At 70.4% G+C, this 57,671-nt stretch carries 47 protein-coding genes and 3 pseudogenes (1 of these 50 running past the window's edge); 27 read left to right on the top strand and 23 right to left on the bottom strand.

The features are described 5' to 3' along the window. Together ACH4ZX_RS19090 and ACH4ZX_RS19095 are read right to left on the bottom strand one after the other, a co-directional pair. Positions 1 to 185 (bottom strand): hypothetical protein (locus ACH4ZX_RS19090; protein ID WP_398273672.1); only part of this gene is annotated, 185 nt, incomplete at its 3' end. A 167-nt stretch (positions 186 to 352) separates the two neighbouring features. Beyond that, positions 353 to 961, bottom strand: coding sequence for a DNA-binding response regulator (locus ACH4ZX_RS19095; RefSeq protein WP_398273674.1), 609 nt, complete (start codon positions 959 to 961; stop codon positions 353 to 355). 503 nt (positions 962 to 1,464) lie between these two features. On the opposite strand from ACH4ZX_RS19095, the gene ACH4ZX_RS19100 reads away from it, so the two are divergent. The 12 genes from ACH4ZX_RS19100 to ACH4ZX_RS19155 all read left to right on the top strand — a co-directional run bounded on the left by ACH4ZX_RS19100 (position 1,465) and on the right by ACH4ZX_RS19155 (position 14,090). Beyond that, positions 1,465 to 2,751, top strand: coding sequence for a nucleotide disphospho-sugar-binding domain-containing protein (locus ACH4ZX_RS19100; protein WP_398273677.1), 1,287 nt, complete (start codon positions 1,465 to 1,467; stop codon positions 2,749 to 2,751). Positions 2,752 to 2,815: 64 nt separating this feature from the next. Further along, positions 2,816 to 3,388 (top strand): dTDP-4-dehydrorhamnose 3,5-epimerase family protein, encoded by a 573-nt coding sequence (locus ACH4ZX_RS19105; RefSeq protein ID WP_398273680.1) that lies wholly within the window; start codon positions 2,816 to 2,818, stop codon positions 3,386 to 3,388. A gap of 259 nt (positions 3,389 to 3,647) precedes the next feature. Then, positions 3,648 to 4,715: a glucose-1-phosphate thymidylyltransferase gene (locus tag ACH4ZX_RS19110; protein WP_398273683.1), complete on the top strand. Its 1,068-nt coding sequence runs from the start codon at positions 3,648 to 3,650 to the stop codon at positions 4,713 to 4,715. Beyond that, on the top strand, positions 4,712 to 5,698 hold the full coding sequence (gene rfbB / locus ACH4ZX_RS19115) for a dTDP-glucose 4,6-dehydratase (RefSeq protein ID WP_398273686.1): 987 nt from the start codon (positions 4,712 to 4,714) through the stop codon (positions 5,696 to 5,698). Before ACH4ZX_RS19110 ends, rfbB begins: the two co-directional genes overlap by 4 nt. Beyond that, positions 5,685 to 6,683, top strand: coding sequence for an NAD-dependent epimerase/dehydratase family protein (locus ACH4ZX_RS19120; RefSeq protein ID WP_398273689.1), 999 nt, complete (start codon positions 5,685 to 5,687; stop codon positions 6,681 to 6,683). Before rfbB ends, ACH4ZX_RS19120 begins: the two co-directional genes overlap by 14 nt. Before the next feature lie 2 nt (positions 6,684 to 6,685). Continuing rightward, positions 6,686 to 7,999: a lipopolysaccharide biosynthesis protein RfbH gene (gene rfbH, locus ACH4ZX_RS19125; protein ID WP_398273692.1), complete on the top strand. Its 1,314-nt coding sequence runs from the start codon at positions 6,686 to 6,688 to the stop codon at positions 7,997 to 7,999. A gap of 115 nt (positions 8,000 to 8,114) precedes the next feature. Next, complete coding sequence (locus ACH4ZX_RS19130; RefSeq protein WP_398273695.1) at positions 8,115 to 8,858, top strand: NAD-dependent epimerase/dehydratase family protein; 744 nt, start codon at positions 8,115 to 8,117, stop codon at positions 8,856 to 8,858. Positions 8,859 to 8,901: 43 nt separating this feature from the next. Continuing rightward, complete coding sequence (locus ACH4ZX_RS19135; RefSeq protein ID WP_398273698.1) at positions 8,902 to 10,302, top strand: NDP-hexose 2,3-dehydratase family protein; 1,401 nt, start codon at positions 8,902 to 8,904, stop codon at positions 10,300 to 10,302. Next, a complete protein-coding gene (locus ACH4ZX_RS19140) occupies positions 10,299 to 11,432 on the top strand; it encodes a Gfo/Idh/MocA family protein (RefSeq protein ID WP_398273701.1) in 1,134 nt (377 codons plus the stop codon). The genes ACH4ZX_RS19135 and ACH4ZX_RS19140 overlap by 4 nt, the downstream gene beginning before the upstream one ends. After that, positions 11,393 to 12,580: a macrolide family glycosyltransferase gene (locus tag ACH4ZX_RS19145; RefSeq protein WP_398273704.1), complete on the top strand. Its 1,188-nt coding sequence runs from the start codon at positions 11,393 to 11,395 to the stop codon at positions 12,578 to 12,580. Before ACH4ZX_RS19140 ends, ACH4ZX_RS19145 begins: the two co-directional genes overlap by 40 nt. A gap of 278 nt (positions 12,581 to 12,858) precedes the next feature. Further along, complete coding sequence (locus ACH4ZX_RS19150; protein WP_398273707.1) at positions 12,859 to 13,923, top strand: alpha/beta fold hydrolase; 1,065 nt, start codon at positions 12,859 to 12,861, stop codon at positions 13,921 to 13,923. Then, positions 13,920 to 14,090, top strand: coding sequence for a hypothetical protein (locus ACH4ZX_RS19155; protein ID WP_398273710.1), 171 nt, complete (start codon positions 13,920 to 13,922; stop codon positions 14,088 to 14,090). The genes ACH4ZX_RS19150 and ACH4ZX_RS19155 overlap by 4 nt, the downstream gene beginning before the upstream one ends. Positions 14,091 to 14,111: 21 nt before the next feature. Here the strand turns inward: ACH4ZX_RS19155 and ACH4ZX_RS19160 are convergent, their stop codons facing one another. Together ACH4ZX_RS19160 and ACH4ZX_RS19165 are read right to left on the bottom strand one after the other, a co-directional pair. Then, entirely contained in the window at positions 14,112 to 15,326 is a 1,215-nt protein-coding gene (locus ACH4ZX_RS19160; RefSeq protein ID WP_398273713.1) for a sensor histidine kinase, read from the bottom strand. A gap of 275 nt (positions 15,327 to 15,601) precedes the next feature. After that, the gene (locus tag ACH4ZX_RS19165) at positions 15,602 to 16,189 is read right to left on the bottom strand and encodes a tetratricopeptide repeat protein (RefSeq protein WP_398273716.1); all 588 of its coding nucleotides are present in this window, start codon (positions 16,187 to 16,189) and stop codon (positions 15,602 to 15,604) included. A 228-nt stretch (positions 16,190 to 16,417) separates the two neighbouring features. On the opposite strand from ACH4ZX_RS19165, the gene ACH4ZX_RS19170 reads away from it, so the two are divergent. Together ACH4ZX_RS19170 and ACH4ZX_RS19175 are read left to right on the top strand one after the other, a co-directional pair. Further along, complete coding sequence (locus ACH4ZX_RS19170; protein WP_398273719.1) at positions 16,418 to 17,149, top strand: DUF4232 domain-containing protein; 732 nt, start codon at positions 16,418 to 16,420, stop codon at positions 17,147 to 17,149. 32 nt (positions 17,150 to 17,181) lie between these two features. Then, positions 17,182 to 17,610, top strand: a complete 429-nt coding sequence (locus tag ACH4ZX_RS19175) for a hypothetical protein (RefSeq protein ID WP_398273722.1) — start codon at positions 17,182 to 17,184, stop codon at positions 17,608 to 17,610. A 60-nt stretch (positions 17,611 to 17,670) separates the two neighbouring features. On the opposite strand, the gene ACH4ZX_RS19180 is transcribed toward ACH4ZX_RS19175, so the two are convergent. From ACH4ZX_RS19180 to ACH4ZX_RS19220, 9 genes and pseudogenes are all read right to left on the bottom strand, one after another. Next, complete coding sequence (locus ACH4ZX_RS19180) at positions 17,671 to 17,862, bottom strand: DUF397 domain-containing protein (protein WP_398273724.1); 192 nt, start codon at positions 17,860 to 17,862, stop codon at positions 17,671 to 17,673. Then, positions 17,859 to 18,734, bottom strand: a complete 876-nt coding sequence (locus tag ACH4ZX_RS19185) for a helix-turn-helix domain-containing protein (RefSeq protein WP_398273727.1) — start codon at positions 18,732 to 18,734, stop codon at positions 17,859 to 17,861. The genes ACH4ZX_RS19180 and ACH4ZX_RS19185 overlap by 4 nt, the downstream gene beginning before the upstream one ends. 207 nt (positions 18,735 to 18,941) lie before the next feature. Next, complete coding sequence (locus ACH4ZX_RS19190; RefSeq protein ID WP_398273730.1) at positions 18,942 to 19,427, bottom strand: NUDIX domain-containing protein; 486 nt, start codon at positions 19,425 to 19,427, stop codon at positions 18,942 to 18,944. Continuing rightward, entirely contained in the window at positions 19,424 to 19,759 is a 336-nt protein-coding gene (locus tag ACH4ZX_RS19195; RefSeq protein ID WP_398273733.1) for a MazG-like family protein, read from the bottom strand. The genes ACH4ZX_RS19190 and ACH4ZX_RS19195 overlap by 4 nt, the downstream gene beginning before the upstream one ends. Positions 19,760 to 20,020: 261 nt before the next feature. Further along, a pseudogene (locus tag ACH4ZX_RS19200) lies at positions 20,021 to 20,173 on the bottom strand (UDP-N-acetylglucosamine 1-carboxyvinyltransferase); the annotation flags it as partial. Positions 20,174 to 20,252: 79 nt separating this feature from the next. Continuing rightward, a pseudogene (locus ACH4ZX_RS19205) lies at positions 20,253 to 20,920 on the bottom strand (nucleotidyl transferase AbiEii/AbiGii toxin family protein). A gap of 5 nt (positions 20,921 to 20,925) precedes the next feature. Beyond that, the gene (locus ACH4ZX_RS19210; protein WP_398273736.1) at positions 20,926 to 21,318 is read right to left on the bottom strand and encodes a hypothetical protein; all 393 of its coding nucleotides are present in this window, start codon (positions 21,316 to 21,318) and stop codon (positions 20,926 to 20,928) included. 339 nt (positions 21,319 to 21,657) lie between these two features. Next, a complete protein-coding gene (locus ACH4ZX_RS19215; protein ID WP_398273738.1) occupies positions 21,658 to 23,187 on the bottom strand; it encodes a helix-turn-helix domain-containing protein in 1,530 nt (509 codons plus the stop codon). A 65-nt stretch (positions 23,188 to 23,252) separates the two neighbouring features. Then, positions 23,253 to 23,450 (bottom strand): DUF4236 domain-containing protein, encoded by a 198-nt coding sequence (locus ACH4ZX_RS19220; RefSeq protein ID WP_398273741.1) that lies wholly within the window; start codon positions 23,448 to 23,450, stop codon positions 23,253 to 23,255. A gap of 290 nt (positions 23,451 to 23,740) precedes the next feature. Between ACH4ZX_RS19220 and ACH4ZX_RS19225 the strand changes: the two are divergent. Further along, positions 23,741 to 23,875 (top strand): annotated as a pseudogene (locus ACH4ZX_RS19225) (aminoglycoside phosphotransferase); the annotation flags it as partial. 214 nt (positions 23,876 to 24,089) lie between these two features. On the opposite strand, the gene ACH4ZX_RS19230 reads toward ACH4ZX_RS19225, so the two are convergent. Together ACH4ZX_RS19230 and ACH4ZX_RS19235 are read right to left on the bottom strand one after the other, a co-directional pair. Then, a complete protein-coding gene (locus ACH4ZX_RS19230; RefSeq protein ID WP_398273744.1) occupies positions 24,090 to 25,784 on the bottom strand; it encodes a lamin tail domain-containing protein in 1,695 nt (564 codons plus the stop codon). A gap of 394 nt (positions 25,785 to 26,178) precedes the next feature. Beyond that, entirely contained in the window at positions 26,179 to 27,123 is a 945-nt protein-coding gene (locus tag ACH4ZX_RS19235) for a GNAT family N-acetyltransferase (RefSeq protein ID WP_398273747.1), read from the bottom strand. Between the two features lie 433 nt (positions 27,124 to 27,556). Between ACH4ZX_RS19235 and acnA the strand changes: the two genes are divergently transcribed. Both acnA and ACH4ZX_RS19245 read left to right on the top strand, forming a co-directional pair. After that, a complete protein-coding gene (gene acnA, locus ACH4ZX_RS19240; protein WP_398273750.1) occupies positions 27,557 to 30,274 on the top strand; it encodes an aconitate hydratase AcnA in 2,718 nt (905 codons plus the stop codon). 416 nt (positions 30,275 to 30,690) lie between these two features. After that, positions 30,691 to 31,770 (top strand): lytic polysaccharide monooxygenase, encoded by a 1,080-nt coding sequence (locus tag ACH4ZX_RS19245; protein ID WP_398273753.1) that lies wholly within the window; start codon positions 30,691 to 30,693, stop codon positions 31,768 to 31,770. Positions 31,771 to 31,856: 86 nt separating this feature from the next. Here ACH4ZX_RS19245 and ACH4ZX_RS19250 read toward each other — a convergent pair whose 3' ends face one another. Then, positions 31,857 to 35,657, bottom strand: coding sequence for a GH92 family glycosyl hydrolase (locus ACH4ZX_RS19250; RefSeq protein ID WP_398273756.1), 3,801 nt, complete (start codon positions 35,655 to 35,657; stop codon positions 31,857 to 31,859). Positions 35,658 to 36,007: 350 nt separating this feature from the next. Here ACH4ZX_RS19250 and ngcE point away from each other — a divergent pair, with 350 nt between their 5' ends. From ngcE to ACH4ZX_RS19295, 9 genes are all read left to right on the top strand, one after another. Beyond that, on the top strand, positions 36,008 to 37,468 hold the full coding sequence (gene ngcE, locus ACH4ZX_RS19255) for an N-acetylglucosamine/diacetylchitobiose ABC transporter substrate-binding protein (protein ID WP_398273759.1): 1,461 nt from the start codon (positions 36,008 to 36,010) through the stop codon (positions 37,466 to 37,468). 67 nt (positions 37,469 to 37,535) lie between these two features. Further along, positions 37,536 to 38,471 carry a carbohydrate ABC transporter permease gene (locus ACH4ZX_RS19260; protein ID WP_398273762.1) on the top strand — a complete coding sequence of 312 codons (936 nt, stop codon included), beginning with the start codon at positions 37,536 to 37,538 and terminating at the stop codon, positions 38,469 to 38,471. Positions 38,472 to 38,486: 15 nt separating this feature from the next. Beyond that, positions 38,487 to 39,422 carry a carbohydrate ABC transporter permease gene (locus tag ACH4ZX_RS19265; protein WP_398273765.1) on the top strand — a complete coding sequence of 312 codons (936 nt, stop codon included), beginning with the start codon at positions 38,487 to 38,489 and terminating at the stop codon, positions 39,420 to 39,422. Between the two features lie 183 nt (positions 39,423 to 39,605). Beyond that, positions 39,606 to 40,805, top strand: a complete 1,200-nt coding sequence (locus ACH4ZX_RS19270) for an ROK family transcriptional regulator (RefSeq protein WP_398273768.1) — start codon at positions 39,606 to 39,608, stop codon at positions 40,803 to 40,805. 133 nt (positions 40,806 to 40,938) lie between these two features. Beyond that, positions 40,939 to 42,039, top strand: coding sequence for a substrate-binding domain-containing protein (locus tag ACH4ZX_RS19275; protein WP_398274015.1), 1,101 nt, complete (start codon positions 40,939 to 40,941; stop codon positions 42,037 to 42,039). Between the two features lie 181 nt (positions 42,040 to 42,220). Further along, on the top strand, positions 42,221 to 43,021 hold the full coding sequence (locus ACH4ZX_RS19280; RefSeq protein ID WP_360757507.1) for an ATP-binding cassette domain-containing protein: 801 nt from the start codon (positions 42,221 to 42,223) through the stop codon (positions 43,019 to 43,021). After that, positions 43,018 to 44,313: a sugar ABC transporter permease gene (locus ACH4ZX_RS19285; protein WP_398273771.1), complete on the top strand. Its 1,296-nt coding sequence runs from the start codon at positions 43,018 to 43,020 to the stop codon at positions 44,311 to 44,313. Before ACH4ZX_RS19280 ends, ACH4ZX_RS19285 begins: the two co-directional genes overlap by 4 nt. Positions 44,314 to 44,513: 200 nt before the next feature. Beyond that, on the top strand, positions 44,514 to 46,442 hold the full coding sequence (gene dxs, locus ACH4ZX_RS19290; RefSeq protein ID WP_398273774.1) for a 1-deoxy-D-xylulose-5-phosphate synthase: 1,929 nt from the start codon (positions 44,514 to 44,516) through the stop codon (positions 46,440 to 46,442). A gap of 154 nt (positions 46,443 to 46,596) precedes the next feature. Then, positions 46,597 to 48,108, top strand: a complete 1,512-nt coding sequence (locus tag ACH4ZX_RS19295) for an amino acid permease (RefSeq protein ID WP_398273777.1) — start codon at positions 46,597 to 46,599, stop codon at positions 48,106 to 48,108. Between the two features lie 423 nt (positions 48,109 to 48,531). Here the strand turns inward: ACH4ZX_RS19295 and ACH4ZX_RS19300 are convergent, their stop codons facing one another. Further along, positions 48,532 to 48,906, bottom strand: a complete 375-nt coding sequence (locus ACH4ZX_RS19300; RefSeq protein WP_398273780.1) for an NTP pyrophosphohydrolase — start codon at positions 48,904 to 48,906, stop codon at positions 48,532 to 48,534. Positions 48,907 to 48,942: 36 nt separating this feature from the next. Continuing rightward, on the bottom strand, positions 48,943 to 49,902 hold the full coding sequence (locus ACH4ZX_RS19305) for an NAD(P)-dependent oxidoreductase (protein ID WP_398273782.1): 960 nt from the start codon (positions 49,900 to 49,902) through the stop codon (positions 48,943 to 48,945). A gap of 38 nt (positions 49,903 to 49,940) precedes the next feature. On the opposite strand from ACH4ZX_RS19305, the gene ACH4ZX_RS19310 reads away from it, so the two are divergent. Further along, a complete protein-coding gene (locus ACH4ZX_RS19310) occupies positions 49,941 to 50,957 on the top strand; it encodes a hypothetical protein (RefSeq protein WP_398273785.1) in 1,017 nt (338 codons plus the stop codon). A gap of 58 nt (positions 50,958 to 51,015) precedes the next feature. Here the strand turns inward: ACH4ZX_RS19310 and ACH4ZX_RS19315 are convergent, their stop codons facing one another. The 5 genes from ACH4ZX_RS19315 to ACH4ZX_RS19335 form a co-directional block, all read right to left on the bottom strand. Beyond that, positions 51,016 to 53,145, bottom strand: coding sequence for a 3-hydroxyacyl-CoA dehydrogenase NAD-binding domain-containing protein (locus tag ACH4ZX_RS19315; RefSeq protein ID WP_398273788.1), 2,130 nt, complete (start codon positions 53,143 to 53,145; stop codon positions 51,016 to 51,018). After that, positions 53,142 to 54,359 (bottom strand): acetyl-CoA C-acyltransferase, encoded by a 1,218-nt coding sequence (locus tag ACH4ZX_RS19320; protein ID WP_351899109.1) that lies wholly within the window; start codon positions 54,357 to 54,359, stop codon positions 53,142 to 53,144. Before ACH4ZX_RS19320 ends, ACH4ZX_RS19315 begins: the two co-directional genes overlap by 4 nt. Positions 54,360 to 54,634: 275 nt before the next feature. Further along, a complete protein-coding gene (locus tag ACH4ZX_RS19325; protein ID WP_398273792.1) occupies positions 54,635 to 55,915 on the bottom strand; it encodes an HRDC domain-containing protein in 1,281 nt (426 codons plus the stop codon). A 272-nt stretch (positions 55,916 to 56,187) separates the two neighbouring features. Beyond that, positions 56,188 to 56,850 carry a response regulator transcription factor gene (locus ACH4ZX_RS19330; RefSeq protein ID WP_324786662.1) on the bottom strand — a complete coding sequence of 221 codons (663 nt, stop codon included), beginning with the start codon at positions 56,848 to 56,850 and terminating at the stop codon, positions 56,188 to 56,190. A gap of 315 nt (positions 56,851 to 57,165) precedes the next feature. Beyond that, positions 57,166 to 57,671, bottom strand: the 3' portion of a protein-coding gene (locus ACH4ZX_RS19335; protein ID WP_398273795.1) for a DUF3000 domain-containing protein. The gene runs 175 nt beyond the window's last position; only the last 506 of its 681 coding nucleotides appear in the window; its start codon lies off the right edge, out of view; the stop codon is at positions 57,166 to 57,168.

Here is a 57,671-nt window from a genome sequence, read left to right on the forward strand (position 1 = left end):
TTGCCGAACGACGCCGTCTCCGACGTGAAACGGTCACCGGTGAGCTGCATCCCGTCACCCGAGTCACCCGCGAACCGGATGATCACCCGGTCCAGCCGGAGCACCTCGTGAACTGGGAGGTGGGCCGTACCGTCCGCCTCCCTGGAGGCGCTCGTGCCACTGGAATGAGTCGTATCGACGGCCACCGGCCGCTCCTTCGCGTCGACGCAGCTTGCTGCCTGCGCCGCACGCTAGGGAGCCCCCCTTGTGATCGGCCAAAGCCCGTTGATCAGAACGCCGTTCGATGAGGACGTGCGGCGCACGGCGACGCCCCGCCGTGGCCCGCGGACCCCGTCACCACAGCCAGTCGGCGTCACAACAGCCAGTCGGCGTCCCTCGCGATGCGGATCGCGTCGACGCGGTTGCGGGCGTTCAGCTTGGCGACGATGGTCGTCAGGTAGTTGCGCACCGTCCCCGCCGACAGACGCAGCCTGGAGGCGATCTCCCGCGGCTCCGCGCCCTCCGCCGCCAGCCGCAGCACCTCCGTCTCCCGGTCGGTGAGGGGGCTCTCGTACTCCCCCCAGGCGGCCAGCGCCAGTTCCGGGTCGACGGCCCGGTGTCCTGCCGCCACCCGCCGGACCGCGGTGGCGAGTTCGGAGGACGGGGCGTCCTTGCGGAGATAGCCGGCCACCCGGGTCTCCAGGGCCCGGCGCAGGGCGCCGGGGCGGCTCAGGCTCGTGAGGATGAGGACGCGGCACTGCGGGAGCCGTTCACGCAGCCGGCCGGCGGCCGACAGGCCGTCGACACCGGGCAGATCGATGTCGATGATGGCGACGTCGGGCCGGTGTATGAGCGCCATGTCGACGATCTCGTCCCCGCGTGCCACCTCACACACCACGTCGAGATCGTCCTGGAGATTGAGCAGCGCGACCAAGGCGCCGCGAACCATGTTCATGTCCTCGGCGATCAGTATGCGTATCACCGAACTCCCCGGGAGACGTGCGCGTCGCTCGACTCGCCCGCGCTGTCGGACCGTTCGTGGCCTTTGATACAGAGCACGGCGGGATGGTCCCGGAGGTTCAGCATCACCGAACTCCTCTGTAGGGGTGGGCGTTGCTCAACTCGTACAAGCTGTCCGACCGTTCGCGACTCTCGATCATCTGCACGGCCTCCATCCTGCGGAGATCGTAAGTCAACCTCGTAAAAATTGTGCGGCATTCAAACCCCTGCGGACACACAACGACGTAACTGGCCCGCTTCCAAAGGAGAGTTGAAGCCGATCCGCGCTCTGCGGCGAATCCCCGGCCGGGGCCGGTCTCCGGGGGACCGGCGGCGGTGCGGCACCCCCGTGCACCCCCGTGCACCCCCGTGTATCCCCCCGTGCACCCCGCTCGCGGTGCACAAGCGGCTCTTTAGAGGGCGCCCGCAGGATGCGTGCGAACCGTACGCGTCGGCATGGCGCCGGCAGTCTCGGAGAGGTCAGCGATGCGCGTTCTTTTCACCATCTTTCCGGCATCGGCACATCTATATCCAGCCATTCCGCTGGCGTGGGCGCTGCAGAGCGCCGGCCACGAGGTCGTGGTGGCGAGCCCCGAAGGTGTGGTCGACCAGAAGGTGATCGAGAACATCACCTCGGCCGGCCTCACCGCGGTCTCGCTGGGCGGCAAGGAGGAACTCACCGCCTCGCTCGCGCCCCTCATCGCCGGCGCGGGCCCCGACCGGCCCACCCTGGCGCTCGACCCCGACGACCCGGACTCCTGGCGCACCGCCAGGGCCGTGCTCGGGGGAATGTTCCACGCGTACTACCCGCCGCCGGCGGCCGAGGGCGGACGCCGGCCCATCCTGGACACGCTGGTCGAGTTCGCCAGGGACTGGCGCCCCGACCTCGTCCTGTGGGACCCGCTCGCGCCGACCGGTGCGGTGGCCGCCCGCGCCTGCGGCGCCGCGCACGCGCGGCTGCTGTTCGGCACCGACAACATCGGCCTGGTCCGGGCCAGGACGCGTCAGGAACTGGCCGATCCGTCGTCCGGCCTGACCGAGGACCCGTGGATGCCGTGGCTGCGCCCGGTCCTGGAGCGCTACGGCCTCGACTTCACCGAGGAGACGCTGACCGGCCAGTGGACCCTGGACCTGACCCAGTCCCGGATGCGCACCCCGCTGGACCTGACGTACGTCCCCGTCCGCCGCGTCCCCTACAGCGGGGGCACCGCGCTTCCCGGCTGGCTGCACGCCCGCCCGGAACGCCCCCGGGCCGTGCTCACCCTGGGAGTGAGCCGCCGGCTGCTGGCCGGCCGGCACAGCGGCTTCCCGATGAAGGAGTTCTTCGAGTCCGTCGCCGGCCTGGACCTGGAACTCGTCGCGACGCTGAACAGCGAGCAGCTGGAAGCGGCCGGCACGCTCCCGGACAACGTCCGCGCCCTCGAGTACATCCCGCTCAACCAGGTGCTGCCCACCAGTTCGGCGATCATCCACCACGGAGGCGGCGGGACCTTCGCCGCCGCCGTCGCGTTCCAGGTGCCGCAGCTCGTCGTGCCGCTGCCGATGTGGGACGAGATGGTCACCGCCCGGTACGTCGCCCGCCGGGGCGCCGGACTGGTCGCCGACCCGGCGGCGATCGACGTCGACAGCCTGCAGAAGGACCTCGTCCGGCTGATCGAGGAGCCGTCCTTCCAGCTCGGCGCCCGCGCCCTGTACGAGGACATGCTGGCCGCCCCGGCACCGAAGGACGTCGTCCCGGTCCTGGAGCGGCTGACCGCGGAGCACCGCGGCTGAGCCGCGGACGTCCGCCGCCGCACACGGCACCGAGGCCAGTCGACTTCAGCAGGAGGGGGCGAGCGTGCGCGTCGAGGAGACCGGCATCCCCGGCACCTTTCTCATCGAGCCCGACCACATACCCGACAGCAGGGGCGTGTTCTACGAGTCGCTGCGCACCGACGAACTGGAGCGCTCCGCGGGGATCGTCTTCCGGCCCCGTCAGATCAACTACTCGGTGTCCCGGCGCCACACCCTGCGCGGCATCCACAGCGTGACCATCCCCCCGGGACAGGCGAAGTTCGTCACCTGCGTCCGCGGCGCGCTGCGCGACATCGTCGTCGACCTGCGGGTCGGCTCGCCCACCTTCGGCAGGCACCGGGTCAACGAACTCGACGCCGCCTCCGGCCGGTCCGTGTACGTGCCGGAGGGCGTCGGCCACGGATTCCTGGCGCTCACCGACGACGCCTGCATCTGCTACGTCGTCTCCACCACGTACGTCCCCGGAACACAGATCGACATCAACCCGCTCGACCCCGACCTGGACCTTCCCTGGGAGTGCGCCGGGACACCGCTGGTCTCGGACAAGGACGCGAAGGCAGCGACGCTCGCCGAGGCCCTGGCCGCGGGCACGCTGCCGGACTTCGCCGCCGCCTGACCCGACCCGCCGCCCGACCCGGCACCTGACCCGGCGCCCGACCCGGCGCCCGACAGGCGCCCGACCCGGCACCTGACCCGGCGCGCGACCGGCGCCCGCCCCGGCGTCGCCCCGGTACCGCCGACCGCCGACCGCCGACCGCCCACGCACCGGGGCGAGGAGGACAAGGCCCGGGCCCGGTCCCGGGCCCGGTCCCCGTCGGCCGCGAACCGCGCACCGGACCGAAGAGGCATCAACACATGAAGCGAGAGGACCTCCCATGAAGGCTCTGGTGCTGGCCGGCGGATCGGGCACCCGCCTGCGGCCCTTCAGCTACTCCATGCCCAAACAGCTCATCCCCATCGCGAACCGGCCGGTCCTGGAATACGTCCTCGGCAACATCCTGGACCTCGGCGTGACCGAGGTCGGCGTCATCGTCGGCGACCGCGCCCAGGAGATCCAGCAGGCGCTCGGGGACGGCTCCCGGCTCGGGGCCCGGCTGACCTACATCCGGCAGGAGGCTCCGCTCGGCCTCGCCCACACCGTCGCCATCGCCCGCGACTTCCTCGGCGACGACGACTTCGTCATGTACCTCGGCGACAACATGCTGCCCGACGGGATCGCCGGCATCGCGGAGGAGTTCGCCGCGCACCGCCCGGCCGCCCACGTCGTGGTCTACAAGGTGCCGGACCCGCGCGCCTTCGGCGTCGCCGAACTCGGCCCCGGCGGCGAGGTGCTGCGCCTGGTGGAGAAGCCCGAGCGGCCGCGCAGCGACCTGGCCCTGATGGGCGTGTACTTCTTCACCGCCGCCATCCACGAAGCGGTCCGGTCCATCCGGCCCAGCGCCCGCGGCGAACTGGAGATCACCGACGCGGTCCAGTGGCTGGTGTCGACGGGCGCCGACGTGCGGGCCGGCCAGTACCAGGGCTACTGGAAGGACACCGGCAACGTCGAGGACCTCCTCGACTGCAACCAGCACGTCCTGGAGAGCCTGCGGCCGGCCCTGCACGGTGAGATCGACGGGGCCAGCGTGCTGGCCGGGCCGGTCGTCGTCGAGGAGGGGGCGCGCATCGTCCGCTCCCGCATCGAGGGACCGGTGATCATCGGCGCCGGCACGGTCGTGGAGGACAGCCACATCGGCCCGCACACGTCCATCGGGCGCGCGTGCACGGTCACCGGAAGCCGGCTGGAGTACTCCATCGCCCTGGACGGCGCGTCGGTCACCGGCGTCCAGGGCCTGCGCAGTTCCGTCATCGGACGCTCCGCCTCGGTCGGCACCAGCGGGCAGAGCACGGACCGTTACCGCCTGGTCGTCGGCGACCACACCAGAGTGGAAGTGGCCGCATGAGGATCCTCGTCACCGGAGCAGCCGGCTTCATCGGCTCCAACTTCGTCCGCAACCTCCTCCGGAACGCCTACCCGGGGTGGGAGGACGCCCAGGTCACCGCCCTGGACAAGCTGACCTACGCGGGCAACCGCGACAACCTGCCCGCCACGCACCCGCGCCTGGAGTTCGTCCGCGGCGACATCTGCGACCTGGGCCTGCTGCGCGAACTGCTGCCCGGACACGACGCCGTGGTGCACTTCGCGGCGGAGTCCCACGTGGACCGCTCGCTGGAGGGCGCGGGCCCCTTCTTCCGCACCAACGTCCTGGGCACCCAGACCCTCCTCGACGCCGTGCTGGACAGCGGGGTCGAGCGGGTCGTGCACGTCTCCACCGACGAGGTGTACGGCTCCATCGAGCAGGGCTCCTGGACCGAGGACTGGCCGCTGCTGCCCAACACCCCCTACGCGGCCTCCAAGGCCTGCTCCGACCTGGTCGCCCGCACCTACTGGCGCACGCACGGGGTGAACCTCTCCATCACCCGCTGCTCCAACAACTACGGCCCCTACCAGCACCCCGAGAAGCTCATCCCGCTGTTCGTCACCAACCTGCTGGAAGGCCGGCCGGTGCCGCTGTACGGCGACGGACGCAACATCCGCGAGTGGCTGCACGTGGACGACCACTGCCGCGGCATCCACCTGGTGCTCGACCGCGGCCGGGCCGGCGAGATCTACAACATCGGCGGCGGCAACGAGCGCACCAACCGCGCCATCACCGAGCGGCTGCTCGAACTGACCGGATCCGGCGCGGAGATGATCCGCCACGTCGCCGACCGCAAGGCGCACGACCTGCGGTACTCCATCGACGAGTCCAAGATCCGTGATGAGCTCGGCTACGCGCCGCGGATCGGGTTCGAGGAGGGCCTGGCCGCCACGGTGGCCTGGTACCGCGACCACCCCGACTGGTGGAAGGCCGTCAAGTACGGGGCCGGCCGTGAACACGGCTGACCGCGGCGCGGCGGCCGGGCTGCGCGTGATGGTGCTCGGCGGCACCGGCTACCTGGGCCGCCGTATCGGCGAGGCGTTCCGCGCCGACGGCGCCCAGGTGCACCCGGTGTCCCGTGACCCGGCCGGGGACGGGCCGGGGGACGCGCGGCACGTGGCCATGGACCTGCTCGCCGCCGACGCACCGGACCTCGCCGCCCTCTTCGGCTCGCTGCGGCCCGACGTGGTGGTCAACGCCGCCGGCCGGGTCTGGCAGGGCGACGAGGCCGAGATGACCGCGGGCAACGCGGACCTGGTCGTCCGCCTCACCCGGGCACTCGCCGGACTGCCGCACCCGCCCCGGCTGATCCAGCTCGGCACCGTCCACGAGTACGGCGCCGGAACGCCGGGCGCCGGCACCCGCGAGGAGCAGGAGCCCGCACCCGTCACACCGTACGGGCGCAGCAAACTCCTCGGCACGCGGACCGTCCTGCGGGCCGCCGCCGACGACGGCCTCGACGGTGTGGTCCTCCGCCTCGCCAACGTGATCGGTGCCGGGGTGCCGGCCGGCAGCCTCTTCGGCCGGGTCGCCGCACACCTCGGCGCGGCCGCCCGCGCCCGGTCCCTGGGCGAGCGGCCCGACGAGCTGAGGCTCCCGCCGCTGCGCGCCCGCCGCGACCTCGTCGACGTGCGCGACGCCGTCGACGCCGTACGGGCCGCCGCCACCGCGCCGAAGGCCGACGTGAGCGGCCGGGTGATCAACGTCGGCCGCGGCGAGGCCGTAGCGATGCGCGCGCTGATCGACCGCATGGTCCGCCTCAGCGGCGTGGACCTCGCCGTCGTCGAGGCCGCTCCCGCCCCGTCCCCGCGCACCGACGTGGCGTGGCAGCAACTCGACGTCTCACGGGCGCTGCGGCTCCTGGGATGGCGGCCGCGCCGCACCCTCGACGACTCGCTGCGCGACCTGCTCGCAGCCGCTGTGCCGGCACCGGTCAACGGAAGGACATGACGATGAGCGACACCATCGACCACAGGGAACTGGTGCTGGACGAGGTCCGCAGATACCACCGCGAGACCGCGCCCGACCGGGAGTTCGTGCCCGGCGTGACCGAGATCTGGCCCTCCGGCGCCGTCCTGGACGAGGCGGACCGGGTCGCCCTCGTCGAGGCGGCGCTGACCATGCGCATCGCCGCCGGACCCAGCTCGAAGAAGTTCGAGTCCGCCTTCGCCAAGCGGCTGAAGCGGCGCAAGGCCCATCTGACCAACTCGGGTTCGTCGGCGAACCTGCTGGCCGTCTCCGCCCTCACCCAGCACGAACTCGGCGACCGGGCGCTGAAGCCGGGCGACGAGGTGATCACCGTCGCCGCGGGCTTCCCCACCACCGTCAACCCGATCCTGCAGAACGGGCTCGTGCCGGTCTTCGTGGACGTGGAACTGGGCACGTACAACACGACGGCCGAGCGGGTGGCCCGGGCGATCGGCCCGAAGACGCGGGCGATCATCATCGCGCACGCGCTCGGCAACCCCTTCGAGGTCGCCGAGGTGGCGCAACTCGCCGAGGAGCACGGCCTCTACCTCATCGAGGACAACTGCGACGCGGTCGGCTCCACCTACGACGGCCGGCTCACCGGCACCTTCGGCCACATGACCACGGTCAGCTTCTACCCGGCGCACCACCTCACCATGGGCGAGGGCGGCTGCCTGCTCACCTCCGACCTGGGCCTGGCCCGCATCGTGGAGTCGCTGCGCGACTGGGGCCGCGACTGCTGGTGCGAACCCGGCATGAACAACACCTGCTTCAAGCGGTTCGAGTACCAGATGGGCGACCTGCCGGCCGGGTACGACCACAAGTACATCTTCTCCCACGTCGGTTACAACCTGAAGGGAACCGACATCCAGGCCGCGCTGGGCCTCGCCCAGCTCGACAAGCTGGACGGCTTCATCGAGGCGCGGCGGCGCAACTGGCGCCGGCTGCGCGAGGGACTGGACGGCGTGCCCGGCCTGCTGCTGCCGGAGCCCACCCGCAAGTCCGACCCGAGCTGGTTCGGCTTCGTCATCACCGTCGACCCCGAGGCCCGCTTCACCCGCGCCGAACTGGTCGCCCACCTCGAAGAGCACAAGATCGGCACCCGGCGGCTGTTCGCCGGCAACCTCACCCGGCAGCCCGCCTACATCGGCAAGCCGCACCGGGTCGTCGGCGACCTCACCAACAGCGACGTCATCACCGAGCACACCTTCTGGATCGGCGTCTACCCCGGGCTCACCGACGAAATGCTCGACTACATGACCGCCACGATCAAGGAGTTCGTGGCCCAGCGCGGCTGAGAGCCCGTCGGCGCACCCCTCCCGGACCGGGCCCCGAGCACCCCTGCCCGCGGACCGGGTCCGCCGGCCGGCTCCCCGCCGCCGGGCCGCCTCCCGACAGGAGACCGGGAAGACGATGGAGATAGTGGGAACCGGATTCCTGGCCCGGAGTCTGCGTCCGCTGGCCGGCCGGCATCCGGGCACCGTGGCCCTCGCGGCGGGGGAGTCCAGGACGAGCGGCGCCACCGACGCGGACTACGCGCGGGAGGCCGCACTGCTGCGCGACGTCGCGAAGCGGTGCGCCGCGGGCGGGCAGTTGCTCCTGTTCTTCTCCACGGCCGCGACCGGCATGTACGGCCTCGCCGAGGGACCGGGCAGGGAGGACGCCCCGGTCCGCCCCGCCACCCCCTACGGCGCCCACAAGCTCGCGCTCGAGGAGCAGTTACGCGACTCGGGAGCCGACCACCTCATCCTCCGGCTGGCGCACCTGGTCGGACCGCACGGGCGCCACCACCAGCTCATCCCCACCCTGGTGCGGCAGGTCCGGTCGGGGTCGGTGTTCCTGCACCGGCGCGCGGTCCGCGACCTGATCGGCGTCGCGGACATGCTGACGATCACCGACCGGCTGCTCGCCGCCGGGCTGCGGGCGGACACGGTCAACGTGGCCTCCGGATTCGCGGCCCCGGTCGAGGACATCGTCGACCATCTCGCCCGCGCGCTGCGGCTCGCGCCGCGCAAGAGGTACGTCGACGCGGGCGCCGCGTACGCCATCTCCACCGAGAAACTGCGCGCCCTGGTACCGCAGGTCGCGGACCTGGGCTTCGGCCCCGACTACTACCGCAGGGTCCTCAACGACTTCCTCGCGGCCGACGGTGCCTGACCCGGCCGCGCTCTCCGCACCAGAAAGACAGGGAGTTACCCCGATGCCGTCGACCCACATCCTCCAGAGGCGTGAGAACGCGACCCTGCCGGACCGCATCGCGCGCTCGGCGGCCACCACCGAAGGCGCCCACCTCCGCACCGGCGACTTCGCGGCCTGGCTGGCCGGGCGAGGCCGGGCCAACACCTTCCGCGTGGAGCGGATACCGTTCGCGGACCTGGACGGCTGGTCGTTCCAGGAGTCCACCGGCAACCTGGTGCACCGCAGCGGACGGTTTTTCTCCGTCGAGGGCCTGCACGTCACCGAGCAGGGCGAACCGCACGGCGACGGCCCCTACGCCGACTGGTACCAGCCCATCATCAAACAGCCCGAGGTGGGCATCCTGGGCATCGTCGTCAAGGAGTTCGACGGCGTGCTGCACTTCCTGATGCAGGCGAAGATGGAGCCCGGCAACCCCAATCTGCTCCAGCTCTCGCCCACCGTCCAGGCGACCCGCAGCAACTACACCAAGGCCCACCGGGGCGCGGACGTCAAGTACATCGAGTACTTCGTCGGGCCGGACCGCGGCCGGGTCGTCGCCGACGTGCTCCAGTCCGAACACGGCTCGTGGTTCCACCACAAGTCCAACCGCAACATGGTGGTCGAGGCCACCGGCGACGTCCCGCTCCTCGACGACTTCTGCTGGCTCACCCTCGGCCAGATCGCCGAACTGCTGCACCTGGACAACGTGGTCAACATGGACTCGCGCACGGTGCTGTCCTGCCTGCCGTTCGGCGACACCTGGGGCGGCGCGCTGCTCACCGACACCGAGCTGCTGTCCTGGATCACCGGCGAGCGCACCCGGCACAGCGTGCGCGCCGAACGCGTCCCGCTGGACAACCTCCCCGGCTGGAAACGCCGCGAGAGCACCATCGAGCACGAGGCGGGCCGCTACTTCGACGTCGTCGCCGTGTCCGTGCAGGCCGGCAACCGTGAGGTGACCGGCTGGACCCAGCCCCTGTTCGAGCCGGTCGGCGCCGGCGTCACCGCCTTCCTCACCCGGCGGTTCGGCGGCGTCCCGCACGTCCTGGTGCACGCCCGCGTCGAGGCCGGCTTCCTCGACACCGTCGAACTCGGCCCGACCGTGCAGTACACCCCCGACAACTACGCCCACCTGCCCGCCGGCGAACGCCCGTTGTTCCTGGACACCGTGGAGAACGCCGGCCCCGACCGCGTCCGCTACGAGGCCGTGCACTCCGAGGAGGGCGGCCGCTTCCTCAACGCTGTGAGCCGCTACCTCATCGTCGACGCGGACGAGGCCGACGCCCCGCAGGACCCGCCGCCCGGCTACGCCTGGGTCACCCCGGGGCAGCTCACCTCCCTGGTCCGGCACGGCCACTACCTCAACGTCCAGGCCCGCACCCTGCTCGCCTGCCTCAACGCGACGGCGGTGAGGTCCCGATGACCGGCCCCCTGCGGATCGGGGTGATCGGCTGCGCGGGCATCGCCGTGCGCCGCATGCTCCCCGCCTTCGCCGCCGACCCCGGCATCGAGATCGCGGCGGTCGCCAGCCGCGACGCGGCCAAGGCACGCGAGGTCGCCGACCGCTTCGGCGGCCGGCCCGTCCACGGATACGACGCACTGCTCGAACGGGACGACGTCCAGGCCGTCTACGTGCCGCTGCCCGCGGCCCTGCACGCCGAGTGGACCGAGGCGGCACTGCGCACGGGCCGGCACGTCCTCGCCGAGAAGCCGCTGACCACCGACCCCCACCGCACCGCGCGGCTGCTCGAACTCGCCGCCGCCCGCGGCCTGGTGCTCATGGAGAACGTCATGTTCGTCCACCACCAGCGGCACGAGGCCGTACGACGCCTGATCGCCGACGGCGCGATCGGCGAACCGCGCTCGTTCCACGCCGCGTTCACCATCCCCCCGCTGCCCGACGGTGACATCCGCTACGACCCGCACCTCGGCGGCGGGGCCCTGGCCGACGTCGGGATCTACCCGCTGCGGGCCGCGCTGCACTTCCTGGGCCCCGCCCTCGACGTCACCGGCGCCCGCCTCGTCCGGGGCGCGGGACGGCGGGTGGAGACCTCCGGCGCCGCGTTGCTGAGCACGCCCGGCACCGTCACGGCCCAGCTCACCTTCGGCATGGAGCACGCCTACCGCTCGTCGTACGAACTGTGGGGCAGCGAGGGCGGCATCACCGTCGACCGGGCGTTCACCCCGCCCGCCGACCACGTCCCCGTGATCGGCCTGCACCGCGACGGGAAGACCGAGGAGATCACGCTCGCGCCGCACGACCAGGTCGCGGCCACCGTCGCGGCCTTCGCCGCCGCCGTGCGCTCCGGAACCCTCCCGGACCCCCGCGACACCCTGCGGCAGGCGGAACTCCTCGACGGGATACGCCGGTCAGCGGCACCCGGCGAACCCGACGGGACTCATGTGACTCAGGTGACCCACGCATCTCAAGACACTGACGCAACTGACGCAACTGACGCAAATGACGCAACTGACGGAATCCGGACGAGCGGGACGAGCGGGAGGAGCCACCCGTGCGACGCCACATCGCCTTCTTCAACTTTCCGGCCGTAGGCCATGTCAACCCCACGGTCGGCGTGATCGAGGAACTGGTGCGAAGGGGCCACCGAGTCACCTGCACCGTGACCGACCACTTCGCCCCCATCATGAAGGCCGCCGGCGCCGAACCGGTCCGCTACGAATCGGTCTTCGGCGACTTCTACCAGGCCCCCCTCACGCCCGAGGAGACCGCCGGCGAGGGGCTGCGCAGCCTGGACGAGGCCACCTCCCTCGTCGCCCAGGTCGCCCCGTTCTACGAGGACGAGGCGAACCGGCCGGACGTGATCGTCCACGACTTCATGGCGTGGGGAGCGCGCTTCTTCGCCGCCGGGCACGGCGTCCCGCTGATCCGGACGTATCCCGTGCTGGCCTCGAACGAACACTTCTCCATCCGGGAGAAGTTCCCGGTGGCCGAGCCGGACGACCCGCGGATCGTCGAAGCGGCGATGAGGCTCGCGGCGCTGCTGCCCCGGTTCGGACTGCCCGCCGACCCGATGGGCTTCCTCACCCACATCGAGAAGCTCGCCCTGGTCTTCCTCCCCCGCGCGTTCCAGTACGCCGGCGAGACCTTCGACGAACGGTTCGTCTTCACCGGCCCCTGCATCGCCGAACGCCCCTACCAGGGCACCTGGCAGCCCGCCTCGCCGGACCGCCCCGTCCTGCTGGTCTCGCTCGGCACCTCGGCCAGGGGCTGGCCGGAGTTCTTCCGCATGGCCATCGAGGCGTTCGGCGACACCGAGTGGGACGTCCTGATCACCGTGGGCGAGCACACCGACCCGGCCGACCTCGGGCCGCTGCCCGCGAACGTCGACGTACGGCGGTACGCGCCCCAGCTCGACGTGCTGCGCCACGCGCGGCTGTTCATCAACCACGGCGGCATGAACAGCACCATGGAGTCGCTGGACAACGGCGTGCCCATGGTCCTGGTGCCCCAGACGAACGAGCAGCGGGCGAACGCCCTGCGCGTGCAGGAGCTGGGCCTCGGCCGCCTGCTGGCCAAGGAGGACGTCACCGTGCGGAGCCTGCGCGAGGCCGCCGAGCGCGTGACGGGCGACGCCTCGGTGACCGAGCGGGTGCGGGCCATGCGCGAGCGCATACGGTCCGTCGACGGCCCGGCCGTCGCGGCCGACGCCGTCGAGGCGTACCTGGCCCGCCTGGACTGACCGCCGCCGCCCGCTTGCAGCGGACCGGCCCCCGCTTCCGGCGGACCGGCCCCCGCTTGCAGCGCACCGGCCCCCGCATCCAGGGCACCGGCCCCGCCGCCCGCGCACAGGCGACGCTGCCCGCGTACAAGCACCGCGCAAGCGGGCGCCGGAACACTGAAGGTGCAGAGCCGCTCCGGCGGGATCCGGCGGGCAGGGTCTCCAGAGTCTCCCTCGGCGCCCCCGCCGCCCCGACGGCACCACCGGTGCGAACCGGTGGTTCCCTCGCTAGGAGACCGATGGACCATCTCGAAGAACTCAAGGAATTCGCCCGCCTGCACGCCCGGGGACAGGGCATGACGGCCGGGCACGCCACGCGCGTCCTCACCCGGATCACCAACGACACCGTCCAGGACCCCGGGTCGTGGGCCGCGGTGTGGACCGCCGAGGGCCGGGCCGCCGCCGACCGCGGCGACCTCCTCGACGCGTGCCGCCACTTCGCGCTCGCCCGGTTCCCGTACCACGGCGACGCCGACCGGGTCCGCGCCCAGGGCCTGTGCGTCGACACCTTCGACCGGTGGCGACAGGGCCAAGGGGGCATCGAACGCCTGGAGTTCGAGCACTGCGACGGCACCGTCGTCTGCTGGGCAACCGGCCTCGACCGGCACCGCCCGCTGCTGATCGTCATGGGCGGCATCGTCAGCGTCAAGGAACAGTGGGCGCCCCTGCTGCCGCTGCTGCGCAAACTGGGCTTCGCCGCCGTCGTCACCGAACTGCCCGGCGTCGGCGAGAACACCTTCACCTACGGCCCCGACTCCTGGCGCATCCTCGGCTTCCTGCTCGACGAACTCGCCGACCGCGCCCGGGTCTCCGACACCTCGATGCTCGCCCTCAGCTTCAGCGGCCACCTCGCCGTGCGCGCCGCCGCCGACGACTCCCGCATCCGCCGCGTCCTCACCGTGGGCGCGCCCGTCGCCGGCTTCTTCACGGACGAGGCCTGGTGGCCCCGGGTGCCCGGCATCACGGCCGACACCCTGCGCCGCCTCACCGGCAGCGCGAACCTAGCCGAACTGCGTTATTTACTGAAGCAGTTCGCGCTCACTCCGGAGCAGCTGCGGCAGGTGCGGATTCCCGTACGGTACGTCGCCAGCGGTCGTGACGAGATCATCCCGGCCGAGGACCAGGCGCTGCTGCGCGGCACGCTCGAGGACGTGCGGTTCAAGACGTTCGACGACGTGCACGGTTCGCCCGCCCATCTCGGCGCGATGCGGCGCTGGCTCATCTCCCAGCTGCTGTGGCTGCGCATCGCGCGCCGCGGCGACCGTCCGACGTCCCGCACCCTGTCCGGAGAGAGGTCCTCATGAACGAATCGGGGAACGACAAGGACGCCGCCTCCGCCCCCGTGGCCGGTGTGCCGCCGTGGCAGACGCTCGCGTCCCTCGGCATCACCGAGAACGACCTGGCGGCCGCCCACCACACGCCGGCCGCTCCCTTCCTCCGGCTGCTGCCGGGGCAGGGCGGCGCCGCGTAGGGGAGCGGCGCCGCGGGCCGGTCAGCCGCCCACCCGCGCGGTGGACGAGGGGCTCGGCACGGGCACCTCGGCCAGCAGCCGGAAGGTGCCGTCCCGCCAGGGCCCCGACTCCAGCCGTCCGCCCACCGCGGTCATCCGCGTGTGCAGATTGACCAGTCCGTTGCCGCCGTAGGGGGAGGGGTCGTGGTGGGCGGGGTCGACGCCGTCGTTCTCGACCACCAGCCGCACCAGGCCGTCCAGTTGCACGGCCTCGATGCGGCAGCGTGAGGCGTTGCTGTGCCGCAGCAGATTGGTGACGGCCTCCCGCAGTGTGGTGGCGAGCGCGGTGTCCAGGTGCGCGGAGAGCGGCCCCAGGTCGACCTCCGTCCGTACGTCGATACCGGCGGCGTCGAGCATCGACCGCGCCGACCTGACCTCCTGCCGCAGGGACAGCTCGCGGAATCCGCTCGCGACCTTGCGGACGTCGGTGAGGGACTGTTCGGCGATGGACAGCACCTCGTCGACCTCCTTCATCGCGCGTGCGGGCTGCGTGGGAATGAGCCGGTGGACCAGTTCGCTCTTCAGCGTGATCGCGGAGAGGCTGCAGCCGAGCAGGTCGTGCAGGTCGCGGGCGAAGCGCAGCCGTTCTCCGGTGACCGCCCGCCGGGCGAGTTCACCGCTCGCGGCGTGCAGCCGGGTGACCAGCTCCGCCAGCCGGGCCAGGCCGTAGAGGGCGAACCCGGTCAGCAGCGTGGTCTGGCAGAGCAGGATGCCGTCGAGGACCGACCGGCCGTCGAACGCCGGCAGGATCAGCATGCCGAGCCCCACGACGCCGTACAGCGACCAGGCCACCGGGGGCGGCAGGAGCAGCAGCAGCGAAGCCGCGAGGCAGCCGGCCATCGTCGCCCAGTACGCATGGAACAGCAGCAGCGGCAGACAGGTCAGCAGCGCCTGCACGGCGAGGGTCAGGCACCTGCGCGCCAGAGGCGCCCGGCTGCCGCCCGGCGCGGAGTGCTGGAACTGCAGGCCGAGGATCCCCAGGAGCAGCAGCACACAGGTCGCCTCGGCGGCCGGGGCGAGACCGGACCGCAGGATGTCGACGGTGCTCAGCAGCGCGAAGCCCAGCAGCGCGGCGAGGGGGACGGTGCGCGCCGACCGGGGGGCGGGAAGCTCGTCGTCGAATACGGGCGGGCCGTCCGCCTCGAGTCTGTTGCCCCTCGACTCGTCCGCACTGTCGAAACGGTCGTGACCGCCCATCACCTTCACGGCCTCTCACAACTCTGTGCGTCTTCGCGTGGATGCTATGCAATACCTGTGCCCCGTGCAGCGATCAGCCGCCGTGAAAGTCACGTCGCACAGCCGACCGCCCTCGAGTGTCGTGTCCCGCACTATGGACTTGTGTGTGCGTGTCCACGCACGGATGCTGCCCGGCGAGACCGGAATTGATGCGGCCGATTCCGTGCGGGTCAAGGGAGTTGGGACACATCACCCCCGCCGCGCGGGCGATCCCCGCGCGGGCGCCCCGCCGGGCCTCACGTGTCGGCGGTGGCTTCGTCGAGCGAGGCGAGTGCGACGGCGGCCTCGGCCTGTCGCGGGCTCCTCAGCGCGGTCAGGGCCTCGCGGGCGGCGAGCAGCGTCTGCCGGGCCTCCCGGTGGCCCGTGGCGGTGAGCACCTGGCCGAGGTCGAGCCGCGCCGCTTCCGCCCAGGCCGGCATCTGCGCCTCCTCGAAGGCGGCCAGGGCCTGCCGCAGCGGCGGTTCGGCCTCGTGCCAGCGTCCCAGGGCCGCCAGGTCGTTGCCGATCTGCTGCCGGGCGACCGCGTGGTACAACACGATCAACTCCTCCGTCCGGCCCGGTATCCCCGCGTGGCAGATCCGCTCGCTGCGGCGGTGGATGTCCAGGGCTTCCGCCGGCCGGCCGGCCTGGCGCAGCAGGCTGCCGAGGGAGTTGAGCACCGTCAGCTCGGCCAGCCGGGACTGCGGGGTGTCCTGCTCGGCCAGGCGGCGGGCCGCCTCGTGCAGGCGCTCCTGGGCCTCCTGGGCCCGGCCCAGCCGGTGGAGCGCGCCGGCGCCCCTTAACCGCTGCCCGACGTCCCCCGTGGAAGGCGTGCCGTCCCGCACCGTCGATGTCCCCGTTCGTCCGGCTCGTCCGGTCGCGAGCCCCGGCAGAAGTATGGCCGACCGTACTTCTGCCGGGGGAACCGCCTGGGCGGCACCGGCCCGAAATGATCGACTGGAGGCAGACGCGGACGCCCCGGTCACACGCAGTGAGAACGCGCAGGGGCACCGACCGCCCGCCGTCGAACGACAGCCGTGCGCACACGGCGTACCACCCAACGGGGAGATCTCATGAACACCAGGCGTCACCGCTGCACGCTGCTCGCTGTCGCGGGCACGGCCCTCGCCCTGTCCCTGACCGCCTGCCAGGGCGGCACGGACAGCGACCCGGCCTCCGCGGGCGCCCCTTCGGCCGCCGCTTCGGCGACTTCCTCGGGGACCGCGGCCGGAGACGGCAAGAGCACCGGCACCTCGGATTCGGCGGGCTCCACCGGCGCCGACGGCTCCGCGGAGGCAACCGGCTCGTCCGGCTCGTCCGGCTCGTCCGGCTCGTCCGGCTCGTCCGGCTCGTCCGGCTCGTCCGGCGAGCAGGCCTCCGCCTCCGCCGCGGTCTGCACGGCAGGGGACATCACCGTCACCGCCGTCAGGCAGGACGGCCCGCCCTACACCCACCTCGTCCTCACGGCGAAGAACACCTCGCACCGCTCCTGCCGGCTGGCGGGCTTCCCGCACGTGCAGTTCCTGGAGAGCCACAAGCAGGACGTGCCGTCCGTGGCCAAGAGCAGGCCGGCCACGCCGGTCGTGCTCACGCCGGGGGCCCCTGCCTACGCCCTGGTGAAGTTCTCGGACGGCGGGACCGACGAGGACACGGAGCCGGTGTCGGCGTTCTCCCTCACGCTGGAGGGCGACTCCACGGTCATCGCCGTCACCGCGCCCGGCAGCGACGGCATCGCCGTCGACCCGGCCAAGGCGCTCACCGGCTACTGGACCCCCGAACTGCGCAACGGCGCGGACGACTTCTGAGCCGTCACACCACTCGACGAAGGAGCACGCACATGCGCGGATTCAGGAGTGCCCTCACCGCGGTCGCGGCCATGGCCGCCTTCGCGGCGGTGGGGGCCGCGGCGGCGCCGTCCCAGGCGGCCACCTCCTGCACGCACAAGGGCCACAAGTACCTCTGCGATTACGGCATCTCGACCACGAAGTTCGCCAACGGGACCAAGCAGGAGTTCGTCGTCGGCACCGATCACGCGGTGTGGACGAACTGGACCAACACCGACGGCTCCTGGAACGGATGGCTGTCCATGGAGGGATGGGTCCAGAGCCGGATCCAGATCGACCACCTGCAGGGCAGCCTCACGAACTTCACCATCGCGGCCATCGGCCGGGACGGCAACTACTGGTTCCGGATGCGCTACGACAACGGCGCGTGGACCCCCTGGCAGGTGAGCTGCACCGTCCAGGACGGCCCACTGTGCCCGTGACCGCCGTGGACGGCCCGTAGCGGCCGGTGGGGCGGCGACACACGCTGCCCCACCGGAAGTTCAGACGGGCGACTCCGCCGCCAGCGCCGTGAACGCCGACCACGCCTCGCGGGACAGGGCCAGCGCCCGCCTGCCCGTGTCCTTCGAGTCCCGGACGAGCACGGCCTCGGTGCGCACGGCGACCTCGACGCAGTTGTCGCCGGAGCTGCCGCTGTAACTGCTCTTGAACCAGGCCAGTTCAGTGGTACTCATAGCGCTCCTCGCATCTGCTCCAACAGGCTTACTGTGGCTTCACGGCCGAGGGCCTGCGAACGCAGCTTGCCATAGCGCTGGAGCATGGCGCTGACGTCCTTCAGCGATGTGATCAGAATGCTCGACTGTTGGCCCTCGGAGTAGCCCACCCATTCGTGCTGAGGTGTCTCCGCAAGGTACATCAAGCCGTCGATCCCCGCGTGATCGTACTGGCGCAGAGGCATCACCTGGATCTCGACGTTCCGTCGAGCCCCTTGCTCCAGCAGGTGATCCAACAGCTGTCGCGCGACCCCCGGCCCACCCATGCGCCGCTCAAGCAGAGCTTGCTCGATGACGAAACTGAAAGCCGTGTTCGGCCTCTCCGTCAGGAGTTGTTGACGCTCCAGTCGCGCTGCGACCTGGCGCTCGATCTGTTCCTCGGAAAGGGGCGGCAGCCGCCGCTCGAAGATGGCGCGAATGTAAGGCTCAGGCTGCAACAACCCCGGAATGGCCCGGCACTCATACGCATACAGCGAGATCGCCTCCTCCTCGATCCCCGCCCACTGCCGGAACCATGACGCCAGCCCCGCCTTCCGCGTGAGGCTGCGGGCCGCCGCCCTCAGCACCCGCCCCGCGGCCGCCCCCAGCACCTCCTCCGACCGCTCCAGCAGATCCCCTGGCGGGAACCGCTTGCCCTGTTCGATCTTGGCGATGTACGCGACCGAGTACCGCATCAGCGGCGCGAACTGTTCCTGCGTCAGGCGAGCTTCCTCGCGCAGGGCCTTGAGGACCGCGCCGAACGTCTTCAGGCTGTCCGAGAGTTCCGGCTCGCAGCTTCCGTTGCCCCCGGCCTGCCCGGAACTCCCGCCCACACCAACGCCGTTGTCGGTCATCGTCGCAGCCGCCTTCCCCTGTGCCTCGTGCTGTCGGGTCCTCTCCCACGCCGAACGCGCTGCGCCACGCTCGGCACACTCATCGTCACGTACGGCGACCGACCCGGTCCAGCGCGTGAACCGGTACAGCGTGATCTGTATCAGCGCCGGACCTGCCGACCAGCCCTCGCATGACGTACACGTTACGCAGCACCGACGTGCCCGCTGCTAAGGCCCTTCGAGGTAAGCGACAGTTCCTGCCTTCCGCGCGGCATTGATCGCGTCGAGCCGCGCGAAGTTGACAGGTCTCATCTCCCGCTGCCACTCGTCGACCGTCGCCACGCGCCATGCGGTGTGCTCGTCCGTGAGCCGCACCCGGGCAAGCTGGTCGTCGGTGAGTGCGCCGCCGTCGAAGATGAAACCGATGTGGTTGGCCGGCCAGTCCTCGCGCCGGGGGACGAAGTGGACGCCGAGGAGACGTTGCGGCCCCTGGAAGTCGATGCCGGTCTCTTCCAGGCATTCACGCCGGGCTCCCTCCCACGGCGTCTCGCCGCGTTCCAGGTTGCCGCCCGGCCACTGCCAGACTTCCCGGTCGCTGTGGGAGCGTAGTTGGAAGGGACGGCCGGCTGTGTCGGTGAAGTAGAGACAGGCGTAGGACGTGGCACGCGCGATGGTCTCGATGTACTGCTCCGGTGGGAGCCACGTGTTCGTCATGGCGTCTCCGCGGCAAGGAATCGCGCGGCCTTGAGCTTGAGCTGGTCGGCGAAGTACGCGGCGGCATCGGGGCGCATGCGGGCGAGGGTGACCATGCCCGTGATGACAGTGTCGGCGACTTCGGCGTGCACATCGTCCCAGGTGTGGGAGTTTCCTTTGCGGGGGTTGGTTCCCTTCGCGCCGATGACGGCCTGTGCGGCTTCGCCGAACTCCTCACCGATCTTGAGTACCTGAAGAACATGCTGTTCCTCGGTCGGCACGCCCAGAGCCGCGTCGGCTTCGTTGAACCGGGCAGCGAGGGCGGTGATCGTGGACCATGAGTCGTCAGCCATGAGGCTCCTCCGTCAGACCTTCCGGTGACGGCCGCCGCCGTCCTTGAACGGGGACCGCGCACTCGGATCGTACGGCAGCGGACAGCCGGTGCTCGCGGCGAAGTGCGCGCGAGAGGCCGCTCGGCGCGGGTCCGGGGCGCCGCGGGCCTGGAGGACATGCCTCCATGGATGACGGCAGGGGAGCGGTAAGGGCGCCGAACCCCTCCTGGTTCGCACAGGCACAGGTCAGGAGGGGTGCAGCGCTGTTGTCTCTGGAGACTTTCAGATGTCCCGGAAGATCTCGATCTGCGCCCCGACGGAGTTCAGGCGTTCGGCGAGTTCCTCGTAACCGCGGTTGATGACGTACACGTTGCGCAGCACCGACGTGCCCTCGACCAGGACCCGGTGCGCGTCGAGGAGTTGCAGGCGTCCGCCGGCCGACGGACCTGCTCCGGGCAAGACCGGCCTGACCATGCGGATGGTCAGGGGCAGTCAGGGCTCGTCCAAGATGTGATCAGTCGATGTCCGGATCATCGGCCTCGTCGAGGAGGCGGGCCGCGAGGTGGTCGGCCCACTCCAAGGCCCAGGCGCGGAGTGCGGTGATAGTGGCGTCATCGAGCCCGTAGGCGGCGAAGGCTTCGTCGTCGGTCCACTCGGCGCCGGTGAGGTTCGACTGCAGATCCTCGCGTTCGAAGCGGCCGCGGGCGTGGCGGCGGCCGAACTCCTCGAGCTCGGCATTGGTCCAGCGGCGTGAGGCTGCGAACACGTCGATCAGGTCGCGGGGTGCTCCGCGGTCGGCGAGGGCCCGGACCTTGGTCCCGATCACGTCCTCCTCCGCGAGGACGGGCCCATAAGGGCTCTGGGCGACCGGCCGCCAGAAGATTTCCTTGAGGATGTCGACTTCGCAGTCCTGCCCGGTGACAGGGTCGGTCACGGTGAAGCGGGCGGACAGCGGGGCGGTCTCCAGCGCGTGCACCTTCCAGCCGCGGGCTTCCAGGCCGGCGCGGAGCGTTGCCGCGATGTCGGCCATGGGCGCCGGGTTCTCGGTGGCGACATCGAGATCCTGGCTGGGGCGGTTGACGAGGTGGTGCGCCCGTACGGCATACCCGCCGGTGAGGACCAGGGGATACGGGGAGCGAGGGCGATCACATCTGCCAGGAGCCGCGTGTGCAGCTCCGGCATGTCCGTCACGCGGCGGCCTGGGTGCGGAGGGCGAGCTGGGGGAAGGCGTCTTCCCACACGGTGCGCACGGTGCGGCCGACGAGTGTGCGCAGCACCGGCCACAGCTGGAGGAGCAGGTCCTGGTCGAGATAGCGGGGCAGGTCGTCGCGCAGGCCCTCGTGCAGGACGGTGCGGTACAGGCCCATGCGCTGGCGAGGCTTGCCCAGGTCGTACGACGTCATTCCGGACCAGGCCATGTGCAGCGGTAGCTCCACGACCCCCTGGGTCGGGCCGTGCAACTCGTCCAGTGACTCCGGCAGACGCCGCCGGAACTTCTCCCGGTACAGCGCGAGGTCCTCGACGTCCGTGCCGGAAAGGTCCACCGGAGCGGGTGCGGGGTGCTGCGGGCTGGAGGACATGACTCCATTATGACGGCCGGGATGTGGTGCGGGCCATGACGTGCGAGCCGGTGTCCGGAGTGAGCAGTGCGGGCCCCTGCCGGGTGAACATGGCTGGGACATTGTGTTCTGCCCCGAGCAGAGGCGTGGGCTGTCGGTCATGACGCTTCAGGCGCCCGCGCGCGGGGCGGTGAGCCGGGGCCTGACCTGGCCTTTTTCCCGGACTCGCCGGCCCGCAAGAGGGCGCCTTCGGTCCCGACCAGAGGTCCCAGAAAAGTCCCAGAGGCGCCGCCACGCCCCCTCTTGCCTCGCGTTTACGCAGGTCAGAAGAGGTATGGGCGGCGTCTTTTCCGAGGACCCTCAGATGTCCCGGAAGATCTCGATCTGCGCCCCGACGGAGTTCAGGCGTTCGGCGAGGTCCTCGTAGCCGCGGTTGATGACGTACACGTTGCGCAGCACCGACGTGCCCTCGGCCGCCATCATCGCCAGCAGGACCACCACGGCGGGGCGCAGCGCGGGCGGGCACATCATCTCCGCGGCGCGCCAGCGGGTCGGGCCCTCGACCAGGACCCGGTGCGGGTCGAGGAGTTGCAGGCGTCCGCCGAGCCGGTTGAGGTCGGTCAGGTAGATCGCGCGGTTGTCGTAGACCCAGTCGTGGATCAGGGTCTTGCCCTGCGCGGTGGCGGCGATGGCCGCGAAGAACGGGACGTTGTCGATGTTCAGGCCGGGGAACGGCATGGGGTGGATCTTGTCGATCGGCGCCTCCAGCTTGGAGGGCCGTACGGTGAGGTCGATCAGGCGGGTACGGCCGTTGTCCGCCCAGTACTCGGGCGTGCGGTCGTGGTCGAGTCCCATCTCCTCCAGGACCGCCAGCTCGATCTCCAGGAACTCGATGGGAACCCGGCGCACCGTCAGCTCCGACTCCGTCACCACCGCGGCCGCCAGCAGGCTCATCGCCTCGACCGGGTCCTCGGAGGGCGAGTAGTCGACGTCGACGTCGATCTCCGGCACGCCGTGCACGGTGAGAGTGGTGGTGCCGATGCCCTCGACCTGCACGCCGAGCGCCTCCAGGAAGAAGCACAGGTCCTGGACCATGTAGTTGGAGGACGCGTTGCGGATGACGGTGACGCCGTCGTGCCGGGCGGCGGCCAGCAGCGCGTTCTCGGTCACCGTGTCGCCGCGCTCGGTCAGCACGATCGGCCGGCCGGGCCGGACCGAGGTGTCGACCCGGGCGTGGTACTGCCCCTCGGTCGCGGCGATGTCGAGCCCGAAGCGGCGCAGCGCGATCATGTGCGGCTCGATGGTCCGCGTCCCCAGGTCGCAACCGCCCGCGTACGGCAGCTTGAAGCTGTTCATACGGTGCAGCAGCGGGCCGAGGAACATGATGATGGACCGCGTGCGTACGGCCGCCTCGGCGTCGATGGCCTCCATGTCGAGCCGGGCGGGCGGCACGAGTTCGAGGTCGACGCCGTCGTTGATCCAACGGCTGCGCACGCCGATGGAGTTGAGCACCTCCAGGAGCCGGTAGACCTCCTCGATGCGCGCCACCCGGCGCAGCACCGTGCGCCCCTTGTTGAGCAGCGAGGCGCACAGCAGTGCCACGCAGGCGTTCTTGCTCGTCTTGACGTCGATCGCCCCCGACAGCCGTCGGCCGCCGACGACCCGCAGATGCATCGGGCCCGCGTAGCCCAGGGAGACGATCTCGCTCTCCAGCGCCTCACCGATGCGGGCGATCATCTCAAGACTGATGTTCTGGCCACCGCGCTCGATGCGGTTGACCGCGCTCTGGCTGGTTCCCAGAGCCTCCGCGAGCTGTGCCTGCGTCCAGCCGCGGTGTTGCCGCGCGTCACGGATGAGCTTGCCGATGCGTACGAGGTAGTCGTCTCCCATGAGGCTGAGGCTATCTCAGATATGAGATGGGGCATCCCAGGGGGGTCCGTTCGGGTGACGTGCTGTCAACGCCGCCTCGCGGAACGGGTGCGACGCCACCCGAAAGGTCCGGGCAAATCAACCGATGTCGTACGACGTCCGGTGCTGCTGTGCGTGTGCTTCGGGCCGTGCGCACCGCCGGTGGTGATGGACCAGGAATGCCGGTTGATGTTCAGGCGCACTCCCGGAAGGATCCGGAAACTCTTGCGGAACGTGAGGGGCATGCCGTGTTTCCTCTCGGTGGTCCGGGGACGTACCGGTCCCCTGTCGGCTGCCCCGGCTCGGCGCACTCAGTCTCCGGCGCCGACGGTGCACGGAGGAGGGACGTGGTCACCACGTCCCTCCTCCGCGGAGTTCCACTGTCCGGGCGCTGTAACGGATCATCACCGGATCTCCATCAGCTCTCTGCCCGACCTGCGCGGCTCGCTAGGTTTACCGCACATGCGGGCCGGTCTCCCAGGCGGCGCTGCCCCAGGAAGAGAATCGGGAAGCAACGAGATGAGACACGTTCAGACTGGAATGGGAGCGCGGCAAGGCATGGGCGTTCGAGCAGGCGATGGGTCTTGTCTGGTACTACGCCGAGAGCAATCCGACGATGAGCACCATGGGGCGCCTGACACTCGACCGCATTCTGGAGTCGACGAGGTGATGTCGCCCCGATCGTGGGCCGTGACAGAGATGAACGCTGTCACTGTCAGCGGGACGGGCTGGTCGGACCGGCCGACGGCCGGTCGGCGAGCAGATGCCGTCCCTGCGGTCGGGTGGCCCCGGCGGTGGTCGAGGTGCGCTCCCTCGCGCGGCTGCGACGCGGCCGGGGATCGCGGCTGCGGCGCGATCCCCGGCGTCTGTCGATGGCTGCCTGCTCAGTACATCGTTCCGTCGGCGCGCCGACCCAGCGACTGTGCCAGCGAACTGATCGTGTTGTGCTTGACCCAGGCCCCGGACGCGGAGCCGTCGGGACTGCGGTTGGCGGACACGCCGTCGGTGTTCGACAGGCTCGAGGAGTAGCTCATCGACTGGACCGTCGCACCGGCCGAATCCTTGAGGATCACCTGATCACCGCTGTTGGACAGGCTGAGGCCACCGGTGCTCGCAGCCACCGCCACGATGCCGCCAGGGATGGCGGAGGCTCCACCGAACACGGTGATCGCCTTGCCGGGCTGCAATGTCGTCCCGGACGCGAAGGTGTGGCGTACTGCCGTCCCGTCGCGGATGGTCCAGCCCCCGATGTCGATCGCTGTGCCGCCGATGTTCACGATCTCGACGCCCTCGCCCGCGGTGTCGCTGCCCGGCTCGTTGGCCAGCACTTCGTTGATGACGACGTCGGCCGGACCCCCTGCGCCGCCCGCCGTGACGGTGACGTTCTGGGTCGTGGTGTGCGTGGCGCCGCCGTTGTCCGTCACGGTCAGGGACACCGGGTAGGTGCCCGCCGACGCATAGGTGACGCTCGGGTTGGTCGCGCTCGATTTCTGTCCGTCGCCGAAGTCCCAACTGCGACTCACGATCGTGCCGTCGGCGTCGGTGCTGCCGTCCGTGAAGGTGCACGCGAGATCGGTGCAGGAGTGCGTGAACGACGCGGTGGGCGGCTGGTTCACCCCGCCGCCGCCAGTGACGAAGTCGTAGCGAGCCAGCACCGGGTAGTGATCGCTGGTCGTGGTGGCGTAGTTCGGAACGTACGCCTGGGGCTGGAAAGCGGTCGCCGAGCCCGGGACGTACTTCGCCTGGACCTCGTCGGTGTTGAGCTGGTGGTCGATGAAGTCCGGGTAGCCGGTCGTCGACGCCACCCCGGCCAGCGACAGTGCACGCGTCGGGAAGCCGTAGCGGGCCGTGTCGTTCACGAAGTTGGCGTAGGGTGATGCCTTCCCGGACACTATCGACGTGTCTACGTCGTCGTTCCAGTCGCCGATGACGAAGACGTTCTGCGTCGGGTACGTGGTGTCGAGGTAGGACTTGAGAGCCTGCGATGCGGAGCTGCGGAGGTTCCACGCATCCGCGGTGGCCCCGGACTTCGCGTGCAGGACGATGAAGACGAGGTCCCGGGTCACGCCGTCGAAGGTTCCCCGCAACGTGAACTCCACCGGCGGGCGGCCCGCGAAGTTGCTGTTCTGGTCCGTCAGGATGACCTTCGCGCTCACCAGCGTGGCCATGCTGGTGCGCCAGACGAGCGCGACCTTCTGCTCGGTGTTGCCGAAGTCGGAGTAGTACTGCGCACCGTTCGTCACGACCGGGTCGTTCGCCACGACGCCGGTGTAGCCGGGCATGCCGGCGACGAGCGCGTCGAACGCCGAGGTGCTGACGACCTCGGACAGGCCCCACACGTCCATGTCGGCCCCCGACATGACGTCGCGGACGTTCTCCTGCTGCAGCGCCTCGTCGGTCGGGCCGAAGTCCGGCGAACCGAACCACTCGACGTTCCAGTTGCCCACGTCGAGCTGCGTCGGTGATCCCTGCGACGGGATCGGGGTGGTGGCTGCGCCCACCGCCGGAACGGCACCGGCGGATGCCAGCGCCACGGCGGAGACCAGCGCACATATGAGTGCGCGGAGGCTGAGTCTCATCGGCAACGACCCTTTCGGTGTTGGTGTGTTGCTGAGCTCCCGTTGCTCCTGTTCATCGTGTGAAGCAGGTGCAGGGAGCATCCCGTCTCGGCCGATGGGCACACAAGACCGCAGCGGAACGCGCAGTCACCTTCACGTGCACAGCGGGGGCGCACGCGTGTCTGCCCGGTCCTCTGATCGCCTCACACCCTCGAGAGGACGCCTGTGACCATGCCCGACCTTCACTGCGAGGGGATCACGGTGTCCTGTCTCGATCGATCTGAGGCATTGCGGCCCGGTGACGATGGCTGCCTCAGATCGATCGAGGCATCGCTGGTGGGGTTGTCTCATCCGGCCCGAGGCAGCCCAGGCGTTTGCGGGAGCGCCGTCTCCGGAGCCCCGGCCCGGTGGTCGATCAGCTCCAGGTCATATTGATCTCGCGCCCGAAATTGACGTACCCGGCGCGATGGAAGGCGTTCGCCATCGGGACGTTGCCCAGGTCTGTGGACGCGCGGATGCGAGGGACATCCTGCTCGGCAAGGACGCGGGTGCCCTCGGCGAGCAGGTCGTCGATGTAGCCGTTGCCGCGGTGCGTGGGAAGGACCGCGATGTAGGCGATGATCGCGTTGTAGCCGTTGTGGGCCGGGAGGACGAAGCCCACTGGTTCTCCGGCGGGCAGCGTTGCGATCCGCCACCAGTCTCGTGGGCTCGTGTAGCGCGCCAGCTCGTCCTCGTAGTGCTTGATGGCCGCCTCCTGGGCGGACATCCGGGTCAGGTCGTGACGGCCATGTGCGTCCAGCGTTCCGTCCATGACCGAGGCCATCAGTGCCACGAGTTCATCGGCGCCGCGGATCGGCCGGAACGCAAGGCGCTCGGTGGGCTTCGGGACTGGCGATTCCGGATGCCACTCCAGGCGCAGCCGTTCGACGAAGAGCCTGGCACCGGTCCGTTCCAGTACCGTCATGCGGTTCTCGACGGCTTCTCTGGTCCGTGCGTTCTCACGCCAGTCCGGCGGGACGAAACGGCTGTACTCGGGGGGACACGACCCGTTCGAAAGGGTGGCGGCCATCGCGGTGTGCAGAAGTCGCACCCCGATGTCGCTCTGATCGGGGTTCGGGGCGTCGTCGTCGATGTCGAGGACGTCCAGGATGAGCGGTGTGTCGCTGCCGACTCGGCTCCACCAGGCAGCTCTGGCCAGTAGGCGGTCACCGCGCAGGGCGACCCACATCCATTCCGGGCGTCGTCGGCCGACGGCAAGGTCGTCTGCCAGTTCCTCGTTGAGGACATAGGGCAGTTGAGAGAAGAGATCGAGTTCTTCGGGTCCGTTGATCGGACGTATGGTCAGGTCGTTCTGGTTCACGGTTCAGGCACGCTCCGGTGAAGGCGCCCGTCCGCTCCGGGGTCAGACGCGGTCCGCGCCCCGGGAGGACGCAAGCGCGGTGATCATGCGGATCATCGGCTCATCCCTCCTCTCGCTGTCGTGCCCCTCACCCTTGCGGCGGGGGCTCGTTCGCAACATCTATCCAACCGCAGCCCCTGTGCGCAATCCGTTTTCGAGGTCCGCCGAGACAGGACACGGACGGACCCCGCATGACCATCCGGCGCCCATGTACTAGAGTTATCTCGACATCGAGATATCTGCCGAGGTGCACCGCAGTCGCCACCCCGCTGAGGCATGCCTTACTTGGTCTTGCCTCGGCGGATGGGTCCAGAGGCCGTGGCGGCACCACGCGGCGGTAGCCGCATATGGTTTGCGGTGTGGTGGTACGCGCACATCAATGAAGGAGACTGTCGTGTCGGCGAACAGCTTCGACGCCCGCAGCACGCTGCAGGTGGGCGACGAGTCGTACGAGATCTTCCGCCTGGACAAGGTGGAGGGCTCGGCCCGGCTCCCCTACAGCCTGAAGGTCCTGCTGGAGAACCTGCTCCGCACCGAGGACGGCGCGAACATCACCGCCGACCACATCCGTGCCCTCGGCAACTGGGACTCGCAGGCCCAGCCGTCGCAGGAGATCCAGTTCACGCCGGCCCGCGTGATCATGCAGGACTTCACCGGCGTCCCCTGCGTCGTCGACCTCGCCACCATGCGCGAGGCCGTCAAGGAGCTCGGCGGCGACCCGGCGAAGATCAACCCGCTGGCCCCGGCCGAGCTGGTCATCGACCACTCCGTCATCGCCGACAAGTTCGGCACCAACGACGCCTTCAAGCAGAACGTCGAGCTGGAGTACGGCCGCAACAAGGAGCGCTACCAGTTCCTGCGCTGGGGCCAGACCGCGTTCGACGAGTTCAAGGTCGTCCCGCCGGGCACCGGCATCGTCCACCAGGTGAACATCGAGCACCTGGCCCGCACGGTCATGGTCCGGAACGGGCAGGCCTACCCCGACACCCTCGTCGGCACCGACTCGCACACCACCATGGTCAACGGCCTCGGCGTGCTCGGCTGGGGCGTCGGCGGCATCGAGGCCGAGGCCGCCATGCTCGGCCAGCCGGTCTCCATGCTGATCCCGCGCGTCGTCGGCTTCAAGCTCACCGGCGAGCTGCCCACCGGCACCACCGCCACCGACCTCGTGCTCACCATCACCGAGATGCTCCGCAAGCACGGCGTCGTCGGCAAGTTCGTCGAGTTCTACGGCGAGGGCGTGGCCGCCACCAGCCTCGCCAACCGCGCCACCATCGGCAACATGTCGCCGGAGTTCGGCTCCACCGCCGCGATCTTCCCGATCGACGACGAGACCCTCAACTACCTGCGTCTGACCGGCCGCAGCGACCAGCAGGTCGCGCTCGTCGAGGCGTACGCCAAGGAGCAGGGCCTCTGGCTGGACCCGAAGGCCGAGCCCGACTTCTCCGAGAAGCTCGAGCTGGACCTGTCGACGGTCGTCCCGTCCATCGCCGGCCCCAAGCGGCCGCAGGACCGGATCGTCCTCGCGAACGCCGCCGAGCAGTTCAAGCAGGACGTCCGCAACTACGTGGACGTCGTGGACGAGGCGGGCCAGGAGTCCTTCCCGGCCTCCGACGCCCCCGCCGTCGCCCCGAACGGCGCGCCCAGCAACCCGGTCCAGGTCACCGCCCCCGACGGGACGACCTACGAGCTCGACCACGGCGCCGTCACGGTGGCCGCCATCACCTCCTGCACCAACACCTCCAACCCGTACGTCATGGTCGCCGCCGCGCTCGTCGCGAAGAAGGCCGTGGAGAAGGGCCTGACCCGCAAGCCGTGGGTCAAGACCACCCTCGCCCCGGGTTCCAAGGTCGTCACCGACTACTTCGACAAGGCGGGCCTGACCCCCTACCTCGACAAGGTCGGCTTCAACCTCGTCGGCTACGGCTGCACCACCTGCATCGGCAACTCCGGCCCGCTGCCGGAGGAGGTCTCCAAGGCCGTCAACGACCACGACCTCGCCGTCACCTCGGTGCTGTCCGGCAACCGGAACTTCGAGGGCCGTATCAACCCCGACGTCAAGATGAACTACCTGGCCTCCCCGCCGCTGGTCGTCGCGTACGCCATCGCGGGCTCCATGAAGGTGGACATCACGCGCGACGCCCTGGGCACCGACCAGGACGGCAACCCGGTCTTCCTCAAGGACATCTGGCCCTCCGAGGCCGAGGTCAACGACGTCGTGGCGAACGCCATCGGCGAGGACATGTTCAACAAGTCCTACGCCGACGTCTTCGCCGGCGACGCCCAGTGGCAGGCGCTGCCCATCCCGACCGGCAACACCTTCGAGTGGGACGCCGAGTCGACGTACGTGCGCAAGCCCCCGTACTTCGAGGGCATGGGCATGGAGCCGGAGCCGGTCTCCGACATCTCCGGCGCCCGGGTGCTGGCCAAGCTGGGCGACTCGGTCACCACCGACCACATCTCCCCGGCCGGCGCGATCAAGGCCGACACTCCGGCCGGCCAGTACCTCACCGAGCACGGTGTGGAGCGCCGTGACTTCAACTCCTACGGCTCCCGCCGAGGCAACCACGAGGTCATGATCCGCGGCACGTTCGCCAACATCCGCCTGCGCAACCAGATCGCGCCGGGCACCGAGGGCGGCTACACCCGCGACTTCACGCAGGAGGGCGGCCCGGTCGCCTTCATCTACGACGCCTCGCAGAACTACCAGGCCGCCGGCGTCCCGCTGGTCGTCCTGGCCGGCAAGGAGTACGGCTCCGGTTCGTCCCGCGACTGGGCGGCCAAGGGCACGGCCCTGCTCGGCGTCAAGGCCGTCATCGCCGAGTCCTACGAGCGCATCCACCGCTCGAACCTCATCGGCATGGGCGTCCTGCCGCTGCAGTTCCCGGAGGGCGCCTCCGCGGAGTCCCTCGGCCTGACCGGCGAGGAGAGCTTCTCCATCACCGGCGTCACCGAGCTGAACGAGGGCACCACGCCGCGCACCGTCAAGGTCACCACCGACACCGGTGTCGAGTTCGACGCGGTCGTCCGCATCGACACCCCCGGTGAGGCCGACTACTACCGCAACGGCGGCATCATGCAGTACGTGCTCCGCAACCTGATCCGCAAGTAGGCCGCGGCACACGGCAGTTCAGGGCCGCATCCCCGGTGACGGGGGTGCGGCCCAGCGCCGTGTCCCCGGTGACGGGGGTGCGGCCCAGCGCCGTGTCCGCGACCGGGCGCCCGGACGGCCCCGTTCGGCTCGGTCCGGCCCGAGCCGCCCGCGCGCCGGAACCGCGCCGGAACCGCGCCGGAAGCGGGCAGGCGCCGGGCAGGCGCCCGCGCCGCGTCCACTTCGCGTACGTCCTGTGTGCCTCAGGCGTTTACAACCGGGCCACTCGGCGCTAGCTTCGCCAGTGGAGAGGTGGGAGCGCTCCCATGACGGTGGACCGGAACCCGCCGCCACGGGGCGCTCCCATCTCGCCCGCTCGGACCATCGACGCACGCCCGTACCCCGCACACGGCCGCAGCTGAAGGAATCCGAATGTCATGATCCTGTCAACCGATATCGTGCGCCGACCGGCGCCCTCCACCCGGACCAAAGCTCTCTTCCTGGTCCTGGTCTCCCTGCTCGCCACCGTCCCCGCCCTGGCCCTGGTGCTGACGGCCGGCGGGCCGGCGCAGGCCCACGGCACTCCGATGAAGCCCGGCAGCCGTACCTTCCTGTGCTGGCAGGACGGCCTCACCGACACCGGTGAGATCAAGCCGGTCAACCCGGCCTGCAAGGCCGCCCAGCAGATCAGCGGCACCACGCCGTTCTACAACTGGTTCTCGGTGCTGCGCTCGGACGGCGCCGGCCGCACCCGCGGCTTCGTGCCGGACGGCGAGCTGTGCAGCGGCGGCAACCCGAACTTCACCGGCTTCAACCTGCCACGCGACGACTGGCCGCTGACCCACCTCACCTCGGGCGCGACCGTCGACTTCGCGTACAACGCCTGGGCCGCGCACCCGGGCTGGTTCTACGTCTACATCACCAAGGACGGCTTCGACCCGACCAAGACGCTGACCTGGGACGACCTCGAGGACACCCCGTTCCTCAGCGTCGACCACCCGCCGCTCAACGGCACTCCGGGCACGGTCGAGGCCAACTACTCCTGGTCCGGCAAGCTCCCGGAGGGCAAGTCGGGGCGGCACATCATCTACATGGTGTGGCAGCGCTCGGACAGCGCGGAGACCTTCTACTCCTGCTCCGACGTGGTCTTCGACGGCGGCAACGGCGAGGTCACCGGCATCCACGACCCGGGCAACCCGACGGATCCGGTCCCCGGCACCTGCTCCGCCACCCGCAAGACGACCGGCACCTGGAACGGCGGCTACCAGTCCGAGGTGACCGTCACCAACACCGGCGACGTGCCGATGCTGGGATGGATGGTCGACTGGACGCTGCCGGCCGGCCAGAAGGTCGACAGCCTGTGGAACGGCAACGCCACCTACACCGGCCAGGAGGTGATGGTCCACAACGCCGACTGGAACGGCTCGCTGAGTCCAGGGGCGAGCACCACCTTCGGATACGTCGTCACCGGCAACGGCGGCGACACGGCGACGACCCTGCCCTGCCAGGTCGGTTAGGCCCTGCGAGGGGGTGCAGGCGTGCCCCGGCCCACGCACGTCGCCGTGGGCCGGGGCACGCGTCTGCCGGCGCCCGGACGCGGCGCTCAGGCCAGCAGTTCGACCTCCGAGACGACCGCCTCGCCGTCGAAGAGCAGGCGGTACTTCGCGTACGTGCCCGGCGACGCGACCGTGAACGCGCGGGTCTGCCGGTCCCAGGCGAAGGACTCGCCGGACCGCTTGTCGAGCGTCTTCCACACGGCGCCGTCGGCGGAGCCCTGAAGGGTCCAGCCGGCCGGCGCCTCGGAGCGGTCCGAGGACGAGCTCAGCGTGTACTGCACCCCCTTCACCCGGCCGGACACCGGAAGGTCCACGGACGTCACCGTGGCGCCCGTCGCCGAGGTGTCGTCGAAGAGGGCCCCGGCGCCCTTCAGCACGTCCGCGCGGGGCGTCGGCACCTTGTCGTCCCGGGTGATGGACACCGGCGCCGCGTTCCTGCCCGAGCCCCACGACGACGGCTCCGGGCCCATGTCGAACTCCAGCACCCCGCCCTTGGCGAGCAGCGCGTGGGGGAGCGAAGTGGACTTCCAGGTGCGGCCGTTGACCTTCAAGCCTTGTACGTACACGTTCCTCGCGCTGTTCTTCGGCGCCTCGACGACGAGGTCGTGACCGCCTTCCAGATGGACCGTAGCTTTCCTGAACAGCGGGGAGCCGACGGCGTATTCGCCGCTGCCCATCACCAGCGGGTAGAAGCCGAGCGCGGAGAAGAGGTACCAGGCCGACTGCTCGCCGTTGTCCTCGTCGCCGTGGTAGCCCTGCCCGATCTCGCTGCCGGTGTAGAGACGGGACAGCACCTCGCGGACGTTCCGCTGCGCCTTCCACGGCTGCCCGGCCGCGTCGTACATGTAGATGACGTGGTGGGCGACCTGGTTGGAGTGCCCGTACATGCCCATCCGCACGTCCCGCGCCTCGGTCATCTCGTGGATGACGCCGCCGTAGGAGCCGACGAGGTCGGGGGACGCCGTCTCCGGCGTGGCGAAGTACTCGTCGAGCTTTTCCGCGAGCCCGCCGCGGCCGCCGTAGAGGTTGGCGAGGCCGCGGCTGTCCTGCGGGGCGGAGAAGGCGTAGCCCCAGCCGTTGGTCTCGGTGTAGTCGTGACCCCACACGCGCGGGTCGTACTTCGCGGAGTCGACCCGCCAGCGGCCCTCGGCGTCACGGCCCTGGAAGAAGCCGGCCCTGGAGTCGAACAGCTTGACGTAGTCCCGGGCGCGGTTGAGGAAGTACTCGGACTCCTCCCGGTAGCGCTTGTCGCCGGTCTTCCGGTAGAGCGCCCGGCCCATCCGCGCGATGCCGTAGTCGTTGACGTAGCCCTCCATGGCCCACGACAGGCCCTCGTGCGTGTCGGTGCCGGTGTAGCCGAGGAAGGGGGAGGTCGCCATGCCCTTGCGGCCCACCCCCGGCGACGGCGGCACCACGGTGGCGTTCTTCAGGGCCGCCCGGCAGGCCGCCTTCGCGTCGAAGCGGACGCCCTTGACGTATGCGTCCGCGAACGCCACGTCCGAGGAGGTGCCGGTCATCAGGTCCGCGTAGCCGGGGGAGGACCAGCGCGAGGTCCAGCCGCCGTCCTTGTACTGCTGCACGAACCCGTCGACCATCTCGCCCGCCTGGGACGGCGTCAGGAAGGAGTACGCCGGCCAGGTCGTCCGGTAGGTGTCCCAGAAGCCGTTGTTGACGTACACCTTGCCGTCGACGATCTTCGCGCCGGTGTGCGTGGGGGTGTCCGGACCCGGCATCGCGGAGAACGGCGAGGCGTACCGGTACGTCGAACCGACCTTCTCGAAGCCGGAGTTGGGGTACAGGTACAGCCGGTACAGGCTGGAGTAGAGCGTGCTGAGCTGGTCCGGCGTCGCGCCCTCGACCTCGACCTTGCCGAGGATCCGGTCCCAGGCCCGCCGGGCGCGGTTCTCGACCACGTCGAAGGACGTGCCGTCCGGGATCTCCTGGGCCAGGTTGTCCTCGGCCTGGTCGACGCTGATCAGCGAGGTCGCCAGGCGGAGGGTGACCGTGCGGTCGTCGCCCGCGTCGAACCGCAGGTAGCCCTTGACGCCGCTCGACGCCCCGTCCGTCACCGGCTTGTCGAAGACGCCGTAGACGAACAGGCGGGTGGCGCCGGCCGACAGGCCGGACTTGACGTCCGAGTAGCCGGTGACGATCCCGTGCTCCTTGTCGAGGGTCAGCCCGGCCTGGTCGGTGACGTTGTCGAAGAGCACACTCGCGTCGTCGCCGGGGTAGGTGAAGCGCAGCGCCGCCGCGTGGTCGGTGGGCGCCATCTCGGCCTTCAGGCCGTTCTCGAACCGCACCCCGTACAGGTACGGCCGCGCGGTCTCGTTCTCGTGCCGGAAGGCCAGCTCCCGGGCGTCACGGCCGGTGTCCGGGGTGCCGGACGCGGCGGACGGCATCACCTGGAAGGTCTGCCGGTCGCCCATCCACGGGCTCGGCTCGTGGCTGGCGCTGAACGCCTGGATCGTGGGCAGGTTGTCCGCGTTGCCGGCGCGCGCGTAGTCGTACAGCCAGCTCAGCGAGGACGCGTTGGTCACCGGCGTCCAGAAGTTGAAGCCGTGCGGTACGGCGGTCGCGGGGAAGGCGTTGCCGCGCGAGAAGCCGCCGCTGGAGTTGGTGCCGCGGGTGGTCAGCGCGTAGTCGGACAGGTGGGCCTTCGGCCGCTCGGGCGGGGCCCGGTCGATCGTCACGTCGTCCAGCCAGCCCCGGAACTTCGCCGGCCCGCCGGGGGAGTCGTACGCCACCAGGACGCGGTCGACCGTCCTGCCGGCCGCGACCGACCCGATCCGCGACACCACGTTGTTCCACTGGTTGACGTACAGCGCCTTGGAGGCTCCCTGCCCCCGCGGCGAGAGCGCGAAACCGTGCTGGTCGGTCGCGCCGAGGCCGCTGAGGTAGGTGCCGTCGGTGAAGGCGAGGTCCACGGAGACGTTCGTGGCGTCGTAGTCGCGGTCGCCGTCCGCCATCGACGGGAAGATCCGGTACGACAGCCGGCTGTCGCGGCCGACGGCCACGTTCACGTCGAAGACCTTGTTGTACGAGTACGCCCGCCCGTCGGCGATGTGCCGTCCGGCGTAACGCAGGGCGCGCTTTCCGGTGAATCCGGCGCCCGCCTTCGCGGTGGGCGAGCCCACCGGGCCGCGGTCCACGAGCGTGCGCATGTCCTCGGGCACCGGGGCGCTGCTGCCGTCGGAGAACTGCACGTCGGCGAGTTGCACGATGTCAGAGGCCCCGTTGTTCCCCGTGATGTCGAGGCGTAAGTGCCGGTACTCGGCCGGTGCGGCGAGATCGTAGGTCTTGGTCTGGAACCGCTCGGAGAAGGTCTCGCCCGAGCGGGTGTCCAGGGTCTTCCAGTCCTTGCCGTCCGTGGAGCCCCGCAGGGTCCAGTCCCTGGGGTCGCGCTCGCCGTGGTCGTTGGCCGAGGTGAGCGCGTACTTCACGATCCCGGCCGGCTCGTCCAGGTCGAACTCGACCCAGCCGGTGGGCTCGAAGGTGAGCCACTTGGTGCCCGGTTCGCCGTCGACGAGGTTCTCCTTCACCTCGCCCGCGCCGGTGTTCTCGCCGCCGGCCCGCAGGCCGGTGACGCGGTCGGTCACGCTGCCCGGGATGCCGGTGGTGTAGCCGCCGTCGACTCCCGAGGCCCGCTCGGCGCCGCCGGGGCCGGTGTCGACGGTGTTCAGCCAGTCCGGCGCCGGGTCGCCGGCCTCGAAGGAGGACGCGAACCCCAGGCCTGCCGCCGCGGCCTTCGCCGGCAGGGCCGTCGCCGCTCCCGGTGATCCGGCGGCCAAAGCGAAAGCGGCGGTCAGAACGACCGCCGGACCCCATCTGCGCCGAGTTCTCCCGTGCATTCGCGAGCACCCTCCCTGTATGTGCGACAACGTTGTCAGGCGCCTTGCGCAGAGACCAGTAGCGAGCAAGTGCTCAGTGATGTCAAGGGTGTTGCCTGTGGTGTTCGTGGCCTATGTCGCGGATTTTTCCGGCAGCGCGCCCACCGGGGGCGCGTATTTCCTCGAGGTCTCAACTCGGATAAGACCATCGACGAACCTTGCATTCGATCTTGATCCGCCGACCGGAAGTGGACTATACCTGTCGGCGATTCACCGATCCGCACTTCCTGCACGACCCTGCTTGACCTGACCGCGGTGCCGGGGAGGATCCGGTTCACCGCCTGAGTCCTGGAGAAGGCGAGGACTTGAGCATGGGATCCACTTCCGCCGAGAACAACGGCACCGGCGGCACCGGCACATCGGGTGTGGGGCGCCGCGACCTGATCAGGCGGTCCGCAGCGCTCGGACTGATCTCCGTACCCGCGATGAGCCTCCTGTCCGCGTGCGCGAGCGGCGGCGGGGGTGACGACGAAGGCGACTCCAGCCAGGGCAAGACCTCGAAGTCCAACCCCTTCGGAGTGCAGAAGGGCAGCAAGCTCGACGTCGTCATCTTCAAGGGCGGTTACGGCGACGACTACGCCAAGGCCTGGGAGGCGAACTACCAGCAGAAGCTCGGCGTCACCTCCACCCACACCGGCACGCAGGAGATCACCGGCAAGCTCCAGCCCCGCTTCAACGCGGGCAACCCGCCGGACATCGTGGACGACTCCGGCGCCCAGCAGATCAAGGTCGACGTCCTGTACAAGAACGGCCAGCTGCTGGACCTCGCCCCGGTGCTCGACGCGCCCTCGGTCGACGACCCGGGCAAGAAGGTCCGGGACATGATCATCCCCGGCACCCTGGACGCGGGCATGCAGGAGGGCAAGATCGTCGCCCTCAACTACATCTACACCGTCTGGGGCCTGTGGTACTCCGGCAAGCTCTTCAAGGACAAGGGCTGGGAGGCGCCCAAGACCTGGGACGAGTTCATCGCCATCTGCCAGGACGCCAAGAAGCAGGGCATCGGCGGCCTGGCCCACCAGGGCAAGTACCCGTACTACATCAACGTCGCCATCATGGACATGATCGCCAAGAAGGGCGGTCTGGACGCCATGAAGGCGATCGACAACCTCGACCCCAAGGCGTTCGTGGGCTCCGACGCGGCGCAGGCGGGCGTCGAGGCGATCTACGAGGTCGTCGAGAAGGGCCTGTTGATGCCCGGCACCAACGGCCTGACCCACACCGAGTCGCAGACCCGCTGGAACCAGTACAAGGCCGCCTTCATCACCTGCGGCTCGTGGCTGGAGAACGAGCAGCTGAAGCAGACGCCGGCCGACTTCGACATGAAGTTCCTGCCGATGCCGCTGCTGCCGGACAGCGAGCTGCCGTTCGAGGCGATCCGGGCCGGCTCCGGCGAGCCCTTCATCATCCCGGCGAAGGCGAAGAACCTCGCCGGAGCCAAGGAGTTCATGCGGCGCATGCTCTCCAAGGAGTGGTCGACGCTGTTCGCCAAGGAGGCCAACTCGCTGACCATCCTCAAGGACGGCGTCGACCCGAGCGTCGAGCTGCGCCCCGGCACCCAGTCCACGGTCGAGGCGTCCAAGGCGGCCGGCGACAACACCTTCCGCTACCTGTACACCGAGTGGTACAGCGAGATGGGCGCCGCCATCGAGGCCGCGTCCAACGAGCTGATGGCCAAGCGCATCCAGCCGAAGGAATGGCTGAAGCGCTGCCAGGCGGCGGTCGACAAGCAGGCCAAGGACCCGTCCTCCAAGAAGAACCACCGGGACTGACCGCGACGCCGTGTCCCGGGCCGGAGCGATCCGGCCCGGGGCAGGACACCAGGGGCAGGAAACGCCAATGCGCAAAGGGCAGTACAGGTTCGTCACGGGATTCCTCTTCGTTCCCGTGGCGCTTTATCTGATCTTCGTGATCTGGCCGTACATCCAGACGTTCGGCTATTCGCTGACCGACTGGAAAGGACAGTCGCAGACCTTCCGGTTCGTCGGACTGGACAACTACCGGACGCTGCTGAAGGACGACGTCTTCCTGCAGGCCATCTGGCACAACATCCTGTTCCTGATCTTCATCCCGGTGATCACCATACTGCTCGCCCTGTTCTTCGCGTTCATGGTGAACGCGGGCGGCCGCGGCAGGGCCGGCGGAGTCCAGGGCGTCGCCGGATCCCGGTTCTACAAGGTCGTCTACTTCTTCCCGCAGGTGCTGTCGCTGGCGATCGTCGCGGTGCTGTTCAACGCGGTGTACCGAAGTGACGGCGGCGGCCTGCTCAACGGTTTCCTGATCAAGGCCGGCCTGGTCGACGCGAACAACCCGGTGGAATGGCTCAACGAGCCCGACATGGTGCTGTGGGCGCTGATCATCGCGGTGGTCTGGCACGGCGTCGGCTTCTACCTGGTGCTGTTCTCGGCCGCCATGCAGTCCATCCCGAAGGACGTCTACGAGGCCGCCCTCATCGACGGCGCCGGCCGCGGCCAGTCCTTCTTCCGCATCACCCTGCCGCTGCTGTGGGACACCGTGCAGACCGCCTGGGTCTACCTGGGCATCGTCGCGATGGACATGTTCGTCCTGGTGTCCTCCATGACCCAGAACATGGGCGCCTACGGCGGCGGCCCCGACCATCACAGCGACGTGATGTCGACGGTGATGATGCGCAACTTCCAGTACTTCGGCAAGAGCGGATACGCCTGTGCCATGGGCGTCGTCATGCTGCTGCTCACCCTGGTCCTGTCCGTGGTCATGCTGCGCGCCACCCGCCGCGACCGCGTCGAGTTCTGAGCGGGAGATACGACGATGAGCGCACCCCTCAAGGAGACCGCCCCCCAGGGCGGCACCGCCGAGCCGCGGCCGAGCGCCGCCGAGGCCCCCGTACCCCCCGCCGACCGCGGCGGCGAAGGCGTCGTCCTGAACGTCTTCTCGCACGGCTTCCTGGCGCTGTGGGCCCTGCTGATCGTGCTGCCGCTGCTGTGGCTGGTGCTCAGCTCCTTCAAGACCGACGCCCAGATCGGCGGCTCGGCCTTCGGCTGGCCCGAGAACTGGACCTTCGACGTGTTCCGGCGCGCCTGGGACAAGGGCATCGGCGACTACTTCCTCAACACCGTCATCGTGCTGGTCTTCTCCGTGCCGCTGACGATGCTGTTCGGCTCGATGGCCGCGTACGTGCTGGCCCGCTACCGGTTCTGGGGCAACCGGCTGCTGTACTACTTCTTCGTCGCCGGCGCCATGTTCCCCGTCTTCCTGGCCCTCGTCCCGCTGTTCTTCATGGTCAAGCGGCTGGACATGCTCAACACCTACCAGGGCCTCGTCCTGGTCTACATCGCCTACTCGATGCCGTTCACGGTGTTCTTCATGCACGCCTTCTTCCGGACCCTGCCGACGGCGGTGTTCGAGGCGGCGATCCTGGACGGGGCCTCGCACACCCGGACCTTCTTCCAGGTCATGCTGCCGATGGCGAAGCCGGGTCTGATCAGCGTCGGGATCTTCAACACGCTCGGCCAGTGGAACCAGTTCATCCTGCCGACGGTCCTGATGCAGCCGCAAAGCGGCGACGACCCCGAGCGCTACGTCCTCACCCAGGGCCTCATCCAGCTGCAACAGCAGCAGGGCTACGCCTCCGACCTGCCCGTGCTCTTCGCGGGTGTGACCATCGCGATGGTTCCCATGCTGGTGGTGTACCTGTCCTTCCAGCGCCAGGTGCAGGCGGGCCTGACGTCGGCGACGCTGAAGTAGCGCTGCGCAGCCGTCCGACCGCGCGCCGTTCCCGGACCGGGGCGGGGCGCGCGGTTATGTCTGGATGCACCCCGAAACGGTTCAACCTCTTGACGGGAGGCGACCCGAACGGCTCAGCTTAGAGTTCACTAGTTGGACATAGACGGGGCCTCATCGAAGCGGCCCCGTGCGCAGGAGGTCGTCGTGGAGACTCCAGGGTCGCAGTCGTCGCTGCACCGAGCCAACCTGGAGCGGGTCGTACGTGCCGTCCGGCTGGCCGGGTCGCTCACGCAGGCGGAGATCGCGAGGACCACGGGGCTGTCCGCGGCGACGGTCTCCAACATCGTCCGCGAACTCAAGGACGGCGGAACGGTCGAGGTCACGCCCACCTCAGCGGGTGGCCGCCGGGCCCGCAGCGTCTCGCTGAGCGGGGACGCCGGCATCGTCATAGGCGTGGACTTCGGGCACACGCATCTGCGGGTCGCGGTCGGGAACCTCGCCCACCAGGTGCTGGCCGAGGAATCCGAGCCGCTGGACGTGGACGCGTCCTCGGACCAGGGCTTCGACCGGGCGGAGGAGCTGGTCGACCGCCTGATCGCCGCGACCGGGGTCGACCGGTCCAAGATCGCCGGGGTGGGTCTCGGCGTGCCCGGCCCGATCGACGTCGAGTCCGGCACGCTGGGCTCCACCGCGATCCTGCCCGGCTGGGGCGGCACCAGACCCGCCGAGGAGCTGCGGGGGCGGCTCGGCGTGCCCGTGCACGTGGACAACGACGCCAACCTCGGCGCCCTCGGCGAGCTGGTCTGGGGCGCCGGGCGAGGGGTGCGCGACCTGGCGTACATCAAGGTCGCCAGCGGCGTCGGCGCGGGACTCGTGATCAACGGGAAGATCTACCGCGGCCCAGGGGGCACAGCCGGAGAAATAGGGCATATTACTCTTGACGAGTCCGGCCCGGTCTGCCGCTGCGGTAACCGGGGCTGCCTGGAGACCTTCACGGCCGCACGCTATGTGCTGCCCCTGCTCCAGCCCAGTCACGGCACCGACCTGACGATGGAAGGCGTCGTGCGGCTGGCTCGGGAAGGGGATCCGGGCTGCCGTCGGGTGATCGCCGACGTCGGCCGCCACATCGGCAGTGGAGTCGCCAACCTGTGCAACCTGTTGAACCCGAGCCGGGTGGTCCTGGGCGGTGATCTCGCCGAGGCCGGCGAGCTGCTGCTCGGGCCGATAAGGGAGTCCGTCGGGCGTTACGCGATACCCAGTGCGGCGCGTCAACTGTCCGTACTTCCAGGGGCACTTGGCGGCCGTGCGGAGGTGCTCGGAGCGCTCGCCCTCGCGCTCGGCGAGATGGGCGATTCGACCCTTTTGGACGGCACGCTCAACTCCGCTGCGCCCGCCTTCACTTAGATAACGGATGACGCCGTTGCCAACCCGTTAAGGATTTACTTCTTGACGTCGCACGTGTGGCCGAGTTGACTTCCAGCCACCTCGGCCGCAACGTCGCGGCCTCGTCAGGGAGGTTTCTGAAGTGAACACGCGTATGCGTCGTGCCGCCGTTGCCGTTGCCGCCGGTGCGATGGCCGTATCCCTCGCCGCCTGTGGCAGCGCGAAGGAGTCCGGCGACAAGGCGGACTCGTCGAAGTCCGCCGCGAAGGGCGACAACATCAAGGTCGGTCTGCTCCTGCCGGAGAACAAGACCGCCCGGTACGAGAAGTTCGACCGCCCGCTGATCGAGAAGAAGATCAAGGAGCTGACGAACAACAAGGCGACGATCCAGTACAACAACGCCCGCCAGGACGCCAGCCTCCAGGCCCAGCAGGTCGACACGATGATCACCAACAAGGTGGACGTGCTGATCCTGGACGCCGTGGACGCCAAGGCCATCAAGAACTCGGTCCAGAAGGCCAAGGACGCCGGCATCAAGGTCGTCGCCTACGACCGCCTCGCCGAGGGCCCGATCAGCGCCTACACCTCGTTCGACAACGAGGAGGTCGGCCGGACCCAGGGCGAGGCCCTGCTGAAGGCGCTGGGCAGCAAGGCCACCAAGTCCTCCAAGATCGTCATGGTCAACGGCTCGGTCACCGACCCGAACGCCGCCCAGTTCAAGAAGGGCGCGCACTCCGTCCTCGACGGCAAGGTCACCATCGCCAAGGAGTACGACACCAAGGAGTGGTCGCCGGACAACGCCAACTCCGAGATGGAGGCCGCGATCTCCGCCGTCGGCGCCAAGAACATCGCGGGCGTCTACTCCGCCAACGACGGCATGGCCGGCGGTATCATCACCGCCCTGAAGGCGGCCGGCCTCTCCGTCCCGGTCACCGGCCAGGACGCGGAGCTCGCGGGTGTGCAGCGCATCGTCGCCGGTGAGCAGTACATGAGCGTTTACAAGCCGTACGCTCCGGAGGCCGAGGCGGCCGCCGAGATGGCCGTCGCGCTCGCCAAGGGCGAGTCCCTGGACTCCATCGCCAAGGACAAGGTCTCCAGCGGCAGCGCCACCGACGTCCCGTCGGTCCTGGTCCCGGTCACCGCGCTGACCAAGGACAACATCAAGGACACCGTCGTCAAGGACGGCGTCTACAGCGTGTCCGAGATCTGCACGGGCAAGTACGCCGCCGCCTGCAAGAAGATCGGCCTTCAGTAAGCAGTCGCAGGTCCCTTCCCAGGTACGGGAATTCGTCCTTGAATTCCCGTACGGGACGTGACGCTCGAGGCTCCTCCGGCGCCCCGTGTCCACCAGCCCCGCAGCTCGTGCGGGGCGCCGGACGGAACAAGCCCCCCCCACCTTTCTGCACAACCTTCCGCCGGGTCAGGCGGCGAAGGAGATGGTTCACGTGTCCGCTACGCCCGTGCTGGCGTTGCGCGGGGTCTCCAAGCGGTTCGGTGCCGTTCAGGCGCTCACCGACGTAGAGCTTGAGGTCCACGCCGGTGAAGTGGTCGCCCTGGTGGGCGACAACGGCGCCGGAAAGTCCACGCTGGTCAAGACGATCGCCGGCGTGCACCCCATCGATGAGGGCGTCATCGAATGGGACGGCAAGGCCGTCCAGATCAACCGGCCGCACGACGCCCAGGCCCTGGGCATCGCGACCGTCTACCAGGACCTCGCGCTGTGCGACAACATCGACGTCGTCGGCAACCTCTTCCTCGGCCGTGAGCTGCGGAAGTGGGGTGTCCTCGACGAGGTCGAGATGGAGCGCCGCTCCCAGGAACTGCTGCGGACGCTGTCCATCCGCATCCCGAGCGTGCGCATCCCGATCGCCTCGCTGTCCGGCGGTCAGCGCCAGACGGTCGCCATCGCCCGCTCCATGCTCGGCGAGCCGAAGCTGGTCATCCTCGACGAGCCCACCGCGGCGCTCGGCGTCGAGCAGACCGCCCAGGTCCTCGACCTGGTGGAGCGGCTGCGCGAGCGCGGCCACGCCGTCATCCTCATCAGCCACAACATGGCCGACGTCAAGGCCGTGGCGGACAAGGTCGCCGTGCTGCGTCTGGGCCGCAACAACGGCGTCTTCGAGGTGAAGACCACCTCCCAGGAGGAGATCATCTCCGCCATCACCGGCGCCACCGACAACGCCGTGACCCGGCGTGCGGCCCGCGCCACCAGCACGAACGGGGAGGTTTCCCAGTGAGCGCCGACAAGACCTCCGCGACCGCGAAGGACGCGCCGGTCGTCGAGAACCCCGAGGCCGCCGCGGCCGCGGTGACCGCGGTCGACCCGCGGCTGCTCGTGCGCGAGCAGGGACTGACGGGCTACATCGGCGAGTTCAAGCGCAAGATGAAGAGCGGCGAGCTGGGATCCATCCCGGTCGTCATCGGCCTGATCGCCATCTGCGTCATCTTCCAGAGCCTGAACTCCCAGTTCCTGTCCGCGCAGAACCTCAGTGACATCACCGTCACGATGGTCGGCACGGGCATGATCTCCGTCGGCATCGTCTTCGTGCTGCTGCTCGGCGAGATCGACCTGTCCGTCGGCTCGGTCAGCGGCGCGGCCAGCGCCATCGCCGCCGTCCTCGCCGTCAACCAGGGCTGGCCCGAGTGGGCCGCCGTGCTCGTCGCCGTCGCCGCCGGCGCGGCCATCGGCGCGCTGCACGGGTTCTTCTTCGCGGTGCTCGGCGCCCCCGCCTTCGCCGTGACCCTGGCCGGCCTGCTGTTCTGGCTCGGCTTCATGCTCAAGATCCTGGGCGAGAACGGCACCATCAACCTCGACAGCGACGGCCTGGTCGGCAAGCTGACCACGTACTTCTTCTCGGACGTGGCCGCCGCCTACGGGCTGGCCGCCGCCGTGGTCGCGGTGTTCTTCATCTCCTCCTTCCTGGGCAACCGTCGCCGGGAGGCCGCGGGCGTCCCGTCCCGGCCGCTCAGCGACACCGTCCTGCGCACGGTGCTGCTGGCAGTGGTCTCCTTCGCCGCGGCCGCGATGTACAACCAGTACAAGGGCCTGCCGCTGGCCACGGTGATCTTCCTGGTCTTCCTGATCGGCACCGACTTCGTGCTGCGCCGCACCGCCTACGGCCGCAAGATCTTCGCGCTCGGCGGCAGCGTCGAGGCCTCGCGGCGTGCGGGCATCAACGTCACCGCGATCCGGATCTCGGTCTTCGCGATCTCCGGCGGCTTCGCGGCCGTCGGCGGCCTGTTCCTGGCCTCGAAGATCGCGTCGGCCAACCAGAGCGCCGGCGCCGGCGACCTGCTGATGAACGCGATCGCCGCCGCGGTCATCGGCGGCACCTCGCTGTTCGGCGGACGCGGCCGCACCTGGAACGCCCTGCTGGGTGTCCTGGTGATCGTCTCCATCCAGTACGGACTCCAGCTCGAGTCCATCGCCGAGCCGGTGAAGTACATGATCACCGCGGCGGTTCTGCTCACCACGGTCGTGATCGACTCGGTCACCCGCAAGACGCAGAAGACGGCCGGGCGGGCGTAACGCCCCCGACCCCTGTGCCCGGCACCGACGGCGGTGCCGGGCACAGTCGTGTCGTAGGACGGGTCGTAGGACGGTCCGATCATGGGTACAGCCGAACGCGTGACCTACGACGCACCGCCCGGAGCCAGACCGCAACGGCGGAACACTAGACTCGACACGCCCGGCAACAGCTCGATCAGCTCTACCGCAAGGAGGAACGGGTGCCGCTGCTGACCCGCATCAGGGGACCGCGCGATCTGGACCGGCTCAGCCTGGAGCAGCTGGACCAGCTGGCAGAGGAGATCCGGACCTTCCTCGTCGACGCCGTCTCCAAGACCGGCGGCCACCTCGGCCCCAACCTCGGTGTGGTCGAGCTGACCATCGCCCTGCACCGCGTCTTCGACTCCCCGAAGGACAAGGTGCTCTGGGACACGGGCCACCAGTCCTACGTGCACAAGCTGCTCACCGGCCGGCAGGACTTCTCCCGGCTGAAGATGAAGGGCGGCCTGTCCGGCTACCCCTCGCAGGCCGAGTCCGAGCACGACGTCATCGAGAACAGCCACGCCTCCACGGTCCTGGGCTGGGCCGACGGCCTGGCGAAGGCCAACCAGATCCTCGGCCGCGACGACCACGTCGTCGCCGTGATCGGCGACGGCGCGCTGACCGGCGGCATGGCCTGGGAGGCGCTGAACAACATCGCCGAGGCCAAGGACCGCCCACTGGTCATCGTCGTCAACGACAACGAGCGCTCCTACGCCCCGACCATCGGCGGCCTCGCCAACCACCTGGCCACGCTGCGGACGACCGACGGCTACGAGCGCTTCCTCACCCGTACCAAGGAGATCCTCGACCGCACCCCGGTCGTCGGCAAGCCGCTGTACGAGACCCTGCACGGCGCCAAGAAGGGCCTGAAGGACTTCATCGCCCCGCAGGGCATGTTCGAGGACCTCGGCCTGAAGTACGTCGGCCCGATCGACGGTCACGACATCGAGGCCCTGGAGTCCGCGCTGGCGCGCGCCAAACGCTTCGGCGGGCCCGTCATCGTCCACTGCCTCACCGAGAAGGGCCGCGGCTACCAGCCCGCCCTCCAGGACGAGGCGGACCGCTTCCACGCCGTCGGCAAGATCCACCCCGACACCGGCCTGCCCATCGCGACCTCCGGCGCCGACTGGACGTCCGTCTTCGGCGAGGAGATGGTCGCGCTCGGCAAGGAGCGCGAGGACATCGTCGCCATCACCGCCGCGATGCTCCAGCCGGTCGGCCTCGACAAGTTCGCCAAGGCCTTCCCCGAGCGGGTCTTCGACGTCGGCATCGCCGAGCAGCACGGCGCCGTGTCCGCCGCGGGCCTGGCGCACGGCGGGCTGCACCCCGTCTTCGCCGTCTACGCCACCTTCCTCAACCGCGCCTTCGACCAGGTCCTGATGGACGTCGCCCTGCACAAGTGCGGGGTGACCTTCGTCCTGGACCGGGCCGGCGTCACCGGCACCGACGGCGCCTCCCACAACGGCATGTGGGACATGTCGATCCTTCAGGTCGTGCCGGGTCTCAGGCTCGCCGCCCCGCGCGACGCCGACCAGGTCCGCGCCCAGCTGCGCGAGGCCGTCGAGGTCGACGACGCGCCCACCGTGGTCCGTTTCTCCAAGGGCGCCGTCGGCCCCGCCGTGCCCGCCGTGGGCCGCGTGGGCGGCATGGACGTGCTGCGCGAACCCGGCACCCGGACCCCGGACGTGCTGCTGGTCTCCGTGGGCGCCCTCGCGCCGATGTGCCTGGAGATCGCCGCGCTCCTCGACAAGCAGGGCATCTCCACCACCGTCGTCGACCCGCGCTGGGTCAAGCCGGTCGACGAGGCCATGGCCCCGCTCGCGGAGCGCCACCGCGTCGTCGTCACCGTCGAGGACAACTCCCGCGTCGGCGGTGTCGGCTCGGCGATCGCCCAGGCCTTGCGCGACGCGGGCGTGGACGTGCCGCTGCGCGACTTCGGCATCCCGCCGCGCTTCCTCGACCACGCCTCCCGCGCCGAGGTGATGGCCGAGATCGGGCTCACCGCCCCGGACGTCGCCCGTCAGGTCACCGGCCTGGTCTCCAAGCTGGACGGCAGGTTCGACCGTACCGGCGACCGGGTCGACTCCGTGGAGCCCGCGCGGGACTGACCGCCACCGCCACCGCTCACGTCCGTACGGGCCGATGCCACCACCGGGAAGGTGGTGACATCGGCCCGTACGCGTGAAAACCGGCCGCGCCGGGGCACACGTACCACGCCCCCTCTCGATCATGTCGAGGACGACGAGCGTGGGAGGTACGCCCGTGAGCAGCAACCTCTTCCGGACGAAGAAGGTCGAGCAGTCCATCCGGGACACCGAGGAACCGGAGCACGCGCTCAGGAAAACCCTGTCCGCCCTCGACCTGACGGTCTTCGGCGTCGGCGTCATCATCGGCACGGGCATCTTCGTGCTCACCGGCACGGTCGCCAAGAACAACGCGGGACCCGCGGTGTCCCTGTCGTTCGTGGTGGCCGGCGTCGTCTGCGGGCTGGCCGCGCTGTGCTACGCGGAGTTCGCCTCCACCGTCCCGGTGGCCGGATCCGCGTACACCTTCTCCTACGCCTCCCTCGGCGAACTGCCCGCCTGGACCATCGGCTGGGACCTGGTCCTGGAGTTCGCGCTCGGCACGGCGGTGGTGGCCGTCGGCTGGTCCGGCTACGTCCGCTCGCTGCTGGACAACGCGGGCTGGCACATCCCCGAGTACCTCTCCGGCCGGGACGGCGCCCACGGCTTCGGCTTCGACATCCTCGCCGCCGCGCTCGTCCTGGTGCTCACGGCCATCCTGGTGGTCGGCATGAAGCTGTCCGCGCGGGTCACCACGGTCGTCGTCGCGATCAAGGTGACGGTCGTCCTCATCGTCATCATCGCGGGCGCCTTCTTCATCGACAGCGGCAACTACGACCCGTTCATCCCGAAGGCGCAGCCGGGCGAGGCGGGCGGCAACCTCAAGGCCCCCCTGATCCAGCTGATGTTCGGCTGGGCCCCCTCCAACTTCGGCGTGATGGGCATCTTCACCGCCGCGTCCGTCGTCTTCTTCGCCTTCATCGGCTTCGACATCGTGGCCACGGCCGCCGAGGAGACCCGGCACCCGCAGCGGGACATGCCCCGCGGCATCCTCGGCTCGCTGTTCATCTGCACCGCCCTGTACGTGGCGGTGTCGATCGTCGTCACCGGCATGGAGAAGTACAGCAAGCTGTCCGTGGACGCCCCGCTCGCCGACGCCTTCAAGGCCATCGGGCACCCCTGGTACGCGGGCGTGATCAGCTTCGGCGCCGCGATCGGTCTCACCACCGTCTGCATGATCCTGCTGCTCGGCCAGACCCGGGTGTTCTTCGCGATGAGCCGCGACGGGCTGCTGCCGCGGTTCTTCTCCCACGTCCACCCGCGCTTCCGCACCCCGCACCGGCCGACCATCCTGCTCGGCGTCCTCATCGCGGTCATCGCGGGCTTCACCAGCCTCAGCGAACTCGCCGAGCTGGTGAACATCGGCACGCTGTTCGCCTTCGTCGTGGTCGCGGTCAGCGTCATCATCCTGCGCAGGACCCGGCCCGACCTGCACCGCTCGTTCCGGACGCCGTGGGTGCCGTTCCTGCCGATCCTGTCGGTGTGCGCCTCGCTGTGGCTGATGCTGAACCTGCCCGCCGAGACGTGGCTGCGGTTCGCGATCTGGATGGTGATCGGCTTCTTCGTGTACTTCCTGTACGGCCGCACCCACAGCCGCCTCGGCCGCGAAGCGGCCGACGCCGGCGGACAGCCCTCCGGGAGCGGGGGGTGACTGCGCTGGGACGCGCAGTGCCTGCGGCGGCCTGCGCGGGTTCGGTGGGGTGCGCAGTGCCTGCGGCGGCCTGCGCGGGTTTCGGGGGGTGCGGGGTGCCTGCGGCGGCGCGGGTTCGGTGGGGTGCGCAGTGCCTGCGGCGCCTGTGCGGGCTTGTGGGGGTGCGCGTAGCGCCTGTGGTGCGGGCGGAGTCGGGGCCGGGCCGGGGGTGTCCGTCCTCGGAACGGCGCGGAATCGGTGGGCTGGAGAGGTGCTGGCGTCGACGCGCCAACCGCTGCGGGCGAACACCCCCGTCCCGTCCCCTTCCCGCCGTCGGCGGGCGCGGGTCGCGCGACGGCCCGGCCGCGCTTCACCGCCATCGGCGGCCGCGCCTCCCGCCATCCGCGGGCGTCGGGCGCGCTCCATCGCCGTGTGCGGCCTGCGCTAGGCCGGGCGGACCGAGCGGGGGCCGGTCACTTCGGCGCCCAGTTCGGTTACTCTGCGGCGCAGTTCGCGGTCTGCTGTGACGACCAGGACCGGGCGGTGGCCGGCGCGGGCGGTCAGGGCGACGATGTGGTCGTCGCCGCTGCCGGGTGCGGACTCCACCCGTACGCCCGGTACGGCCTCCACGCCCCGTGCCGCGCCCTCGACCACGAGGACCAGTTCCAGCGGGCCGGAGCGGCCCGGCAGGCCGTCCGACGCCAGCCGGTCCCGCAGGCGTTCCGCGGCTCCCCGTCGGTCCCGCCACCAGCCGTCGGGCACCGACCCGACCACGTTCGCGCCGTCGACGATCACGAGCAGGGGGAGTTCCGCGTCCATGCGGCAAGGGTGACACGGACGGCCCGGGGCGCCGGCTCAGTCGAAGCTGGCGAAGTACGCCGCCACCATGTCCTCGTCGCCGTGGCCCTGCGCCGCGGCGCGCTCCAGGCGTTCGGCGCTCGCGGCGGCGACGTCCAGCCGTACGCCGTTCTGCCGCCCCGCCTCTACGATCAGCCGCGCGTCCTTGGCCGCGGTGACCACCGCGAACTGGGCGGGGGAGAGTTGCTCGTTCAGCAGCAGGCCGGTCTTGGCGTGCAGGTAGCCCATGTCGAGCGGGCCGTCGGCGATCAGGGCGAAGAACTGCTGCGGGTCGACGTCGAGGGCCTGCGCCAGCGCGAGCACCTCGCCGGCCGCCGTGGTGGCCGCGAGCACCCAGCTGTTGGCGACCAGCTTCAGCCGGGAGGCGCTGCCGTCCGCGCCGTCCTCGCCGGTCCACACCGTGCGGGCGCCCACCGCGTCGAACACCGGCTGCACCGCCGCCCGCCCCTCGGCGGGCCCGGCGGCCAGCACGGTCAACTGGCCGGCCTCCGCGGGCTGGCGGGTGCCGAGCACCGGGGCGTCGTAGAAGACCAGGCCGTGCTCGCGGGCGAACGCGGCCAGTTCGCCGGTCGCCTCGATCCCGGCGGTGGTCGACTGGACCCAGGCGGTGCCGGGCCGCAGCGCCTCGGCGGCGGCGCGCATGACGTCCAGGGCGGCCGGACCGTCGTGCAGGATCGTCAGCACCACGTCGGCGCCCCGCACCGCCTCGGCGGGGCTGTCGGCGACCTGCGCGCCGTCGGCGGCGAGCGGCTCGGCCTTGGCGTGGGTGCGGTTCCAGACGCGGACGGTGTGGCCGGCGCGGGCGAGGTTGCGGGCCATCGCGGCCCCCATGATGCCCGTGCCGAGGACGCTCACGGTCAGCTTGTCGGTCATTTCGTGGGTTTCCCTTTCCGGGGTGGCGTGCGGCCTGTGTTGGTGCCGGGGTCCAGCCTGCCCGTTCGAACGCCCGGCCCCCACCTCAACCGCCCAGGGAGCCGCACGCTTAGAGTGAACCGGTGAACGGCGACTGGCTCCTGCGCGGCCGTGACGGCCGGCTCAGTGTCTACCTGTCCGCGGGCGAAGCGGTCCTGTGCCGGGCGGAACGGGCGCCCGGCGGCCCCTGGTCGCCCGCCCGCCGAGTCGGCGGCGAGCAGAGACTGCTCGGCTCGTGCGCCGTCGGCCAGGGCCCCGACCGGTACGCCCACCTGGTCTCGTGGCGGCCCACCGGCTCCGGCGAGGCGGGCCTCGTCCACTCCACCCACTTCCGGCCGCGGCTCGCCGCCCTCGACTGGGCCCCGGTCGGCCACCCCAACAAGAAGGGCGCCGTCACCGGCACGCCCGCCGTGGCGGTCGACGCGCAGGGCCGGGGCCACGTCTTCGTCCGCAACCGGGGCGGCGGGGTGAGCATGGTCGCCCAGAGGGAGAAGGGCGGCTGGGACCCCTGGCGGGACCTCAAGGGCAGTGACGTACAGGACGGGTTGGCGGCCGTGACGGGGGAGTCGGGGCGCGTGCAGTTGTACGCGGCCGTGCCCGGCGGCATCCTGCACTGGCGGCAGGAGGAGCCGGGCGCGCGGCCGGTCCTCCAGGAGGCGCTGGAGGCGCCGGTCCGCCCGGGCACCCTGTACGCGCTGGCGACCTCCGCGGAGCGCACGACCCTCTTCTACACCGCCGAGTCGGGCGACCTGTGCGCCTGGCGCCCCGGCTCCAAGCCGGCCGCCCTGCTGCCCTCCGCGGGCCCCGGCCCGGTGCGTGCCGTGCGTTGTGAACTCGACGGCTACGACTGCACGTTGCTGGCCCAGCGTTCGGCGAGCGGTCGCGTCGCCTTCGCCGCCTACCCGACCGAGCAGGAGTCGGCCGGCGCCTGGTGGGCGGAGTCCGGACCGCAACTCCCCGCGGACGCCGAGGTGTCGGCGGCCGTCGACGAGGACGGCCGCGTGGTGGCGGCAACGTTGTCCCCGTCCGCGGGCCGCCTGCTGCTCACCCGCCGCAAGGACGAGCCGGGCCTCGCGCTGGAGGCGTGGCGGGAGGCCTGAGGAGACGAAGGAGGGCCTCCGCCGCGCGGCGGAGGCCCTCCTCAGGGGTGTGCGGCGGTTACGCGGGGACCGACGCCAGGCCCGGGGCCAGGAACTTCTTGCCGTTGACGCGCTCGGAGACGCCCTCGCGGTCCAGGTACGGCGTGATGCCGCCCAGGTGGAAGGGCCAGCCGGCGCCGGTGATCAGGCACAGGTCGACGTCCTGGGCCTCGGCGACGACGCCCTCGTCGAGCATCAGGCCGATCTCCTGGGCGACCGCGTCCAGGACGCGGTCGCGGACCTGCTCCTCGGTCAGCACCGTGTCGCCCTGCTTCAGCAGCGCGGCGACCTCCGGGTCCAGCTCCGGCTTGCCGCTGTCGTAGACGTAGAAGCCGCGCTTGCCCGCCTTGACGACGGCGGCGAGGTTCTCGGAGACCGTGAAGCGGTCCGGGAACGCCCGGTGGAGTGTCTCGGAGACGTGCAGGCCGATCGCCGGGCCGACCAGTTCGAGGAGGACCAGGGGAGACATCGGCAGGCCCAGGGGCTCGACCGCCTTCTCGGCGGCCTCGACCGGGGTGCCCTCGTCGATGACGTTCTGGATCTCGCCCATGAAGCGGGTCAGGATGCGGTTCACGACGAACGCCGGGGCGTCCTTGACCAGGACCGCGGTCTTCTTCAGCTTCTTGGCCACCGCGAACGCGGTCGCCAGGGAGGCGTCGTCGGTCTGCTCGCCCCGGACGATCTCCAGGAGGGGGAGGACCGCGACCGGGTTGAAGAAGTGGAAGCCCACGACCCGCTCGGGGTTCTTCAGCTTCGACGCCATCTCCGTGACGGAGAGGGAGGAGGTGTTGGTGGCGAGGATCGCGTGCGCCGGGGCGACCGCCTCGACCTCCGCGAACACCTGCTGCTTGACGCCGATCTCCTCGAACACGGCCTCGATGATGAAGTCCGCGTCGGCGAAGCCCTCCGCCTTGTCCAGCACGCCGGTGACGAGGGCCTTCAGGCGGTTGGCCTTGTCCTGGTTGACGCGGCCCTTGGCGAGCAGTTTGTCGATCTCGGCGTGGACGTAGCCCACACCCTTGTCGACGCGCTCCTGGTCGATGTCGGTCAGGACGACCGGGACCTCCAGGCGGCGCAGGAAGAGCAGGGCGAGCTGGCTGGCCATCAGGCCGGCGCCGACGACGCCCACCTTGGTGACGGGGCGGGCCAGCGACTTGTCCGGCGCGCCGGCCGGGCGCTTGCCGCGCTTCTGCACCAGGTTGAACGCGTAGATGCCGGCGCGCAGTTCGCCGCCCATGATGAGGTCGGCGAGCGCCTCGTCCTCGGCGTCGTAGCCCTGCTGGAGGTCGCCGTTCTTGGCGGCGGCGATGATGTCGAGGGCGCGGTAGGCGGCCGGGGCCGCGCCGTGCACCTTGGAGTCCGCGACGAAGCGGCCCTTGGCGACGGCCTGGTCCCAGGCATCGCCGCGGTCGATCACCGGGCGCTCGACGACGATCTCGCCCTTGAGGACGGACGCCGTCCAGATCAGCGACTGCTCCAGGAAGTCGGCGCCCTCGAACAGTGCGTCGGCGATCCCGAGCTCGTGGACCTGCTTGCCCTTGAGCTGCTTGTTCTGGTTGAGGCTGTTCTCGATGATGACCGAGACGGCCTTGTCGGCGCCGATCAGGTTCGGCAGCAGCGTGCAGCCGCCCCAGCCGGGCACCAGGCCGAGGAAGACCTCGGGCAGCGAGAACGCCGGGAGGGCCGCGGACACCGTGCGGTAGGTGCAGTGCAGGCCGATCTCCACGCCGCCGCCCATGGCCGCGCCGTTGTAGTACGCGAAGGTGGGGACGGCCAGCTTCGACAGCCGCTTGAAGACGTCGTGGCCGCCCTTGCCGATGGCGAGCGCGTCCTCGTGCCGCTTGAGCAGCTCGACGCCCTTGAGGTCGGCGCCGACGGCGAAGATGAACGGCTTGCCGGTCACGCCGACGCCGACGATCTCGCCGTCCGCGGCCTCCTTCTCGACCTGGTCGATGGCGGCGTCGATGTTCGCCAGCGACTGCGGGCCGAGGGTGGTCGGCTTGGTGTGGTCGTGCCCGTTGTCGAGCGTGATCAGCGCGAAACGGCCGGCGTTGAGGGGCAGGTCGAAGTGGCGTACGTGCGCACTCGTGACGACCTCGTCCGGGAACAGCTCGGCCGCGCCCTTGAGCAGTTCGGCGGTGGTGCTCACTTGTCCCCCTCGAAGTGCGGGTTCTCCCAGATGACCGTCGCGCCCATGCCGAAGCCGACGCACATGGTGGTCAGGCCGTAGCGGACGTGCGGCTGCTCCTCGAACTGGCGGGCCAGCTGCGTCATCAGGCGGACGCCGGAGGAGGCGAGCGGGTGGCCGAAGGCGATGGCGCCGCCGTACTGGTTGACGCGCTCGTCGTCGTCGGCGATGCCGTAGTGGTCGAGGAAGGCCAGGACCTGGACGGCGAACGCCTCGTTGATCTCGAAGAGGTTGATGTCCTCGATCGACAGGCCCGCCTTGGCGAGGGCCTTCTCCGTCGACGGGATCGGGCCGTAGCCCATGACCTCCGGCTCGACGCCCGCGAAGGCGTAGGAGACCAGGCGCATCTTGACCGGCAGGCCGTTCTCGCGGGCGAAGTCCTCGGAGGCGATGATCGAGGCGGTCGCGCCGTCGTTCAGACCGGCCGCGTTGCCCGCGGTGACCCGGCCGTGCACACGGAACGGCGTCTTCAGGCCCTGCAGGTTCTCCAGGGTGGTGCCCGGGCGCATCGGCTCGTCGGCCGTGACCAGGCCCCAGCCCGTCTCGCCGGCCTCGGGGCTGGTGCGCCGTACGGAGATCGGGACCAGGTCGGCCTGGATCTTGCCGTTGGCGTACGCCTTGGCGGCCTTCTCCTGCGAGCGCACCGCGTACTCGTCGGCGCGCAGCTTGGTGATGTGCGGGAAGCGGTCGTGCAGGTTCTCCGCCGTCATGCCCATGAACAGGGCGGACTCGTCGACCAGCTTCTCGCTGACGAACCGCGGGTTGGGGTCGACGCCCTCGCCCATCGGGTGGCGGCCCATGTGCTCGACACCGCCGGCGATGACGGCGTCGTACGCGCCGAACGCGATGGAGCCGGCCGTGGTCGTCACGGCGGTCAGGGCGCCCGCGCACATGCGGTCGATGGAGTAGCCGGGCACCGACTGGGGCAGGCCGGCGAGGATGCCGGCGGTGCGGCCCAGCGTCAGACCCTGGTCGCCGATCTGCGTGGTCGCGGCGATGGCGACCTCGTCGATCTTCTTCGGGTCGAGGCCCGGGTTGCGGCGCAGCAGCTCCCGGATCGCCTTCACGACCAGGTCGTCGGCGCGGGTCTCGTGGTAGATGCCCTTCGGGCCCGCCTTGCCGAAGGGGGTGCGGACGCCGTCGACGAACACGACGTCCCTGACAGTACGAGGCACGATGGCTCTCCTCCAGGGTGCGGGATGGCACTGCTGCGGCACGCTGAGCGCGCGCTCAGGCCTATGCTACTTGTGGGTAACACTGCTGCACACCCCCAACGGCTGGAGCGGCGAAGGTCACACCCGAACGGACCCCACGGCGCCGCCGCCGACCCCCGCGAGGGGGAGGGCCGTCAACGGCTTCCGTGTCTCCTTCCTCGGCGTGCCGGACCAGGATCTTGGCGTGATCTCGACGTCGGACGGCGCCGGGCGGCGTCAGGAGCCCCGCGCGGCGGTCAGGCGGACAGGGCTGTCACCAGCGCCGGCGTGACCTGCTCGACCTGCCAGGGCCGCGCGCCGTGCCCGGTGAGCGCGGCCGCCACCGACTCCGCGTCCACGACCTGCGGCGGCTCCCAGCACACGCGCCGCACCGTGTCCGGCGTGATCAGGTTCTCCTGCGGCATGTTCAGCCGCTCCGCCAGCGCCGACACCGCGGCCCGCGCCGCCGACAGCCGTGCCGCGGCGGCCGGGTCCTTGTCGGCCCAGGCCCGCGGCGGCGGGGGTCCCGTCACCGGCTGGCCCGGCTGCGGCAGCTGGGTGTCGGGGAGTTCCTTGGCGCGGTCCACCGCCGCCTGCCACTGCTCCAGCTGGCGTCGTCCCATGCGGTGCCCGAACCCGTTCAGCGCGGCCAGCGCGTGCACGTTGGCCGGTATCGCGAGAGCCGCCTCGACGATCGCGGCGTCGCCCAGCACCTTGCTCGGGGAGACGTCCCGCCGCCGGGCGATCCGGTCCCGGGTCTGCCACAGCTCGCGCACCACGGCGAGCTGCCGGCGCCGGCGCACCTTGTGCATCCCGGAGGTGCGGCGCCAGGGGTCCTTGCGCGGCTCGGCGGGCGGCGCGGCCGCGATGGCGTCGAACTCCTGCAGGGCCCACTCCAGCTTGCCCTGCCGCTCCAGCTCCTTCTCCAGCGCGTCGCGCAGGTCCACCAGGAGCTCGACGTCCAGCGCCGCGTACCGGAGCCACGGCTCGGGCAGCGGGCGGGTGGACCAGTCGACGGCGGAGTGTCCCTTCTCCAGGACGAATCCGAGGACGCCCTCGACCATGGCGCCCAGTCCGACCCGCGGGAACCCGGCGAGGCGCCCCGCGAGTTCGGTGTCGAACAGCCGGGCCGGCACCATGCCTATCTCCCGCAGGCACGGAAGGTCCTGGGAGGCCGCGTGCAGCACCCACTCCGCGTCGGCCAGCGCCTCGCCGAGACCGGAGAGGTCGGGGCAGGCCACGGGGTCCACCAGCGCGCTTCCCGCGCCCTCGCGGCGCAGCTGGACGAGGTAGGCCCGCTGGCCGTACCGGTAGCCGGAGGCGCGCTCGGCGTCGACGGCCACCGGCCCGGTGCCGGCGGCGAAGGCGCCGATCACCTCGGCCAGCGCGTCCTCGTCGGCGGTGACGGGCGGAATGCCCTCGCGCGGCTCCAGCAGAGGAATCGGCGCCCCTTCGTCAGTAGATCCGCCGTCGTCCGGAGGGGCGCCTCCGGTGGTTCGCAGTGAGATGTCTGCTGCGGTCTCTTGGGCGTCGGTCACCTGTCAAGGGTATCTGTGTGTGGACAGCGCCCGCCGACGTAACGTTCCGTCGGCGGGCGCCTGGGGGTCGTAAACCGGTCAGCAAGGTGAAACGTCCGGTTCACGACGTGGACGGGCGGGCGGACGGGGCTCGGGGGCCGGTCCGGTTCACGCCGGTGAACGGTCGGGGGCGGTGTCCGGTGAACGATCGGGGCCGGTGTCCGCGGCCTGCGGACGGTCGGGGTCGGTGGACGGTGCGGACGGTCGGGTCCGGACGGTGCGGACGGTCGGGGTCAGTGGATGATGCCGGTGCGCAGGGCGACGGCGACCATGCCGGCGCGGTCGCCGGTGCCGAGCTTGCGCGCGATGCGGGCGAGGTGGCTCTTGACGGTCAGCGCGGACAGGCCCATGGAGACGCCGATCGCCTTGTTCGACTGGCCCTCCGCCACCAGCCGCAGCACCTCGACCTCACGGCCGGACAGTTCGCGGTAGCCGCCAGGGTGGCTCGGGGCGCCCGGGTGACGGCGGTGCAGCCGGGCGGCGGCCGCGCCGATGGGAGCGGCGCCCGGCCGGGTGGGGAGCCCGACGTTGGTACGGGTGCCGGTGACGACGTAGCCCTTCACACCGCCCGCGAGGGCGTTGCGCACGGCGCCGATGTCGTCGGCGGCGGAGAGGGCGAGTCCGTTGGGCCAGCCCGCGGCACGGGTCTCCGACAGGAGGGTGAGGCCCGAGCCGTCGGGCAGGTGGACGTCGGCGACACAGATGTCGCGGGGGTTGCCGATGCGGGGACGAGCCTCCGCGACGGACGAGGCCTCGATGACGTCGCGCACACCGAGCGCCCACAGGTGGCGGGTGACGGTGGAGCGGACGCGCGGGTCGGCCACGACCACCATGGCGGTCGGCTTGTTCGGGCGGTAGGCGACCAGGCTTGCGGGCTGCTCGAGGAGAACGGACACCAGGCCTCCTGGGGGGTGGGACGGCTTTGTAGGTCAAAGTCGTCTTCGGCACCAAACCTCCGGGCCTTTAGAAAAAGATCACGATTTAGTGAGTAACAATCTGCGCAATTCGGACAGGCTGTCGATCGTTCGGTGAGCGAATCGGTTCGTTCGAGGGGTCACCTATGACTGAAAGTGGCCGTATCGACAAAGAGATGGGCAAAAGGGTGGTCAGCGGGGAGAGTGCCGTGGTCAGGGGGGAGGCCGGCGCGGTCAGTGGAGGGACCGCCCTGGTCAGTGGAGGGACCGCCGTGGTCAGTGGAGGGACCGCCGTGGTCAGCGGGGGGACTGCGGTCCGCGCCGCTGCGGCAGCGTCACCACCGACGCGTCGCCCGGCCCGGCCGGCGGCAGCCCGGCGACCTGTGCGAGCAGATCGCACCAGGCGGCCAGGTGACCGGCCGTGTCCGGGACGCCGCCCAGGCCCTCGCGCGGCGTCCAGGAGGCGCGGATCTCGATCTGCGAGGCGGCGGGGCGCTCCGCCAGCCCGCCGAAGTAGTGGGAACTCGCCCGCGTGACCGTGCCGCTGGGCTCGCCGCACGCCAGCCCGCGCGCCTGCAGCGCGCCGGTCAGCCACGACCAGCACACCTCGGGCAGCAGCGGGTCGGCGGCCATCTCCGGCTCCAGCTCCGCGCGCACCAGCGTCACCAGCCGGAAGGCGCCCCGCCAGGCGTCGTGCCCCTCCGGCTCGTGCAGCAGCACCAGCCGGCCGTCGGCCAGGTCCTGGTCGCCGTCGACGACCGTGGCCTCCAGCGCGTACGCGAACGGCGCCAGCCGCTGCGGCG

It is taken from the genome of Streptomyces sp. NPDC020490 (genome assembly GCF_044335305.1).
Taxonomy (GTDB): Bacteria; Actinomycetota; Actinomycetes; order Streptomycetales; family Streptomycetaceae; genus Streptomyces.

Coding starts and splice junctions, on each gene's coding strand:
- ACH4ZX_RS19100 (WP_398273677.1), top strand. CDS start 1,465: ATGCGCGTTCTTTTCACCATCTTTCCGGCATCGGCACATCTATATCCA.
- ACH4ZX_RS19110 (WP_398273683.1), top strand. CDS start 3,648: ATGAAGGCTCTGGTGCTGGCCGGCGGATCGGGCACCCGCCTGCGGCCC.
- rfbB (WP_398273686.1), top strand. CDS start 4,712: ATGAGGATCCTCGTCACCGGAGCAGCCGGCTTCATCGGCTCCAACTTC.
- rfbH (WP_398273692.1), top strand. CDS start 6,686: ATGAGCGACACCATCGACCACAGGGAACTGGTGCTGGACGAGGTCCGC.
- ACH4ZX_RS19130 (WP_398273695.1), top strand. CDS start 8,115: ATGGAGATAGTGGGAACCGGATTCCTGGCCCGGAGTCTGCGTCCGCTG.
- ACH4ZX_RS19135 (WP_398273698.1), top strand. CDS start 8,902: ATGCCGTCGACCCACATCCTCCAGAGGCGTGAGAACGCGACCCTGCCG.
- ACH4ZX_RS19140 (WP_398273701.1), top strand. CDS start 10,299: ATGACCGGCCCCCTGCGGATCGGGGTGATCGGCTGCGCGGGCATCGCC.
- ACH4ZX_RS19150 (WP_398273707.1), top strand. CDS start 12,859: ATGGACCATCTCGAAGAACTCAAGGAATTCGCCCGCCTGCACGCCCGG.
- ACH4ZX_RS19155 (WP_398273710.1), top strand. CDS start 13,920: ATGAACGAATCGGGGAACGACAAGGACGCCGCCTCCGCCCCCGTGGCC.
- ACH4ZX_RS19160 (WP_398273713.1), bottom strand. CDS start 15,326: ATGGGCGGTCACGACCGTTTCGACAGTGCGGACGAGTCGAGGGGCAAC.
- ACH4ZX_RS19170 (WP_398273719.1), top strand. CDS start 16,418: ATGAACACCAGGCGTCACCGCTGCACGCTGCTCGCTGTCGCGGGCACG.
- ACH4ZX_RS19175 (WP_398273722.1), top strand. CDS start 17,182: ATGCGCGGATTCAGGAGTGCCCTCACCGCGGTCGCGGCCATGGCCGCC.
- ACH4ZX_RS19180 (WP_398273724.1), bottom strand. CDS start 17,862: ATGAGTACCACTGAACTGGCCTGGTTCAAGAGCAGTTACAGCGGCAGC.
- ACH4ZX_RS19185 (WP_398273727.1), bottom strand. CDS start 18,734: ATGACCGACAACGGCGTTGGTGTGGGCGGGAGTTCCGGGCAGGCCGGG.
- ACH4ZX_RS19190 (WP_398273730.1), bottom strand. CDS start 19,427: ATGACGAACACGTGGCTCCCACCGGAGCAGTACATCGAGACCATCGCG.
- ACH4ZX_RS19195 (WP_398273733.1), bottom strand. CDS start 19,759: ATGGCTGACGACTCATGGTCCACGATCACCGCCCTCGCTGCCCGGTTC.
- ACH4ZX_RS19210 (WP_398273736.1), bottom strand. CDS start 21,318: ATGTCCTCCAGCCCGCAGCACCCCGCACCCGCTCCGGTGGACCTTTCC.
- ACH4ZX_RS19215 (WP_398273738.1), bottom strand. CDS start 23,187: ATGGGAGACGACTACCTCGTACGCATCGGCAAGCTCATCCGTGACGCG.
- ACH4ZX_RS19220 (WP_398273741.1), bottom strand. CDS start 23,450: ATGCCCCTCACGTTCCGCAAGAGTTTCCGGATCCTTCCGGGAGTGCGC.
- ACH4ZX_RS19230 (WP_398273744.1), bottom strand. CDS start 25,784: ATGAGACTCAGCCTCCGCGCACTCATATGTGCGCTGGTCTCCGCCGTG.
- ACH4ZX_RS19245 (WP_398273753.1), top strand. CDS start 30,691: ATGATCCTGTCAACCGATATCGTGCGCCGACCGGCGCCCTCCACCCGG.
- ACH4ZX_RS19250 (WP_398273756.1), bottom strand. CDS start 35,657: ATGCACGGGAGAACTCGGCGCAGATGGGGTCCGGCGGTCGTTCTGACC.
- ngcE (WP_398273759.1), top strand. CDS start 36,008: ATGGGATCCACTTCCGCCGAGAACAACGGCACCGGCGGCACCGGCACA.
- ACH4ZX_RS19260 (WP_398273762.1), top strand. CDS start 37,536: ATGCGCAAAGGGCAGTACAGGTTCGTCACGGGATTCCTCTTCGTTCCC.
- ACH4ZX_RS19265 (WP_398273765.1), top strand. CDS start 38,487: ATGAGCGCACCCCTCAAGGAGACCGCCCCCCAGGGCGGCACCGCCGAG.
- ACH4ZX_RS19275 (WP_398274015.1), top strand. CDS start 40,939: ATGCGTCGTGCCGCCGTTGCCGTTGCCGCCGGTGCGATGGCCGTATCC.
- ACH4ZX_RS19280 (WP_360757507.1), top strand. CDS start 42,221: ATGGTTCACGTGTCCGCTACGCCCGTGCTGGCGTTGCGCGGGGTCTCC.
- ACH4ZX_RS19300 (WP_398273780.1), bottom strand. CDS start 48,906: ATGGACGCGGAACTCCCCCTGCTCGTGATCGTCGACGGCGCGAACGTG.